Annotated in this window: 35 protein-coding genes (1 of these 35 running past the window's edge); 20 read left to right on the top strand and 15 right to left on the bottom strand. The window is 63.2% G+C overall.

The features are described 5' to 3' along the window. Both metH and ACIOVF_RS14270 read left to right on the top strand, forming a co-directional pair. On the top strand, window positions 1-849 hold the end of the coding sequence (gene metH / locus ACIOVF_RS14275) for a methionine synthase (RefSeq protein WP_045198589.1). It extends 2,859 nt beyond the left edge of the window; only the last 849 of its 3,708 coding nucleotides appear in the window; the start codon falls outside the window, past its left edge; the stop codon is at window positions 847-849. Window positions 850-968: 119 nt separating this feature from the next. Next, window positions 969-1,187 (top strand): DUF2970 domain-containing protein, encoded by a 219-nt coding sequence (locus tag ACIOVF_RS14270; RefSeq protein ID WP_010223692.1) that lies wholly within the window; start codon window positions 969-971, stop codon window positions 1,185-1,187. Between the two features lie 261 nt (window positions 1,188-1,448). Here the strand turns inward: ACIOVF_RS14270 and ACIOVF_RS14265 are convergent, their stop codons facing one another. After that, window positions 1,449-2,531: an ABC transporter substrate-binding protein gene (locus tag ACIOVF_RS14265; RefSeq protein ID WP_045198586.1), complete on the bottom strand. Its 1,083-nt coding sequence runs from the start codon at window positions 2,529-2,531 to the stop codon at window positions 1,449-1,451. A 217-nt stretch (window positions 2,532-2,748) separates the two neighbouring features. On the opposite strand from ACIOVF_RS14265, the gene ACIOVF_RS14260 reads away from it, so the two are divergent. Further along, window positions 2,749-4,401 carry a nitrite/sulfite reductase gene (locus ACIOVF_RS14260; protein WP_093383634.1) on the top strand — a complete coding sequence of 551 codons (1,653 nt, stop codon included), beginning with the start codon at window positions 2,749-2,751 and terminating at the stop codon, window positions 4,399-4,401. Beyond that, entirely contained in the window at window positions 4,385-4,879 is a 495-nt protein-coding gene (locus ACIOVF_RS14255; protein WP_045198582.1) for a DUF934 domain-containing protein, read from the top strand. The genes ACIOVF_RS14260 and ACIOVF_RS14255 overlap by 17 nt, the downstream gene beginning before the upstream one ends. A 39-nt stretch (window positions 4,880-4,918) precedes the next feature. On the opposite strand, the gene ACIOVF_RS14250 is transcribed toward ACIOVF_RS14255, so the two are convergent. From ACIOVF_RS14250 to sohB, 3 genes are all read right to left on the bottom strand, one after another. Beyond that, a complete protein-coding gene (locus ACIOVF_RS14250; protein ID WP_401290206.1) occupies window positions 4,919-5,872 on the bottom strand; it encodes a tRNA (adenine-N1)-methyltransferase in 954 nt (317 codons plus the stop codon). A 233-nt stretch (window positions 5,873-6,105) separates the two neighbouring features. Continuing rightward, on the bottom strand, window positions 6,106-11,001 hold the full coding sequence (locus tag ACIOVF_RS14245) for an NEL-type E3 ubiquitin ligase domain-containing protein (RefSeq protein ID WP_401290204.1): 4,896 nt from the start codon (window positions 10,999-11,001) through the stop codon (window positions 6,106-6,108). Window positions 11,002-11,094: 93 nt separating this feature from the next. After that, window positions 11,095-12,114: a protease SohB gene (gene sohB, locus ACIOVF_RS14240; RefSeq protein WP_401290202.1), complete on the bottom strand. Its 1,020-nt coding sequence runs from the start codon at window positions 12,112-12,114 to the stop codon at window positions 11,095-11,097. 196 nt (window positions 12,115-12,310) lie between these two features. Here sohB and ACIOVF_RS14235 point away from each other — a divergent pair, with 196 nt between their 5' ends. Both ACIOVF_RS14235 and ACIOVF_RS14230 read left to right on the top strand, forming a co-directional pair. Further along, the gene (locus ACIOVF_RS14235) at window positions 12,311-13,021 is read left to right on the top strand and encodes a histidine phosphatase family protein (protein ID WP_401290199.1); all 711 of its coding nucleotides are present in this window, start codon (window positions 12,311-12,313) and stop codon (window positions 13,019-13,021) included. 56 nt (window positions 13,022-13,077) lie between these two features. Further along, window positions 13,078-13,395 carry an SCP2 sterol-binding domain-containing protein gene (locus ACIOVF_RS14230; protein WP_045198572.1) on the top strand — a complete coding sequence of 106 codons (318 nt, stop codon included), beginning with the start codon at window positions 13,078-13,080 and terminating at the stop codon, window positions 13,393-13,395. Window positions 13,396-13,458: 63 nt separating this feature from the next. Here the strand turns inward: ACIOVF_RS14230 and ACIOVF_RS14225 are convergent, their stop codons facing one another. Next, window positions 13,459-18,555, bottom strand: a complete 5,097-nt coding sequence (locus tag ACIOVF_RS14225) for a dermonecrotic toxin domain-containing protein (protein WP_401290195.1) — start codon at window positions 18,553-18,555, stop codon at window positions 13,459-13,461. A 224-nt stretch (window positions 18,556-18,779) separates the two neighbouring features. On the opposite strand from ACIOVF_RS14225, the gene ACIOVF_RS14220 reads away from it, so the two are divergent. Further along, entirely contained in the window at window positions 18,780-19,847 is a 1,068-nt protein-coding gene (locus tag ACIOVF_RS14220; protein WP_401290192.1) for a phosphotransferase family protein, read from the top strand. A gap of 22 nt (window positions 19,848-19,869) precedes the next feature. Beyond that, window positions 19,870-20,637, top strand: coding sequence for an SDR family oxidoreductase (locus tag ACIOVF_RS14215; RefSeq protein WP_045198566.1), 768 nt, complete (start codon window positions 19,870-19,872; stop codon window positions 20,635-20,637). Window positions 20,638-20,698: 61 nt separating this feature from the next. Here the strand turns inward: ACIOVF_RS14215 and ACIOVF_RS14210 are convergent, their stop codons facing one another. Next, window positions 20,699-25,603 (bottom strand): dermonecrotic toxin domain-containing protein, encoded by a 4,905-nt coding sequence (locus tag ACIOVF_RS14210; protein WP_401290188.1) that lies wholly within the window; start codon window positions 25,601-25,603, stop codon window positions 20,699-20,701. Window positions 25,604-25,779: 176 nt separating this feature from the next. Between ACIOVF_RS14210 and ACIOVF_RS14205 the strand changes: the two genes are divergently transcribed. Continuing rightward, on the top strand, window positions 25,780-26,559 hold the full coding sequence (locus ACIOVF_RS14205) for a TSUP family transporter (protein WP_401290186.1): 780 nt from the start codon (window positions 25,780-25,782) through the stop codon (window positions 26,557-26,559). Here ACIOVF_RS14205 and nudC read toward each other — a convergent pair. Together nudC and ACIOVF_RS14195 are read right to left on the bottom strand one after the other, a co-directional pair. Then, window positions 26,527-27,357, bottom strand: a complete 831-nt coding sequence (nudC, locus tag ACIOVF_RS14200; RefSeq protein WP_045198560.1) for an NAD(+) diphosphatase — start codon at window positions 27,355-27,357, stop codon at window positions 26,527-26,529. The two genes, ACIOVF_RS14205 and nudC, sit on opposite strands and share 33 nt — an antisense overlap. A 33-nt stretch (window positions 27,358-27,390) precedes the next feature. Then, entirely contained in the window at window positions 27,391-28,203 is an 813-nt protein-coding gene (locus ACIOVF_RS14195; RefSeq protein ID WP_045198558.1) for a crotonase/enoyl-CoA hydratase family protein, read from the bottom strand. A 158-nt stretch (window positions 28,204-28,361) separates the two neighbouring features. Between ACIOVF_RS14195 and nhaB the strand changes: the two genes are divergently transcribed. Then, window positions 28,362-29,864 carry a sodium/proton antiporter NhaB gene (nhaB, locus tag ACIOVF_RS14190; protein WP_093383671.1) on the top strand — a complete coding sequence of 501 codons (1,503 nt, stop codon included), beginning with the start codon at window positions 28,362-28,364 and terminating at the stop codon, window positions 29,862-29,864. Between the two features lie 253 nt (window positions 29,865-30,117). Here nhaB and ACIOVF_RS14185 read toward each other — a convergent pair whose 3' ends face one another. Genes ACIOVF_RS14185 through gnd form a run of 3 tightly spaced genes read right to left on the bottom strand, consistent with a single transcriptional unit; the run spans window position 30,118 to window position 34,420 of the window. Next, window positions 30,118-31,914 (bottom strand): glycoside hydrolase family 15 protein, encoded by a 1,797-nt coding sequence (locus ACIOVF_RS14185; protein ID WP_401290181.1) that lies wholly within the window; start codon window positions 31,912-31,914, stop codon window positions 30,118-30,120. 23 nt (window positions 31,915-31,937) lie between these two features. Then, window positions 31,938-33,440, bottom strand: coding sequence for a glucose-6-phosphate dehydrogenase (gene zwf, locus ACIOVF_RS14180; protein ID WP_213601516.1), 1,503 nt, complete (start codon window positions 33,438-33,440; stop codon window positions 31,938-31,940). Next, on the bottom strand, window positions 33,437-34,420 hold the full coding sequence (gnd, locus tag ACIOVF_RS14175) for a phosphogluconate dehydrogenase (NAD(+)-dependent, decarboxylating) (protein WP_123565969.1): 984 nt from the start codon (window positions 34,418-34,420) through the stop codon (window positions 33,437-33,439). The genes zwf and gnd overlap by 4 nt, the downstream gene beginning before the upstream one ends. 197 nt (window positions 34,421-34,617) lie before the next feature. Between gnd and ACIOVF_RS14170 the strand changes: the two genes are divergently transcribed. From ACIOVF_RS14170 to ACIOVF_RS14130, 9 genes are all read left to right on the top strand, one after another. Continuing rightward, a complete protein-coding gene (locus ACIOVF_RS14170; protein WP_176794265.1) occupies window positions 34,618-34,785 on the top strand; it encodes a DUF6026 family protein in 168 nt (55 codons plus the stop codon). Between the two features lie 453 nt (window positions 34,786-35,238). Beyond that, window positions 35,239-36,798: a glycogen synthase GlgA gene (glgA, locus tag ACIOVF_RS14165; RefSeq protein ID WP_045198548.1), complete on the top strand. Its 1,560-nt coding sequence runs from the start codon at window positions 35,239-35,241 to the stop codon at window positions 36,796-36,798. 16 nt (window positions 36,799-36,814) lie between these two features. After that, window positions 36,815-38,593 (top strand): malto-oligosyltrehalose trehalohydrolase, encoded by a 1,779-nt coding sequence (gene treZ / locus ACIOVF_RS14160; protein WP_401290176.1) that lies wholly within the window; start codon window positions 36,815-36,817, stop codon window positions 38,591-38,593. Continuing rightward, window positions 38,586-40,658, top strand: coding sequence for a 4-alpha-glucanotransferase (gene malQ, locus ACIOVF_RS14155; protein ID WP_401290173.1), 2,073 nt, complete (start codon window positions 38,586-38,588; stop codon window positions 40,656-40,658). The genes treZ and malQ overlap by 8 nt, the downstream gene beginning before the upstream one ends. Beyond that, window positions 40,655-43,420 carry a malto-oligosyltrehalose synthase gene (locus ACIOVF_RS14150; RefSeq protein WP_401290170.1) on the top strand — a complete coding sequence of 922 codons (2,766 nt, stop codon included), beginning with the start codon at window positions 40,655-40,657 and terminating at the stop codon, window positions 43,418-43,420. Before malQ ends, ACIOVF_RS14150 begins: the two co-directional genes overlap by 4 nt. An 18-nt stretch (window positions 43,421-43,438) precedes the next feature. Next, window positions 43,439-43,690: a DUF2934 domain-containing protein gene (locus ACIOVF_RS14145; RefSeq protein WP_045198538.1), complete on the top strand. Its 252-nt coding sequence runs from the start codon at window positions 43,439-43,441 to the stop codon at window positions 43,688-43,690. 75 nt (window positions 43,691-43,765) lie between these two features. Beyond that, window positions 43,766-45,922, top strand: coding sequence for a glycogen debranching protein GlgX (gene glgX, locus ACIOVF_RS14140; protein WP_401290167.1), 2,157 nt, complete (start codon window positions 43,766-43,768; stop codon window positions 45,920-45,922). After that, window positions 45,912-46,679: an endonuclease/exonuclease/phosphatase family protein gene (locus tag ACIOVF_RS14135; RefSeq protein ID WP_401290596.1), complete on the top strand. Its 768-nt coding sequence runs from the start codon at window positions 45,912-45,914 to the stop codon at window positions 46,677-46,679. The genes glgX and ACIOVF_RS14135 overlap by 11 nt, the downstream gene beginning before the upstream one ends. Before the next feature lie 311 nt (window positions 46,680-46,990). Continuing rightward, the gene (locus ACIOVF_RS14130; RefSeq protein ID WP_093383718.1) at window positions 46,991-48,061 is read left to right on the top strand and encodes an autotransporter outer membrane beta-barrel domain-containing protein; all 1,071 of its coding nucleotides are present in this window, start codon (window positions 46,991-46,993) and stop codon (window positions 48,059-48,061) included. A gap of 15 nt (window positions 48,062-48,076) precedes the next feature. On the opposite strand, the gene glgB is transcribed toward ACIOVF_RS14130, so the two are convergent. The 3 genes from glgB to ACIOVF_RS14115 are packed head-to-tail and all read right to left on the bottom strand — an operon-like array spanning window position 48,077 to window position 55,637. Then, on the bottom strand, window positions 48,077-50,287 hold the full coding sequence (gene glgB, locus ACIOVF_RS14125; protein WP_401290164.1) for a 1,4-alpha-glucan branching protein GlgB: 2,211 nt from the start codon (window positions 50,285-50,287) through the stop codon (window positions 48,077-48,079). After that, window positions 50,288-53,599: a maltose alpha-D-glucosyltransferase gene (treS, locus tag ACIOVF_RS14120; RefSeq protein ID WP_401290162.1), complete on the bottom strand. Its 3,312-nt coding sequence runs from the start codon at window positions 53,597-53,599 to the stop codon at window positions 50,288-50,290. Window positions 53,600-53,612: 13 nt separating this feature from the next. Continuing rightward, window positions 53,613-55,637: an alpha-1,4-glucan--maltose-1-phosphate maltosyltransferase gene (locus ACIOVF_RS14115; RefSeq protein WP_401290159.1), complete on the bottom strand. Its 2,025-nt coding sequence runs from the start codon at window positions 55,635-55,637 to the stop codon at window positions 53,613-53,615. A gap of 107 nt (window positions 55,638-55,744) precedes the next feature. Between ACIOVF_RS14115 and ACIOVF_RS14110 the strand changes: the two genes are divergently transcribed. After that, complete coding sequence (locus ACIOVF_RS14110; protein WP_195886044.1) at window positions 55,745-55,939, top strand: hypothetical protein; 195 nt, start codon at window positions 55,745-55,747, stop codon at window positions 55,937-55,939. 58 nt (window positions 55,940-55,997) lie between these two features. On the opposite strand, the gene ACIOVF_RS14105 is transcribed toward ACIOVF_RS14110, so the two are convergent. Beyond that, window positions 55,998-57,671, bottom strand: coding sequence for an AMP-binding protein (locus tag ACIOVF_RS14105; RefSeq protein WP_401290156.1), 1,674 nt, complete (start codon window positions 57,669-57,671; stop codon window positions 55,998-56,000).

The following is a 57,671-nucleotide window of genomic DNA, read 5'->3' as shown; positions in this document are numbered from 1 at the left end:
TTCTTCATCTCCTGGGACCTGGCCGGCAAGTACCCGCGCATCCTCACTGACGAAGTGGTCGGCGAAGCCGCGACCGCGCTGTTCAAGGATGCCCAGGAAATGCTCGCCAAGCTGATCGACGAAAAGCTGATCAGCGCCCGCGCGGTGTTCGGTTTCTGGCCGGCCAACCAGGTCAACCATGACGACATCGAAGTCTATGGCGCCGATGGTCAGCCACTGGCGCAGCTGCACCACCTGCGCCAGCAGACCATCAAGCCGGACAACAAGCCGAACTTCTCCCTGGCCGACTTCGTCGCACCTAAAGACACCGGCATCACCGATTACGTCGGCGGTTTCATCACCACCGCCGGCATCGGCGCCGAGGAAGTGGCCAAGGCGTACCAGGACAAGGGCGACGACTACAACTCGATCATGGTCAAGGCCCTCGCCGACCGCCTGGCCGAAGCCTGCGCCGAGTGGCTGCACGAACAGGTGCGCAAGGACTACTGGGGTTACGCCAAGGACGAGCACCTGGACAACGAGGCGCTGATCAAGGAGCAGTACTCGGGTATCCGCCCTGCCCCGGGCTACCCGGCCTGCCCGGACCACACCGAGAAGGAAACCCTGTTCCGCCTGCTCGACGGCACCGCCATCGGCGAAACCGGGCCCAGCGGCGTGTTCCTCACCGAGCACTTCGCCATGTTCCCGGCGGCGGCGGTCAGCGGCTGGTATTTCGCCCACCCGCAGGCGCAGTACTTTGCCGTCGGCAAGGTCGACAAGGACCAGGTGCAGAGCTACACCGCGCGCAAAGGCCAGGAACTGAGCGTGAGCGAGCGCTGGCTGGCGCCTAACCTTGGTTATGACAACTGAAGCTGCAAGCTTCAAGCTACAAGCTGCAAGAAGGCGCATCAGCCTCTTGTAGCTTGAGGCTCATAGCTTGCAGCTTCCGTCTACACTGAGAGGGGATGCCTTTTAACCAGGAGCCCCTCATGGACGAACCCGCCCAAGGCAAACCCCCGACCTTCTGGCAGATGCTGCAAAGCATCCTGGCAGCGGCCTTCGGGGTGCAAAGCGGCAAGAACCGCGCCCGCGACTTCAACCACGGCAAGGCCAGCCACTTCATTGCGCTGGGCACCGTGTTCACTTTGCTGTTCATTCTGGTGTTGATCGGGCTGGTGCAACTGGCCATGCACCTGACCGCCCGCTGAAAAGCAGTCCGCCCGCAGATGTCCATTCTGCGGGCGGTTCACTGTTACCCATCGGGTGATGTCACTGGTGGCTGACCCAGTACACGGCGGTCACTACCACGAGGATGATCAGACAGAGTATCGCCCAAGCATCGACACTGCTGTCAGGCTTACCCGCTTTGGTCGAATTTCCCATTGCATCGCCTCTTGTAGTGTTTATGGGAATGCATGTCACCCGTAGCAGTTAAGTTCAGCAATGGCCATTGCTCAAGCAGGGGTATTTCAATATTCGACCGGGGCGTTGAGAAACGGGTAGCGGTAATCCGGCGCATGGCCCTGAGCGCTGAAACGGTTGAAATCCAGGCCGTAGTCGGCTTGATCCTGCAGGTTCAGCCAGCGCCGGGCCCGTTGCGGGTCGATCATCTGCAGCACCGGCACCTGGTAATCGCGCCGGCCATCTCGGTCGATTGGCAATTTCAGCGCATCATCGTGCAGTAACACCATGGCCCAGCCGCCGAGGGAAAAGTGTCCGCCCATGAGCACGCTCAGGCGCCCGTCGATGCGCGCCTGCAACGCCGCCGGCGAGCTGTTGACGGCGCTCAGCAGCACATCCTTGCCCGGCACGCGCCCAGCTTCCTCCAGCGCCTGCATGGCGCCAAAGGCCATTTCGTCGTTGGCCGACCACACCAGCTCGACCTTCGGGTAGCGCTGTAACAGCTGGCGGGCCTGTTCGTAGGCACGCTCGCGGCCCCAGCCGCCATACACCACCTGGCGCAGGCGTACCTCGGGGTGCTCGGCCAGGGCGCGGCGCATGCCCTGCTCGCGCAACTGCGAGGCCGGGGTGGTCTTGAGCCCGGAAAACGCCAGCAGCTCCAGCGGCCGGGTCACCCCCGGGCGGGCACGCAGGGCAATCAGGGTTTTGAGCATCTGGTAGCCGGCCTGCTCGTCATTGCCGACCAGGGTGGCGAGCAAGGGCGGGTATTTGTCCGGGTGGCTGGCAATCAGCTCGACCTGATTCGGTGTCAGGCCGTTATTGACCAGGAACAGCTTTACCCCGCTGTCGCGGGACAGGCGGATGATCTCCGGAGCAATGTACTGCTCGTTCACCAGCACCAGGTAATCGGGACGCTGGCGGCCTTCGAGCACTTCACGGGCCTGGGTCAGCGCCAGCTCCGGCCGGCGCTCGCTGTACTGGATACGCAACTGCAGGCCAAGATCGTCGGCGGCAGCCTGCATGAAACGCGAATAACTGACCCAAAAAGTCTCGTTGGAATAGCCCGGATTGAGAAACACCACTGAAGCCGCCTGCGCGCCGGCCACCAGTGGCAGGCTCAGGCAAAGGCTTTGGCACAAGGCCTTGAGCATGCGTTGACGCTCCCGCTATTCAAACCGCCAATTATAACCGTCCGTAGTGGCACATTGGACAAATGCCAGTCAGTCTCACTTAGTCCAAATGGTTCTTTTCATATGCAAAAACTTCACTTTTGCGCATAAACGCAAACTGCTATCTTTCCTCGGCTCCGCATCGGAGTGCGCGGCCGTGCGCGCGATTAGCTGCAAGCAGCTTGAGAACAGGACCCCTATGTACGTATACGACGAGTACGATCAGCGGATCATCGAGGACCGCGTCAAGCAGTTCCGGGATCAGACCAGCCGCTACCTGGCCGGTGAACTGAGCGAAGAAGAGTTCCGCCCCCTGCGCCTGCAAAATGGCCTCTATATCCAACGTTTTGCCCCGATGTTGCGGGTCGCCGTGCCTTATGGCCAGCTGACCTCGCGCCAGACACGGATGCTGGCGAAGATCGCGCGCGACTACGACAAGGGCTACGCCCACATCAGCACCCGGCAGAACGTGCAGTACAACTGGCCAGCCCTGGAAGACATCCCCGAGATCCTGGCCGAGCTTGCCACCGTGCAGATGCACGCGATCCAGACCAGCGGCAACTGCCTGCGCAACGTCACCACCGACCAGTTCGCCGGTGTCGCTGCCGATGAAGTGATCGACCCGCGCCCCTGGTGCGAGATCGTCCGCCAGTGGACCACCTTCCACCCAGAATTCGCCTACCTGCCGCGCAAGTTCAAGATCGCCATCAACGGCTCGAGCAGCGACCGCGCGGCCATCGAAGTGCACGATATCGGCCTGGAGCCTGTGTACAACGCAGCCGGCGAGCTGGGCTTTCGCGTACTGGTCGGTGGCGGCCTGGGCCGTACCCCGGTGGTCGGCGCCTTCATCAACGAGTTCCTGCCCTGGCAGGACCTGCTCAGTTACCTGGACGCGATCCTGCGGGTGTACAACCGCTACGGCCGTCGCGACAACAAGTACAAGGCGCGGATCAAGATCCTGGTCAAGGCGCTCACCCCTGAAGTGTTCGCCGAGAAGGTCGAGGCCGAAATGGCCCACCTGCGCGGCGGCAGCACCACCCTGACCGAAGCCGAAGTGCACCGCGTGGCCAAGCACTTCGTCGACCCGGACTACAAGGCGCTGGACAACCTCGACTTCAGCGAGCTCGAACAGCAGCACCCAGGCTTTGCCCGCTGGCGCGCGCGCAACGTGCTGGCGCACAAGCGCCCTGGCTACGTCGCCGTGACCCTGTCGCTCAAGCCTACCGGCGTCGCCCCCGGCGACCTCACCGACAAGCAACTGGATAGCGTGGCTGACCTGGCCGAGCGCTACAGCTTCGGCCAGCTGCGCACCTCCCACGAGCAGAACATCATTCTTGCCGACGTCGAGCAGAGCCAGTTGCATGCCCTGTGGCTGGAGCTGCGCGAAAACGGCTTGGCCACGCCGAACATCGGCCTGCTAACCGACATCATCTGCTGCCCGGGCGGTGACTTCTGCTCGCTGGCCAACGCCAAGTCGATCCCGATCGCCGAGTCCATCCAGCGCCGTTTCGACGACCTCGACTACCTGTTCGACATCGGCGAGCTGGACCTGAACATCTCCGGCTGCATGAACGCCTGTGGTCACCACCACGTCGGCCATATCGGCATCCTCGGGGTGGACAAGAAAGGCGAAGAGTTCTATCAGGTCTCCCTGGGGGGCAGCGCCAGCCGCGACGCCAGCCTGGGCAAGATCCTCGGCCCTTCCTTTGCCCAGGACGACATGCCGGATGTGATCGAGAAGCTGATCGACGTCTACGTTGAAAAACGCACCGAAGACGAGCGCTTCATCGACACCTACCAACGTATTGGCATCGACCCATTCAAGGAACGCGTCTATGCAGCGAATCATTAAGAACAACCAGATCGTCGACGAAACCTGGCACCTGCTGCCCAAGGATTTCAACATCGACGAAGTGACCAACTGCGACGACTACATCGTGCCGCTGCAGCTGTGGCGTGAACACGGCCATATGCTCAAGGCCCGCGACGGCGGCCTGGGCGTCTGGCTGGACGCCGACGAAGAGGCTGAAGAAATCGGCGAAGTGGCCAACCAGTTCCAGGTCATTGCCCTGAACTTCCCGGCCTTCACCGACGGGCGCAACTACTCCAACGCGCGCCTGCTGCGTGACCGCTACAAGTTCACTGGCGAGCTGCGCGCCATTGGCGACGTGCTGCGCGACCAGTTGTTCTACATGAAGCGTTGCGGCTTCGATGCTTTTGCCCTGCGTGCCGACAAGGACCCGGTCGAAGCGCTGAAGAGCCTGCAGGACTTCTCGGTGACCTACCAGGCCGCCACTGACGAACCGCAACCGCTGTTCCGTCGTCGCTGAATGCATCGCGGGGCAAGCCGGTTTGCCCCGCGGTCAATCTCAAGTACCTGGATCATCCTGCGCCAAAGCCGTGCCCTCTGCCGCACTTCTCGCGGCCCGACGTAGCTTGCGGCCTGACGTGGGGCGCTTCGTCGACTCAAGGGCGAGCCAGGCATCCAGGTCTTCATCGGCAAAGGTTTTTTTCTGAACCCGGGGTGACAACGGCCCTGCCGCGTCGGCAAAGCGCCGGGTCATGAGTAAAAAGCCGGTGTGGGCGATCATCCGGTGCTCGGGACGCACCGCCAGCCCTTCAAGATGCCATTCACGAACCATCGACTCCCAGGCTTGGGGCTCAGTGAAGCGCCCGTCTGCGCGAATCGCTTCAGCCGTACGTGACAGCTGGGTCACGGTGGCGACATAGCTGATCCATACACCACCGGGTACCAGCACCTGGGCGACCGCATCAAGACACTCCCAGGGCGCCAGCATATCGAGTACCACACGATCGATACTGCCCGGTGCTTCGTGCTTGAGCACCTGTTCCTGCAAATCACCCAAGGTAATCCGCCAGGCCGGGTGTGCCTGCCCGAAAAGGCTCTGGACATTGCCGCGAGCGATATCGGCGAATTCCTCGCGACGCTCGATCGAGTGCAGGTAGCCGTGATCGCCCACCGCACGCAGCAAGGAAATAGACAGCGCCCCCGAACCCACGCCAGCCTCAACCACCCGCGCACCGGGAAAAATATCGGCCATGGTCACGATCTGGCCGGCGTCCTTGGGGTAGACCACCGCCGCACCGCGGGGCATGGATTGGACAAAGTTGCTCAGCAGCGGCCTGAAGACGTGATACTGCTGGCCTTGGCTGCCGGTGACCCGCAAGCCATCCGGACACCCGATGATCTGGTCATGATCAAGATAGCCTTTATGGGTGTGAAATTGACCACCCGGCGCCAGGCAGATGACATTCAGACGCCCACGCTCATCACTGAGCTGGACACGCTCCCCTGCACGCAACGGGCCACGTCGCTGGGACGACCCTACCGCTACCTGAGGTGCGGCTTGGGCCGATGGCGAGCAAAAACTATTCAAAAGGCGTACTCCTCCAGGCTCTTGGAACAAATCCGTGTGTCGAGACTGGAGTCGAACCAGGGCAGAGTGTTACGCAGCCGGCATGTATCACGCCAGCGCTTGTGTAATAGCATGTGTAGGAGCGGCTCCCGCACCCGGCCAGGCACGGGAGCCGGCAGTTAGAGATGGGTAACCTGATCCGGCACGCTGTTCCAGATATCCGTGGTCAGTGTCTCGATCAGATTGCGCTCAACCTCTTTTATCCTTTCAAGGTAGGCTTTGCTTCTTTCATTATATTCCTGGGATGAAATCGTGACTGAGTCTAGGTCCAACTGATCCTGCAGCTCATGAATCGGTTTTTTGGCCTCATCGAAACGGGATTTATAATTTTCATTGAGAAACTCGACCCAGAAGTCCCGACTCGAGAGCTCAGCCTTCAGGAACTCTGGCGTTTCCCTCTCAAGCACCTCGTTTTCGGCGGCGACTAGCTGCGCCTGCGTCACATTGGCTAGGCGCCCGAACAGCATGCTTTGCGGCTGCCCCGGCAGGTCCAGGTGTTCGGCCAGACCGATGCGATACGCCAAACGCACCTCCACATCGTCAACTTCAAGCCCTTGCGCCCGTCTTGCATCAATATCACGCAAGGCAATCCGTTCCACCGCGTCAAGTCGACTCAAGCGACGAGCCAGGTCGACCAGCGCGTATTCGGCGCCGACCACTGTCCCGGCTTGCTTCGCTTGTCCCACCAGCACCAGCACCTCAAACTGGCTGAACACCAGAATGACACCGTCGCCGCAGGTATCCGGGCCATTGGCAAAGTTGAACAACGAAGCGCGGACCTTTTCATCGCTTTTGGCAGCAGCGAGCACGTTCAGCACACGCTCGCGCAACCCGGTGAAGTCGTCGCGATAATCAGCGGTTTCGGGTAAATCGTTGAGCACACGGAAAAACTCGCGACTTCCCGCCATGTCAGCCAGATCGCTCCAATGGCCTTTGATTTGCTCCGCTCTGGCCGCGTCGACGCCGATCAACCAGCGCGCTACAGGTGATTCAGGTGTTACAAGGTGCGGCCCGCGCAGGTTCTGCACTACCTGGAAACTCACGCCAGTGCGCTGGTGGTAAGTTTCCAGCCGCTCAAGGCTGAATTGATCCAGCAAATTGCCATGCAGGTGGGTGATGCGATTGATTCTCACAACCTGCGGCGAGCTCTGCAATACCGCATCGGGTACATGGCGAATCTCGTTGTTGCGCAGGTCCAGCATGGTCAGGTGCTCAAGCCCGAACACGCCCTCAGGCCAGGTGCTGATTCCGGTACTCCTCAATGACAGGTTGAGCAGCCCCGGCATTGTTCCGACAACAGGTGGCTCGCGCAGCGGGTTGTCATCCAGAAACAGCAGTTTCAGTTGCGTGAGCCGCCCAAGCACCGCCTGGGTCGCCTCGGTCATCTCCAGGTTGTTGTTGCGTACTTTTAGCCGGGTCAGGCCCTGCAGTTCGCCGATTGCCTCGTCCAGCCCGGTCAGGCGGTTGCCGTTGAGATCGAGCCAGCGCAGCCTGGTGAAAACCTGCAGAAAGCTTGCCGGCACTGATCGCAGGCCCATTGCCGAGAGAGCAAGGTCGCCAATGTGACTGAAGTCCGCCGTCAACGCTGGCAGGGTGCCCAGACGCCAGTTGCTCAAGTCCAGACGGTAGCCGATAAAGCGTCCGTCACCGGCGTGGACACGGGCCGTTTCCCGGCGCCAGGCCTTTTTGATTTGTTCAGCCACCATGCGCAGCGGCCGGGCATTCGGTGGGAGCACCCAACCATCATCCCCGACGTCGTGTATCTGCTCGACCCATTGATTAAGGGTTTGCGTCAACTGCTGGTATTCCTCCCGACGCCGCTCCAGCGCCTGAGCCCGCTCAACCTCTGTCGCGCCCAGTTCCTGAAGCAAACGTTCTGCCTCTTGCGGCTCCAGGATCGGATAAAGGCTGCGGACCTGGCTCAACAGGCTAGTGTCGAATCGGTTGCCCACCGCCCCACGGCCGCTGAGCGGATAGCCCAGGCGCCCGTCGGCCAGGCGCATCGGCGTGCGTAGCCAGGGGCGTACTGGCTGCTGGCCGAGCAAGCGTGAAGCGCGAAGCCGGTCTGCCGAGGCCAACGCCGCCAGCGTCGCCTGCAAGCGATCCCGCTCGCCAATCTGCAGCCCCAGTGACTGGCGTTCACTGTCCGGCAGTGCCCGCAGCAGCGCCCCGGCCATATCGTCGTTGACGGTCAGTTCGTTGCCGTGCGCATCGAAGGCGCTGTAACGCTGGTCTTTGCGCAGCAGGGTCTTGAGTTCGCCGCTCGGCTCGCCAACCGACGCCAGCAGCTCGCCATCGAACGTTTCGGCACGCACTTGCAGGTGAACCCGGGCGCTCCAGCCGGGCAGTTGATCGAGCAGGCGCAGCATCAGCAGGTCACTGTCCAGGCTGGCCAGACGCGGTTGGTAGATCCCCTCGAGCGCACGGTTCAAGCGCACCTGGCGCTGGTACAGCCGGGCCTCCTCGGCCAGGCGCAGGGGCACCCGGGCAGCGGCTTGCTGTAGCGTGCCCAGTTCGCCCGGGGTGGCATGGTTGAGCAGTTCTTCAGCGGCCTGCAGGGGCAGCAAGGGAAAGTCCCGTTGCAGCAGACGCACCTCTGCCTGCGCCTGCTGGGCAGGCGTCGCATAGATGCTTTCGAATATCGCCGAGCGCCTCAATTCGGCGCGCCCAGCCAACTTGTTACGCAAGGTCTGCAAGCGTTCAGCGGGCTGCACATGGGCACCCAGCACGCGGTTGATGGTCTGCTCGTCAACACGCTGCAATATGGCTTCGGGCAGTTGGTTGGCATAAAGCTCACTCATCAACACTTTGAAAGTGTCTGCATCAGGCCAACGATCGAGACCATAAACCGTCGAGTCGCCCCATAACTCGGGGCCGCGAAACACTTCGATCGGCAGGTTCAGCCAGTTGGGCAGTTCGGTGGCCAGTACCACGGCAAAGTCCCGGCCCACGCCGCCCGGCGAGCCGCTGCGCAGGTTGCCGACCCAGGTTTCGAGCTGGCGGTCCAGGCGCAAACGCTGCAGGGTATCGGCCAGCAACGGCGGCAGTGGTTGCTGCGTGGCGTAAATGGCGCGCAAGACATCATCGCTAACCCCGCTGATATCGGCCGCCTGCAGCCGCTCGGCGTCGCTGAGCCCCTCAGCGGCATGCCCCAGTCGCTGCAACAACTGCAGGCGGCTCCAGCCCAGTGGCTGCTCGCCGATCACCCGCCAGTTGCCCTGGCCATTGTGTTCAAGCACAGGCCGGTAAGCCGATGGGTCTGCCGGGTGGAGGATGCTCCACTGCCCGGTTTCGGTTGTCGCCACGGCGAAAGTATCGTTACCCAGGCGGATGTAGCGCTTGCCCTCGACCAGGTAGTGACCGTTACTGTCGGGTTCGATCCCTTGCAGGTCGATGTCCTGGGTGTAGTCACCCAGCGCAGGCTGCCACAAGCGCAATTGACCATCGGGCAGCCTGACCTTGACCAGGCGATTGATCGCCTCGCTGGCCGCAACCGGCTCGAGGGCCCTGCCGGCAAGGCCCAGCCCGGCGATGAAGGCAACATTGAGGCCCACCGATTTAAGGTGCGTCCAGGCCTCGCCCAGCTCGCCAGCTTCCCAGGCGTGGGCACCTTCGACCACCTCGCCGATCAGTTGCGCCGCCGCCACGGCGGCCATCACCGCGCCGAGCGAGGGGACAAAAAACGCTGCGACATTGAGCAGGTTGAAACCGATCGACTCCCAGTAAGCCAGGCGCTCGCGCCAGGCCTGGTCGTCGACGTCGGCACTGGGCACGGCCAGGGTCCGCGCCTCATCCTTGATCTTCTGCAGGTGACGGTCTTGCAGGTAGCCAAACAGCTCCTGGTCGATGAAGGTCTCGCGCACATGCAGGTTGGCGTCCGGGTTCGGCCGCCGCCAGTACAGGCGGCCGCCATCATTGACCAGGTGATACAGCGCCTCCTCCAACCGTTTGAGTACATGCTGCTGCGATTGGTGGGCAACATAACCGCGCAACAGCGACTGGTACGCGGGTTTGCGCAGCAGGACCTTCAGGTCATCGGTGGCGGCCTTGACCGACGGGTACTCCTTGAGCACCGCACCCGGCGCCCCTGGCAGGTAGAGGATTACCGGCTCGACGCGATTGTCGTTGCGCTCAGGCCCGATCACCAGCACATCGGACAGCGGCGCTTCGAACATGCTCAGCTGGCTGCAACGCACGGGCTTGCCATTCCAGCGCGGCGCCCGCACGCCACTCAACAGATCAAGCAGGACCTTACGTCCCTGCTCGCTGATCTGTTTTTTCATGAAGGCGACCTGCAGGTTCACCCTCAACTGATCCTTGTACAACTCGATTGCCAGGCTACGACGCAGGGCGCCGCTGGCCGGTGTCTCGAACACTTCGCTCAGGTGCCGCTGGTATTGCCCGCCCAGGTCCAGGTCATGGCATACGCGGGCAAACGCCAGGGGTTCGATATCGAGCTTTTGCGTGTAGCGATAGCGAAAACGCGGGTAGCCCTGCTCGGTCCCTGGTATCAGCTCAAGAGAGAACGCGTCCTTGGGCGCCAGCGCGGTGCCGGCCTCAAACTCGCTACCGGCGGCAAAGTTCTGCAACGCCGCCTGCATCAGGCTCTGGCGGCGCGGAACAGTCCTGAGCATTGACCCCAGCAGCACCGATTCACGCTCGATGCGCACGAACTCATCGAAGTCGATATCAGGCTCGGCCCCAAGGTCGGCTTTGAGCCGGGCCCTGAGCAAGGGCTCGCAAAATGCGCCGATGCCTTTGAGGTCTTTCAGCTCACGGGCCAGGCGCTGGCCGGAGCGGCGGCTGCGCTGCTGGTAATCGACCAGTAGCGTTTGTTCCGCTGCGCTGGCAGTCGCAAACCAGTCTTGCTGCTCGCGGCCATGCTGCTGCGCCAGCAACTGCACGCCCATGCGCTCGAAGTCTTCGGGCCGGGCATGGCGAAGCCAGGCCGGCAGGCGTTGCGAAATGAACGGGCCATGCGGGCCGGGAACGGATTGTGAAGAGGGGGTGGTCATGGCAAGTCTCCTGTTGGCTTGAATGCCTAGGAGACCTGCCGCAAGCACCGCCAGGGTGCTAATTAATGCTTGGGCGTTGCAGGGGCTAGCCGGTTACCACAGCCGGCCACTGAGACGGCTCCAGAGCTTGACCGCCAGGTGTTCGAGCGACCCGCTGGCCGCCAGGCCCACACGCTCCTGCAGGCTTTTGCGCTCGGCAAAGTGCAACTGATACAGGTTGGCCTCGCGGGCGCGCTGGCTCAGGTACTCGTCGCTGGTCATCAACTGGTCGACCAGTTGCTTGTTCAGCGCGGCAACGCCGAGCCAGACCTCACCGGTGGCAACATCATCGATGTGCAACTGCGGGCGGTAGCGCGAGACGAAGTCCTTGAACAACTGGTGGGTGATGTCCAGGTCTTCCTGGAACTTTTCCCGGCCCTTCTCGGTGTTCTCGCCGAACACGGTCACGGTGCGTTTGTATTCACCGGCGGTGAACACTTCGAAGTCGACGTCGTGTTTTTTCAGCAGGCGGTTGACGTTGGGCAGCTGCGCCACCACGCCGATCGAACCAAGGATGGCAAAGGGTGCGCTGACGATCTTGTCGCCGATGCAGGCCATCATGTAGCCACCGCTGGCGGCGACCTTGTCGATGCACACGGTCAATGGCACGCCGGCCTGGCGAATGCGCGCCAGTTGCGAGGCCGCCAGGCCATAGCTATGGACCATGCCACCGCCGCTTTCAAGGCGCAGCACCACTTCGTCCTGGGCCGTGGCCAGGCTCAGCACCGCGCTGATTTCATGGCGCAGGCTCTCGGTGGCCGAGGCCTTGATGTCGCCGTCGAAGTCGAGGACGAACACCCGGCTTTTTTCTTCGGGCTTTTTCTTCAGTTGTTTGTCGGCCTTGGCCTGCTGCTTGCGCAAGGCTTTTAACTGGGCTTTGTCCAGCAAGCTGCTTTCCAGGCGCTCACGCAAGTCCTTGTAGAACTCATTGAGCTTGTTGACCTGCAACTGGCCGCCGCCCTTGCGCCGGCCCTTGCCGCGCAAACCGGCAATTGCCGAGAGGACAATCAGAATCGCGATCACCAGGGTCGCGGTCTTGGCGAGAAAGCTTGCGTACTCTGCAAGAAACTCCACAGTAACTCCTTAACATGCCTGCGCCCGTGCGGCGCGAACCGATAGTCAAGCATACCGAGGCCGCCCTGCCCCTGCCAGCGCAGGAAATCTTCGGCAATGCAGTTCAAACGCTCTTTTCAAACGCTTGTATGTTTTTTCGTTGACAGCCTGACAGCGGCAACCTAACCTCGGCTCATCCTTAGCGCAGGCGGACGACGTGGGCAGTATCTACCTGATTCGACATGGCCAGGCTTCATTTGGTGCAGACGACTACGACGTCCTCTCGCCCGTTGGCATGCGCCAGAGCGAGGCCCTGGGCGATCACCTGGCGCAACTGGGCTTGCGCCTGGACCGCTGCCTGGCTGGCGACCTGCGCCGCCAGCAGGACACCGCGCGCCTGGCCCTGGCTCGCATGCAAGCGGCCGGAGCCGCCGTACCGGCACTGGAAACCGACAACGCCTTTAACGAATTCGATGCCGACGGCGTCATCCGCGGCCTGCTGCCCGGCCTGTTGCCGGACGAGCCCGAAGCCTTGCACGTGCTGCGCAATGGCACCCAGAACCGCAGCGAGTTCCAGCGTCTGTTCGCCTTGCTGGTGCAGCGCTGGCACGGCGGCGAACATGCCTGCGACGGCGCCGAGAGCTGGCAGGGCTTTGTCCAGCGGGTCGACGGCGGCCTGCAGCGGGTGCTGCAACAGGCCGGCAACGGCGACAACATTGCCATTTTCACCTCGGGCGGCACCATTGCCGCCCTGCTCCACCTGGTAACCCGTATCACTGCCGGCCAGGCTTTCGAGCTGAACTGGCAGATCATCAACACCTCGCTCAGCCAACTGAAGTTTCGCGGCCGCGAGGTGGCCCTGGCTTCCTTCAACAGTCAGGCCCATGTGCAGCTGTTGAAGGCGCCGGAGCTCATCACCTACCGATGAACCCCGGCTCGTTGTGACCTCACCCGTCACGCAAATCACTTAATAAGGAACACACCATGAGCGATGTAGCAAAAGCCGTCGAAGCGATGAAAGCCAAGTTCAACCCAGCCGCCGCCGCTGGCCTGGACCTGGTATTCGGTTTCAACATCACTGACGAAGACAAGCACTACGCCCTCATCGTCAAGGATGGCACCTGCGAAATCCAGGAAGGCGAAAACGCCGACGCCAACTGCACCCTGGTGCTGGACAGCGACACCCTCAAGGGTATCGTCAGCGGCGAAACCGACGGCATGCAGGCCTTCATGGGCGGCAAGCTGCGCGTTGAAGGCGACATGATGCTGTCGATGAAACTGAGCGAGCTGTTCCCGGCCTGATCGGCTGGCAGCGAAAAAAAACCGAAGCCTGGGCTTCGGTTTTTTTTGCCGCAAATCGCTGTGTCAGGCCGGCGGCACCGGCGCGATGACTTCCTCGGTCAATGTCTCGGTCAGCGCTGCACGCTGCTGACTGACAAGAGACTCCAGTCTGCCACGCCATTGCGGCATGCGCTCAGAATCCTGGACCACCGTCGCAACCGACGCTGGCTGGACCTCCATGGCCATGGCCAACAGGTTTCTTACCTCATCGTCCAGTGTCTCTGGCTGCTGACTCCCTTGAGCCAAGGCATTGAGGTAGTCCCTGGCCATTCGCGCACGCTCATTGAGCAGCCCATGACGCGCCGGGAATACTGCACGCAGATAGCCGGCCCAGTAGCCTTCACTGCGAAGCCAACGATTCAGATCAGTGGCTTCGCTGCGCGACACCGCATCCAGCGCCGCTTGCAGATGGTTTTCAGTGATCCAATCGTGGGTGGTGCGGATCGTGCGCCCCAGCAATGGCAGGGTCATCGGCAAACGCTGGACCAACCTGAAGTGGAAGTCCTCGAACACCTGGTACAGGTCAATCGCCCGCCCTGGCTGGCGCCACTCATGAAAATGCGCCTCGATGTGACGAAGCAAGGCGCGAGAGCGGCCGCGCAAACGCCCTTGGGCAATCAATACACTACGTGCGTCCCCCCTATTGTGGATCGCTCGTTGCGCCAGTGCGTACTCCAGCACCTGGTCAAGGATGTAAAAGTCATCACGCGCCTCATTGGTGTAGCGCACCACGGCCCTGCAAATCGCGTCGCGCAAGACCTGCTGTTCATACATCAGATCAAATAGCGACTGCACCTGTTGCAAGAATGCATCACGGCTGAGCCTGGCGGATTCGGTACGACCCATGCGCTCAAGCACATCGAAAAGCAGGCCCATGCCGAAGCTCTGGCTGAGGCGCACAATCTGCCAGCGGGCTCTTTGCAAAGCATCGCCACCTTCGAACAGGTTCATGAGCGGTTCACGCTGTGCCGACTCCACCGCCCGATGGGGATTACCGACAGCAGCCATTTCCGCCTCTACCCTCACGCGTTCAGTTTGGGGCAGGTACGACAGCGTCAGCCTTAATCCCGGTACACGTCCAGCCCCTTCCGGAACTTGGGTGAAGTGGTTCTCCAGCAGCGAAGCCAGGGTCAAAGCGGGCAAGGTTTCAAGGCCCTGCGGCCACTCGGTGATTCCGGTCTGGTCGAGGCGCAATCGCTGTAGCCCCGTCAGGTTGCCCAGATGAGGCGCCATCCCCAGGGGGTTGCCGGAGAGGTCAAGATGCTGCAAGCGGGTCAGTCCCTGCCACTGCTCTACGGTGTCGGCGTCGAGGGTGATGTGGTTGTCGATCAGCAATAGCCACTGCAGCTGCGTCAACTGCGCCAATGCCCCGGCTTCGAACAGGGCCTGGCTATCAAAGATGGACAATACCCTGAGGGTTTCGATGGCCGCCAGTGCCGCCAGATGTTCCGCGCTCCAGCGTATCGGGACAGGTGTGGCAAACTCGATGTACAAGGCTGTCAGACTCGTCGAGTGACGCAGCGGCGCCAACGCTTCGGGGCCCATGCCCGGACAGGCAAGGCGCAGATATTCCAGCACCGGCAACTGGCCGATGTCGGCAGGCAAGGATTGCAGCACGATCCCTTCGATCTGCAGGTCGCGCAGATTGGGGAATGCGCGCAGAAAACCTTCGGGAATACTGGTGATATCCAGGACACTGAGCACCAGAACCTCTACCCCTGCCAGCTCACCGTTCAATACTGGCAGGCTGTCGAGCGCCAGCCCGCTCAGGCGCAACTCAATGCCACCCGACGGCAGCCTGATGACCCGGTCCTCGACCGTGCGAAAGCGCCACGCAGCGCTGAGCAACTGGGCGACCCGCTGGCGTTGCTCGCGCCCCGACCAGTAACGCTGGTCATGCCCGTGCAGCACGATTTCGAAAGCACCGCCCTCCACCCAGTTGTCCAGCGAAACGCTAAATGCAATCGAAGCGCGCTCAAGCGCTGCCACCGCTTGTTCACTCTGTTGCGCGCTGCCGGTCAGGCGTTCGAGCCGCACAGCAATCTGTTCAGGCGTGTCATCGACGAACATGGCCTCCAGGCGCTGTTGCAGTGTACGCGAGCCGAACAACCGGTTGATCGCGCTGCTGCCCGGGTACGCCCGACGTCCCGCCACCGCGGGCAAACTGGCGCTCAACCAGTCAGGCGGCGCGGCGATCCCCAGCAGCCCGCGCGCACGGTCCGGCTGTTCGGTCGCCAAGTCACGCAACCTGCGGCGCAACGCTTCGGCACTGGCCATGGAGGTTGGCAAGGCGTTTCTCGTGAGTGCCGGCAAGGCGGCGAACAGGCAGGTAAAAAATCCATAGCTTGCGCTGGCGAAACTACCCAGGTTCAGGCCCCCTGCATCGTACAGTTCCCAGCGCTGCTCCATGCGCACCAGTACACGGCTGTTGGTTGCGCTGAGCTCTCCGATGCTCGATACCAGTGCCCCTGTGCGGGTCGATTCACGCAGTTCCAGGCGCAATCGCCCAGGCCAGCCGGGCAGATGCTCCAGCAAGTTCAACGCCAGTACCTGAGTATCATTGTTTTGCAGATAGCCAAGCTCGAAGTCGGTGAACGCCCGACTGAGCCGAACCCGGCGCGAGACTTCCACCACGCGCTCGGTCAATGCCAGGGAGGGCTCTTGTCCGGCCTGCCAACGTGCCCGTTCGCGAACATCGACATCGCGCAACACTTGCGCAGCAACGGCCCGGGTCAAGCCAGGGAACAGGCGCTGCAAGGTGGCCAGCGCCTGCTCGTCATCCACCGCGACATCCAACAGGGAAGGCGTAGGATTCTGGTAGAACTGGTCGAAAAGAGCCCGACGCACTCGTTCAAGACCGTTTGCCAGGTCCGCGCACACCGAGGCTCGCCGGGATGCACTGTCATCTTCGCGCTCATCTTCGTCGTCGCTCAGGTCGCGCCGGCGCCGTGGCGCGTCTTCCAGCACCTGGACCACCTTGTCGATCAAGCGATTATGCTGCAGGTCGGCCCGCGCCACTTTCAAGGGCTCTACCCCCTCTTGCGCGCTGCCGTGGACCTGCAGCGGTTCCCCCCAGAACTCGACGCTGTCATACAGCTCGATCGTTTTGCCCTGTGGCCAGTTCGGCAACTGCACCAGTATTTGCGCTACCTGCACGTAGTCCTCAGCCAGCAGATTGCCTTTGCGGGCGCGATTGACCAAGCCCAGCACCTGGCGGTCAACGGCAAGGCGGATCAGGGTTTCATGCAGTACGCCGGGTATCGGCTGGTCGTCACGGAAAACCTGCTGCAGTTCCTCGGTGGTCACGCCACTGATTTCGCCAAGCAAATGCAGCTCGGCGGCAGCAAAGCGCTCGACCAGATGCCCCAGGCGCCGCAGCAAGGTTGCCTTGCTCCAGCGCTGGGGCTGCTCCATCACATGGTGCCAGGCACCCTGGCCGTTATGCTCCAGCGCCGGACGAAACAGCGACGAATCCCTGGGGGAGACAATTCGCCACTTGTCTAGCGCGGTGTCTTTCTCGATCTGGTAGATATCGCTGTCGATCCGCACCCACTGTTTGCCGTCGGCGTCATAGATACCGTTGGAGCGGTTGGGCGCCAGCTGGTTCTTCCAGCGAACGTTGCGCGCATAGGGCAGCAGATCGGGATGCCACAGTTGCTCGCGGCCATCGTCCAGGCGCACGAGGACCAGGCCGGCCATGGCCGAGGGCACCGACAGCTCGTCCTCCTCTTCACCGTCTGCAATCGCAGCATTGAGCAGGATCGCCCGCAAGAACGCTTGACCGCTTTCCTGCACCCTTACACTCCAGTGATCGGCACCATGGAAGAAGTGCGTCAGCAGCTTTGCCGCCAACACGGCGATAAACGCAATGCCCATGACCGGCATGAACAGCGTCGCCCCGCCCAGGACCGCCAAACTGGTGTTGTAGCCTTTGTCCAAGTCGCCTCGGGAGATGTCGTCAGTGTCCTGAGTGCTCACCACCAGTGCCGCCGATTCGTCGCGGATGAACTGGACGCATTCACTGTAGAGCACATCGAACAGCTCCCGGCGCACATCCACTTGCTGCCAATGCTGGGCGCGGTGCAGGCTGATCGGATCGACCAGCAGGTCAAGAAACGCTGGCCGCTCCTTGATCGTGACAAAACGCGCCAGGAACAGCCGAAACTCGCGGTCGGCCAGGCGGCCGATCAGGTCGCTCTTGAACGCTTCCAGCGAGGCATACTGTTTGAGCGGATGCAGCGGGTCTGCGGGGATGTGGACGATGCAGGGGACGGTCGCGGTGGCGTCGGTAACGGAGGGCGCAATGATCACAATCTGCGTCAATGCCACACCGAACAGAGCCAGACGGCTGCACTGGCTGGCGTTGAAAGGATTGGTCCGGGCCAGACCGACCTTCAGTGGCGAATCGACCCGCGCGTCAGCGGACTGCCTCAACAAGGCCAACACGGCGGCATAACCCTGTTCGTCGATGTCGCCCTTGATGCGTGCGATATTGGCTTCTACCTCCATGAGATCGCGCATCGCTGTCTTCTTCTTGTTGCGCAGCACCTCCTTGTCGCTTGCGTTGCTCAACACGCTTTCCAGGTGTGCCTGATAGCGCTTGCCCAGGTCCAGCTCGCGGCACCCTGCGGCGAAATCGGCGGCGGAGATCGGCAACAGGTCAGGATAAGGCGGCGCACTGTCGGTTGCAGTCAGCACGCTGGTCTTGTCGCTTTTCAAGGCAGCCAGCTCATCACTGCTGAAGTTCTTCAACACCGCCTCGAACAGCGAAACACTGGAGATCTTGAAGCCAGCCGTACGCAGCACGAAACGAGCCTCAAGGATATCTGCAGTCGCCTGGAAGCGTGTCTGCAGCCACTGTTCAAGCACTGGCTTGCAAAATTCATAGGCGCTTTGCAGGTTGGCAAATGCTTTGGCAGCTTCGTGGCGCGAAGCATGGCTGCGGGCCTGGCTGGCATGCAGGGCGTTACGCATGGGTCGCGCAGCGCCAGTCAACCATTGCGGCTGGCTGGTAGTGGCGCTGTCGGGCAGCATGGCGGCCAGTTCGGTGCGTTTGAGCTGCGCAATCCAGGAGGGGACGCGTGCCTGCATGAAGGCCACGTTGGGGTGAGAAGATGGCATGGTGTACGTCACTCTGGCGGTTGGGGAAACGCCAGTTGAATTCAACCCGCACGCTTCGGGGCGTTAGATATATGTAGCGCTTGCCGGTCACGGCGGCGCAGGCACATCAGGCTCAGTGATCGCAGCGCAACACAGTGGTCTATAACAGCGGGACAACGCTTGTTAGGGGATGGGCAAGCCATTAGATTGCCAATGATCCTCCCCTCCGATCATAAGGGAAACGAATGACGCTCACCGACCAGTCCACCCAGGTCCGACCCGGCGAAGAACTTGATGCCGCAGTGATCGACCCTTATCTGAAAGCGCATATCCAGGGCCTGACCGGTGCGCCGACCATCAGCCAGTTCCCCGGTGGTGCCTCGAACCTGACCTACCTGGTGCAATACCCCGGGCGCGAGTTTGTGTTGCGTCGCCCGCCGTTTGGTCACAAGGCCAAATCCGCCCATGACATGGGCCGCGAGTTCCGCATCCTCAACCAGCTCAACAGCGGCTTCCCCTACTGCCCCAAGGCCTACGTGCATTGCACCGACGAGTCGCTGATCGGTGGCGAGTTCTATGTCATGGACCGGGTCAAGGGCATCATCTTGCGCTCGGACCTGCCGCCGGAGCTGGGCCTGGATGCCCAACGCACCGAGGCCCTGTGCAAGAGCTTCATCGAGCGGATGGTCGAGCTGCACCAGGTCGACTACAACGCCTGCGGCCTGGGCGACCTGGGCAAGCCCGAAGGCTACGTGCAACGCCAGATCGAGGGCTGGGCCAGCCGCTACGAAAAAGCCCTGACCGCCGATGCGCCACGCTGGGAAAAGGTCATCGCCTGGCTGCGCGAGAAAATGCCGGCCGATCACCCCAAGCCTGCCATCGTGCACAACGACTACCGCTTCGACAACGTCATCCTCGATGCCGACAACCCCATGCGCATCATCGGCGTGCTCGACTGGGAAATGACCACCATTGGCGATCCGCTGATGGATCTGGGCAACACCCTGGCCTACTGGATTCAAGCCGACGACCCGGCGCCGGTGCAACTGATGCGCCGCCAGCCAAGCAACGCCCCGGGCATGCTCACCCGCCAGCAGTTTGTCGATTACTACGGCGAACGTGCCGGGATCAAAATCGACAACTACGACTTCTACTACACCTACGGCCTGTTCCGCCTGGCCGGCATCGTCCAGCAGATCTACTACCGGTTCTTCCACGGCCAGACCCAGGACAAGCGCTTCGCCCAGTTCATCCACATGAACACGCTGCTGGAGCACATGAGCCTGCAGGTCATCGGCAAGTCCCCACTCTGACGACTCCAACAAGGAAAAGACCATGTCCAAGACCCACCTGTTCGACCTCGACGGCAAAGTCGCCTTCGTCTCCGGCGCCAGCCGCGGCATCGGCGAAGCCATCGCCCACCTGCTGGCCCAGCAAGGCGCCCATGTGATCGTCTCGAGCCGCAAGCTCGAGGGTTGCCAGCAGGTTGCCGAAGCGATCATCGCCGCCGGTGGCAAGGCCACCGCGGTTGCCTGCCACATCGGCGAGATGGAGCAGATCAGCCAGGTCTTCGCCGGCATTCGCGAACAGTTCGGGCGCCTGGACATCCTGGTCAACAACGCCGCCACCAACCCGCAGTTCTGCAACGTGCTGGACACTGACCTTGGCGCCTTCCAGAAGACCGTCGACGTCAACATCCGCGGTTACTTCTTCATGTCGGTGGAAGCCGGCAAGCTGATGCGCGACAACGGTGGCGGCAGCATCATCAACGTTGCCTCGATCAACGGCGTGTCGCCGGGGATCTTCCAGGGCATCTACTCGGTGACCAAGGCGGCGGTGATCAACATGACCAAGGTCTTCGCCAAGGAATGCGCGCCGTTCGGTATCCGCTGCAACGCCCTGCTGCCAGGCCTGACCGATACCAAATTCGCCTCGGCGCTGGTCAAGAACGATGCGATCCTCAACACCGCGCTGCAGCAGATCCCGCTCAAGCGCGTGGCCGACCCGAAAGAGATGGCCGGCGCGGTGCTGTACCTGGCCAGCGACGCATCGAGCTACACCACTGGCGTCGCGTTAAATGTCGACGGTGGCTTTCTGAGCTAAGGGCTGGCCGTAAAAGAAAGGGGCTCAGGCCCCTTTCTTCATGCCTCGATGCTTTTGCCGATCAGGGCTTGCGCTGTACACCCGAAGGCCCCGGCTGCGGGCTTTGTGTCGGGACGCCCTGGGCAAAGTACTCGCTGACTACCTGCCGGGTGTATTCGACCCTGGACAACTGGATCAATGCCGGCATCAGGTTGAACGCCTGCAGCCGATGATCTTCGTTGTCCAGCACCAGCGGCCCGGAACTCACCGGCACCTCATCACGCTCGGCAATGACTTTGCGGGCCTGAGTCAAGAGTTGCTCCAGCCGGGTACGTGCCGACTCGCCCAATGTGCGTGGCAGCCCTTCACCAACGGCCAATTCCTGCAGCGCCGATTCAACCTCGTAGCTCCAGGGAGCGCACTCTTGCGCAACCAGGTGCTCCTGCCAGAACGGCTGGTCGCTCAAGGCAACCGGGAAATCCTGAGCCTGCGTGGTCAGCACATCGGTCTCGACCTCATCCGCCATCGAACGGGTCATCCATGTCACCATGCCGGCATTGGCCTGGCGTCTGGGCTGGTGGCGCAAGCGTAGCCGGGCCGTCAACGCGATACGAATATACAACTCGATTTCGGCATAGTCCGGTTGACCGTCGGGATTAGGGCGTTGTGCCCACCAATCGCGATAGCGCCTGGCCACAGACTCGCGCAGGCTGCGAACCCGCCACAGCGACAGGCCCAGTTCAATCAGCGCGGGGCGGGCATCACCGGAGGTAGTGGCCACCACCCGATCCGCTTCTGCCAGCCCCAGCAGGTCGGAAAAACGCTGCACTGCAGAATCTATGCAGCCCAGGTCCAGTGCTACGCGGTAGAACTCCTCGCGCCGGGTTTCATCGAACATGCGCAGGATGATCGAGTGGGCTTGTCTGGTTACCTCTTCGCGCTCATCCGCTGGCGTTCGCGACAGTATCGTGTTCATCAACGCAAAGAACGCACGACTGCCGTTACTGTCCGCGTCAATCAATTCCTGCGCCAGACTCCGCTCCTGCGTCGACAAGCCCTCGAGCAGAACGTTTTCGTCGCCCTCTCCACCACTAACTTCCTCCTCGGATTCACTTGTTGACTCGCCCATCATGACGCGTGACAGGCGGACTTCACCATAAATCGCCCCTGACAGGTTATTCACTTGCGCCAGTTCCGAAAGCAATCGCTCGCGGTCCGTGGGATTGAGCCCGTGAACCGACAGACGCAGCCCAGGCACACGGCCAGCACCAGCAGCCACGCTCAGCAGATTGACATCCTCAAGGTTGGCGCGCTCGATGTGCGTCAGGCCTTCCAGGCCTAGCGGCCAAGCGGCGTACGAGTAATGCAGGTCCAGGCAACGCAACTCACTCATGCGCCTGACATCGATTGCGTCGTGCAGTGGCGTGCGACTCAGATCCAGGTGGCGCAGATGAACGAGCCCGCTAACATTCTCCCCATACAGCGTGAACGCGTTGCCGGACAGGTCAAGATAGGTCAGATGTTGAAGTGGCGTTAGCGCACCGATCACATCGCCCTCGAACCACGCCTGGCAGTCCCGGAGCACCAATCGCTGCAGATGTTGGCAACGGGCGATGGCCGCCATATCTTCGGCGTACCAGGTGAAGGTTTGGCTAGGACTTGCCGCTGGCCACAGATTGATGATGTTCAGTTCCCTTAGCTGCGAAAGCAGGCCGATCGGCCTCAAGTCCTCTGCACGCATGTGCGCGTTTATCAAGGACAGCGTGTGCAGCTGCGGCAAATCGGTCAGGCCGTTTGGCAAGCTGTCTATCCTGGCCGTCAGATGCAGTTCGCGCAGGTTCGCAAAGCGCGCGATAAAGCTGCCAGGCAGGGTATCCATGCTCGGCAGGTTAAGGGTTAGGCGCTGTATGGCGTCGAACTCCAGCGGCAATGCGGGCAGGCTGTCGACAAACGCATCGTTGATCTCGAGCACAGTGACGGTCGGGTCCAGGGCGTTGAGCAACTGCTCGGCAATATGCCCTCGGCGGCGCGCAGCAAAACCCGTCCCATACACAGTGGTGGCCCCGACCCAGGCCCGCAGCGCACCGTCCAGGCGCAGTCGCGCGTCCTCCAGACGATTGAGTGCGTCAACGACCGTTGGCCCCTGTCGTGTCACCTGGTCAAGAATATGTTGTATATGGCTCTCAGATGCCCGAGGGAACATCAACTGCAAGCGTTCGATGCTGCTCTCGCGCTCGAAGCGCCCACCCGTTCCCGCCATCGCCCGGGCGCGGCGCTCGGATCCATGCGGATGCAAGGTAACCCGTGGGCGTTCGATGCCGAGCAAGGCCTGGGAGCGCGTCGGCTGGCTAACAGCCAGTTCATACAGCAGGTCGCGCAGTCGTGCAGTCTCGTTCGTACCCAACCCCAGGCGTTGGCGCTGCGCCGGCCCCATCAGATCCAGCAATGCGGCATAGAAATCAACGTGGAAACGGCTTTCAAGGTAACGTTCGCCCTGCAGTTGAACCACTTCGTAGCTGAACGGGCCGCCGCTCCCCAGCCCCCAGGACGCTGCACCTGGCACCTGGGCAAGGCGCCTGGGCGTGGTTCTGCGCACATCCCCGGGGTACATCGCCAGGTTCAGGTCCGAGTGCCAGCCGGGCAAGGCCGGTAACAATTCGAACGCCAGTGTACGGGTATTAATGTCGGCTTGAACCGGCGCGCGAAAGCCCATCAGCGTCCGCGTCAGCCGATAGGCGTTCCAGGCCCGGCGTGAACGCTCGAACAGGTTCAGGTCAAGGACTCCGCGGGCAAGACGTTCCAGAACTGCCGGTGAGGACTGGACAATCAGCTCGTCAAGCATCTGCACAGGCAGGTTCGGGTAGTGCTGGACAAGCTCGCCGAGCTGTACATCGGAAGCCACTTGCGCCGGCTCAGGCAGTTGCAGCGCGGTCTCGCTACGCGCCAGGAATGCACGAAACAGCCTGTCGTACCATTCCAGAAATAGCACCGCCGGCGGTGTGCCGCAGTCAGGGCCGCAATAAGCGTTATCATCGTCCGGTTGTGGGCTGCGTCGTGGCCGGGGTACCTGAGTCTCGGTGACCGTATACAACGCACGAAATTCTGCCAGCTCTGGCACCTCGTACTCAGCAGGCACCACACGCCCGTCCTTGACCAGAGTCAGCAGCGATTCGGTCTTGCGCACCCGCCGCAATTGGCCAATCGTCCACACCAGCAATGCAGGCGGCGCATCGTCATTGCTATACACCCTGCGCAAGGTGGTATTGGTGACACCACTGAGGCGCGCCGCCAGCATCAGGTCGTCATCACCCAGGTCGTCCAGCCAGCTCCCCAGGCGACGCAGTAGCGATAGCCGCCCCCACCGTTCGGGCCGCTCCAGGCTGTGATGCCAACTGCCCGCGCCGTTGTGTTCGAGGATCGGGTTATAAGTACGTGCTTCGGAATCCAGGTATAAGCGCTCTTTACCAATACTGGCATCGAATTTGATCAAATAGCTGCGGCCATTGATACGGATGGCCCGCCCCAGAGACGAGTGGATGATGCCTTGGCTATTGGGCGGATCGAATTGCAACTTGGGCGGCAAGGTATAGCTGCTCAGGTTGCTGGCCCAACGCCCGTAACGGCCGTTGGGCAGGATCACCCAGCGCCATGGCTTGACGAAATCCGAAGGGGCCTGGCCTTCGTCCTCTTCCTCGGCTTGAAATCCGACCCCGGCACCGAACATCAGGTGCTGCTGAGTAGCCTCGAGAAAATAAGGGATGGGGGCAAACGTTTTCGTGCGGCCCTCCACCAACGCCGTGGGCACCGCCAGATACCTGGCATCGTCGCCAAGCCTGCGGCACATTTGCTCGTACCAGTGTGCCTTCAAACCTTTGCCCAGCGATTCGGTGCGCAGATTCAAGCGCTTGTTGCGTGTGTACTCGTCGGGCTCCTGCAACGCGTCAAACACGCTGGACCATTTGGCCATTGGTACGAAACGGCGAAAAAAAGCCTGAAAATCGCTAGAAGTCAGCTGTATCTGCAGATCGTTCAGGAACGCTGAACGGGAGGGGTACTCCTTCAATGGCTGCTGGGGATGTCCCGGTACAAAGGCAACACAGGGCGACTGAGGCTTGTCGGCACCAAACACCAGAATTTCACTGAGTGCCACATCGCCCAGCAGGTGCAGCGACCACTCCTCGGCATAATCGTAGGGGGAGATACCGTCATTGAGGGTATGACGGATCTGACTGCCATGGCGGTCATCGCGTGCCGCTCCGTTGATGAACGCGTTGACGATCACGTTAGCGGCACTGCTCAGCAGGCCCTTGATATCGGCAATCGCCAGCTCCTCGGCCAGGACATTCATCGCAGCGACACATTTGACCTGCGCCAGGGAATCGGCAGCCAGCTCACGGGTTAAATACTCCTGATACTGTTTGCCCATATCCAGGGAACGAACGCGCAACGCATAGGCAATACCCTCATCGGCGTAACACACGATGGATATGATGCTACTCCAGGCGTTCCGATCCTTGCCGGTGAAGCCAGCAAAAAGATCGAACTCCGTGGGTACGGCCAGCTTGATGTAGGGGTTGCGAGCCAATTGCAGTAGTTGCGCTTGATTGAAATTCTGCAAGGCGGCTTCGTACATTGAGCGCTGACTCAGCAGCACCTCATCCAGATCATTAGGTAATGTATCTGACTGGGGTTTGAACACCAGAAACGTGCCATTTACGGTGTCGACCACTTCGCCATAACTTTTACCAGCCATTTTCTCAAGCTGGGGTCGACAAAACTCATACAGGGTCTGCAACTTACTGATTGTCGCCGTCAGCTCACGGCGCAGCGTGCGGCCCTCTTCACGTATGCGCATCAGGCGCAGGCGCTTGGCCGGATCGGCAGTCTGCAGCCATTGGGGCAACCCTTCCTGTTCAAGGGGTGAAAACGACGACGGAATGTAACCGATCCCGGCATACGGCAACGATGGCGCAGGGGAATTGTTCATTAGCGATGACATCACAGATGCCTCTGATTGAAGGAGAACCTTCAGTTCATCAGAGGCAGGCAGCGCCGATCACATAGATAGTTGTTCAGTACCCGGGTTGCACTGGGCAGCGCAAACGCTTGCGTTTAACATGGCGGCCTTGCGCCTGCCGACGCGCGTCCTGTTAAGCCCACGCCATGCCTTTCGAACTCAGCGTAGACCCCATCACCCTGGCGATTCTTGCCGCCGTCGCTTTCGTTGCCGGTTTCATCGATGCCATTGCCGGCGGTGGCGGCCTGCTCACCACCCCGGCGCTGCTCACCGCCGGCATGCCACCGCACCTGGTGCTGGGCACCAACAAGCTCAGCTCGACCTTCGGCTCGGCCACCGCCGGCTTCACCTACTACCGGCGCAAACTGTTCCACCCACGGCAGTGGCGTCATGCCCTGGTCGGTACTTTTATCGGTGCCCTGATCGGTGCGGTGGTGGCCCACTACCTGCCGGCCGAATGGCTGAACAAGATGCTGCCGGTGATCGTCTTTCTGTGTGGCGTGTACCTGCTGTTCGGCGGCACGCCCAAGGCGCCGCTGGATGCCGATGCGCCGGTGAAAAACAAGTGGCAGATCCCCCAGGGCTTCACCCTGGGCTTCTACGACGGCGTGGCCGGCCCAGGCACCGGCGCGTTCTGGACCGTCAGCACGCTGCTGCTTTACCCCATCGACCTGGTCAAGGCCAGCGGCGTGGCGCGCAGCATGAACTTCGTCAGTAACGCCGCAGCGCTGTCGGTGTTTATCTTCTCCGGCCAGGTCGACTGGCTGGTGGGCCTGTCGATGGGCTCGGCACTGATGGTCGGCGCGTTCTTCGGCGCGCGCACCGCCATCAGCGGCGGCAGCAAGTTCATCCGCCCGGTGTTCATCACCGTGGTGCTGGCGCTGACCGTGCGCCTAGCGTGGCAGCACTGGTTCGGCCAGGCCTAGGCGGCGGGCCACGTACAGGTCGATCAGATAGCGCGCAATCGAACGCCCCGCCGGCAACGGCGGTAGCGCATCGACGCGAAACCACTGGGCGTCCTCGATCTCGTCCGGCTGCATGACGATTTCGCCGCCGGCGTACTCGGCATGAAAACCGAGCATCATCGAATGGGGGAACGGCCAGCACTGGCTGCCGACGTACTGGATGTTCTGCACCTCGATCGCCACCTCTTCGCGCACTTCGCGCACCAGGCAGTCTTCGGCCGATTCGCCAGGCTCGGCGAAGCCTGCCAGGGTGCTGTAGACGCCGCTGACAAAGCGCGGTGAACGGGCCAGGAGGATTTCGTCGCCACGGCTGATCAGCACGATCATGCTCGGCGAGATGCGCGGGTAGCTGCGTAAATCACACGGCGCGCAGTACATCGCCCGCTCCCAGTGGATTTGCTCCATGGCCTGGCCGCAACTGCCACAGAAGCGGTGCTCGCGGGCCCAGGTGCCGATCTGCGCGGCATAGCCAAGAATCTTGTAGGTCTCGAAGTCGCCTTCGAGCATGAACTGACGCAAGCCGCGCCAGCTGCAGCCGGCTACCGCCTGCGGGCTGCGCAACTCCAGAAGGAACACCGGCTGGCCATCGAAATGGCCGATGCCGTGCTCGCAAAGCACGTCCAGCGCCTGGCGCTTGAGCCAGTCACGCGGGAACAGCGCGCCGTTGTCATCGACCAGAAATCCCTCGCGGCTGCGGGCGACCGCCCAGCCGCCGGTGAGGTTTGTGTCCAGTACTGCGGTGGTCCAACGCGCTGACATGTGCCGGTTCCTTGCGGGGTTCGCCGCCGGGGGTCAGTCGGCGAACTCGGGTTTCTGTTTGCTCATGTGGGCGGCAACCGCCACCCGCAGATCGGTGGATTGCAGCATGGCGGCGTTCCAGGTGGCGATGTACTCCAGGCCATCGTCGATGCGGTGATCGCGCATGTAGCTGATCATGTGCTTGGTGCCGGCCACGGCAATGGGAGATTTTCCCGCAATTTCGGCGGCAATGGCAAAGACTCCGTCAAGCAGTGCCTCATGGCTGTCAAACACACGGTTGACCAGGCCGATGCGCTGGGCTTCGTCGGCGGCGACATTGCGCCCGGTGTAGGCCAGTTCGCGCATGATGCCGTCGCCGATGATCCGTGGCAGGCGCTGCAGGGTGCCAACGTCGGCGGCCATGCCCATGTCGACTTCCTTGATCGAGAACTGCGCGTCGCTGCTGCAGTAACGCATGTCGCAGGCCGAGACCAGGTCGATGGCGCCGCCGATGCAGTACCCCTGGATCGCCGCCAGCACCGGCTTGCGGCAGTTGTCCACGGCATTGAACGAGGCCTGCATGCGCAGGATGGTGCGGCGCAGCAGGCGCGCGTTGCGGCCGACGTCCTTGCCCAGTTCGTTGGCCACCGAGGCCAGCAGCATCAGGTCGATGCCGGAAGAAAAATGCTTGCCGGCACCACTGATGACCACCGCGCGCACTTCGTCGGTTTCATCAATCCAGCGGAAGATCTCGACGATTTCGCTCCAGAACGCCGCGTTCATGGCGTTGTACTTTTCCGGGCGGTTGATCTGCACGTGGGCGATGCGGTTGTTCAGTTCGACCTTGAACGCTTGGTAGTCAGTCACGGTGCTCTCCTTGAAGGCGGCGAGGTTGATCGCAGGACTATAACAAGGTGCCCGTCGGCGCCAAGGCCGCGCTTGTGCCAAAACCGGGACTTTTACCTTGATCTCCGTTCGCACATGCGGCACTTTGCCCAGCTGTTGAATCATAAGGATACATTTTCATGTCCCGCTCCCTGGCCGGCGCCCTGGCCCACAATTTTCTTGGCCAGTCGCCGCGCTGGTACAAGGCCACCTTGTGCCTGTTCCTGCTGCTCAATCCCCTGCTGCTGTTCACCCTCGGCCCGGTGGTGGCCGGCTGGGTGCTGGTGATCGAGTTCATCTTCACCCTCGGCATGGCGCTCAAGTGCTACCCGCTGATGCCCGGCGGCCTGCTGATGGTCGAAGCCCTGCTGCTGGGCATGACCACGCCGCAAGCGCTGTATGAAGAGCTGCAGCACAACTTTCCGGTGATCCTGCTGCTGATGTTCATGGTCGCCGGAATCTACTTCATGAAGGACCTGCTGCTGTTCGTGTTTTCGCGGATTCTTCTCGGCGTGCGCTCCAAGGCCCTGCTGGCCTTGCTGTTCTGTTTTCTCTCGGCCTTTCTTTCGGCGTTTCTCGATGCGCTGACGGTGACGGCGGTGATCATCAGCGCGGCGGTCGGCTTTTACTCGGTGTATCACCGCGTCGCTTCCGGCGCCAACCCACGGGAAGACTCGGACCTGGACAGCGACCAGCACGTCGCCCACCTGCACCGCGAAGACCTGCAGCAATTTCGCGCATTCTTGCGCAGCCTGCTGATGCACGGCGCCGTGGGTACCGCCCTGGGCGGCGTGTGCACCCTGGTCGGCGAGCCGCAGAACCTGCTGATCGGCCACGAAATGGGCTGGCACTTTGCCGAGTTCTTCCTCAAGGTGGCGCCGGTGTCGCTGCCAGTACTGGCCGCCGGGCTGGTCACCTGCGTGCTGCTGGAGAAACTGCGCTGGTTCGGCTACGGCACCCTGCTGCCGGACAACGTGCGCCAGGTGCTGGCCGCCTATGCCGCCGAAGACGACGCTCAGCGCACCACCCAGCAACGTGCCGCACTGGTGGTGCAAGGCCTGGCGGCGCTGATCCTGATCATCGGCCTGGGCCTGCACGTGGCCGAAGTCGGCCTGATCGGCCTGCTGGTGATCGTGCTGATTACCGCCTTTACCGGCATCACCGACGAACACCGCCTGGGCCGCGCGTTCCAGGACGCCATGCCGTTCACCTCATTGTTGGTGGTGTTCTTTGCCGTGGTCGCGGTGATCCACCAGCAGCAGCTGTTTACCCCGCTGATCCAGTGGGTACTGGCGCTGCCGGCCGATCAGCAGCCGGGCATGCTGTTTATCGCCAACGGCCTGTTGTCGGCGATCAGCGACAACGTGTTCGTCGCCACCATCTATATCACCGAGGTCAAGCAGGCGTTTGTCAACGGCGGCATGAGCCGTGAACACTTCGAGACCCTGGCGGTGGCGATCAACACCGGCACCAACCTGCCGAGCGTGGCCACGCCCAATGGCCAGGCGGCATTCCTGTTCCTGCTGACCTCGGCGATTGCGCCGCTGATTCGCCTGTCGTATGGGCGCATGGTGTGGATGGCGCTGCCCTATACCGTGGTCATGGGTGGGCTGGGGTGGTGGGCGGTGACTTACTGGTTGTAATGCTGACTGCACGGGCCTCATCGCCGGCAACGCCGGCTCCACAATGGGTCTGCATGCACTGAACCTGTGGGAGCTGGCTTGCCAGCGATCGAGCGCGAAGCGGTCGCAATTTAGCCACAACTGATGTGCTGACTGCACCGGCCGCATCGCGGGTCAAGCCCGCTCCCACAGTGGATCTACATTCACCGAACCTGTGGTGGCCTTGCCAGCGATCGAGCGCGCAGCGCAATCCAGTCAGGCTCTCGCGATGCCTTTAACCACATTGCGCCCGGTCGCGCACCGGGCACTGGGCGCGGTGCAGGTTCAGCGCGGTGTTGATGATGCCGATATGGCTGAAAGCCTGGGGGAAATTGCCGAGCATGCGCCGGCCCAGCGGGTCGTACTGCTCGGCCAGCAGGCCGACGTCGTTGCACAGGGCCGCAAGACGTTCGAACAAGGTCCTGGCCTCCTCCTCCCGCCCCAGCAGCACATAGACATCCGCCAGCCAGAACGAACAGACCAGGAAGGTCCCCTCCCCCGGCGTCAGCCCATCGCAGCCACTGTCGCTGTCATAGCGCAGCAACAGGCCATTGCGCAGCAGACGCTGCTCGATGCGCGCAAGGGTGGCGAGAAAGCGCGGATCATCCGCCGGCAGGAAGCCGGTCAGGGCAATCTGCAGCAGGCTGGCATCCATTTCGGTCGAACCATAAGCCTGGACGAAACAGCCCAGCTGCCCATCGAAGCCCTGTTCACACACCTGCCGGTGAATCCTGGCCGCCACCTGACGGTAATGCCCGGCGCGCGCCTGACCTTCTTCGGTGGTATCGCTCAAGCCGGCAGCGCGGTCGAAGGCCACCCAGGCCATGACTTTGGAATGGGTGAAGTGCTGCTGCCCGCCACGCACCTCCCAGATGCCCTCGTCCGGCTGCTGCCAGGTTTTTTCCAGGTACGGCATGATCAACCGGGCAATCGCCGCGCTGCGCGGGTGGCGCGGCAGGCCACCACGAATTGCCTGGCTCATGGCATCGGCGACCTCGCCATAAATATCCAGTTGGTGCTGCAACGCTGCGGCATTACCGATACGCACCGGTTGTGCACCTTCATAACCGGCCAGCCACGGCACTTCATACTCCGCCAGCCGCCGCTCGCCGGCCAGGCCGTACATGATCTGCATCTGCTCGGGGTTGCCGGCCACCGAGCGCAGCAGCCATTCGCGCCAGGCCTGGGCCTCTTCGAAGTAACCAAGGTTCATGAACGCCAGCAAGGTCATGGTCGCATCACGCAGCCAGCAATAGCGGTAGTCCCAGTTGCGCTCACCGCCCAGGCGCTCGGGCAACGAGGTGGTCACCGCCGCGACAATGCCGCCGGTGGGCGCGTAGGTCATGGCCTTGAGGGTAAGCAGTGAGCGCTTGACCAGCGCCGTCCAGGGGCCGACGTCCGGGCAGCGCGACGAAAACTGCTGCCACTGCTCCCGGGTCCGTTGCAAAGCTTGCTCGGCATCGAACGCTGCAGGCAATGGCAGGTGTGACGCCTGGTGGCTCAGGCTGAAGGCCAGGCGCTGGCCGGCCTTGACGGTAAAGCGGCTGCCGGTGTGGTGATCCAGGGCCTGGGTGGCGGCGCCGCTGCGCAGTATCAGCCGGTCGGGGCCAACCACCGCCGAGAGCACCAGCGGCTCGGCCTTTTCGACCCAAGGCACACTGTTGCCATAGTCAAAGCGCATCACCAGGTCCATCTCGAACGGCACTTCGCCTTCCAGGCCCTCGACAAGGCGCAGCACGCTGTTGTGTTCAGCCAGGGGCATGCAGTCGATCAGGCGCGCACGGCCGCTGGCGGTGGTGAAGGTGGTGTGCAGGATCAGGGTGCCGTCCAGGTATTCACGGCTGACCTGCACCAAAGGCTCGCTCGGCGCCAGGCGCCAGCGGCCGTTTTCTTCATTGCCGAGCAAGGCGGCAAACACCGCCGGGGAGTCGAACCTGGGCAGGCACAGCCAGTCCAGGGAGCCGTCGCGGCCTACCAGCGCGGCGCTGCGACAGTTACCCAGCAGGGCGTAGTCTTCGATCAAACCCGGCATTCATCCCCCTTGTGCGTGAACCCTCAACCAATCGGGTGCCAGACCCGCCGATCGCGGGTCAGCAGTTCGTCCGCCGCAGTCGGGCCGTTGTCACCGGCGGCATAGAGCTGCACCTCGCCGCCCTCCTGCCAGGCATCGAGGAACGGCTGCACCGCGCGCCAGCCGTTCTCGATGTTGTCGGCGCGCTGGAACAAGGTCTGGTCGCCGGTCAGGCAGTCGTAGATCAGCGTCTCGTAGCCGGTGGACGGCTGCATCTTGAAAAAGTCCTTGTAGGCAAAACCCAGCTCAACGTTCTCCATGGCCAGGGCCGGGCCCGGGCGCTTGGCTTGCAGGTCGAACCACATGCCTTCGTTGGGCTGGATCTGGATCTTCAGATAGTTGGGCTTGAGCCGCTCGACTTCGGTATCGCGAAACTGGGCATAGGGCGCTGGCTTGAAGCAGATGGCAATCTCGGTGTCGCGCACGCTCATGCGCTTACCGGTACGCAGGTAGAACGGCACGCCGACCCAGCGCCAATTGTCGATCATTACCTTGAGGGCGACGAAGGTTTCGGTGTTGCTGTCGGGCGCGACCCGAGGTTCTTCGCGGTAACCGGGGACCTTCTTGCGCCCTTGTTTGCCAGCGCTGTACTGGCCGCGTACCGAGTTTTTCAGGGCCATGTTCTTCGACCAGGGCCGGATCGCGCCGATGACCTTGGCCTTCTCGCTACGCACCGCATCGGCGCCAAAGGCCGCCGGCGGCTCCATGGCGACCATCGCCAGCAACTGGAACAGGTGGTTGGGGACCATGTCGCGCAAGGCGCCGGTACTGTCGTAGAAGGCGCCGCGGCTTTCGACGCCGACGGTTTCGGCAGCGGTGATCTGCACGTGATCGATGTAGTGGTTGTTCCAGAACGCTTCGAACAGGCCGTTGGAAAAACGGCTGACGAGGATGTTCTGCACCGTCTCTTTGCCCAGGTAATGGTCGATGCGGTAGATCTGCTTTTCGCTCATGACCTTGAGCAGGCAGGCATTGAGCGCTTCGGCGCTGGCCAGGTCCGAGCCGAAGGGTTTTTCCACCACCACCCGGCGAAAGCCGGCGCTTTCGTCGAGCAGGCCAGCGGCGCCCAGGCGCTGCACCACTTCGCTGAAAAAGCGCGGTGAGGTGGCCAGGTAGAACACCGCGTTGGCGCTGGGGTTGCTGCGGATGCGTTCGGCGATGGCCTGGTAGGTGGCCTCGTCGAGAAAATCGCCGGTGAGGTAGCCGATGCGTTTGGCCAGGCGCGCCCAGAGTTTGTCATCCAGGCACTTGCTGGCGCCTTCGCTGGCCCTGTCGCGTTCGCGCATGAAGGCTTGCAGGCGCGCGGCGAATTCGTTGTCGGTGGCGGCGTTGTGGTCGACGCCAACGATGCGCAAGCCCTTGTCGAGCAGGCCATCACGGCTTAAGTTGTACAACGCCGGCATCAACAGGCGCTTGACCAGGTCGCCGTTGGCACCAAACAGGAACAGGTTGCAAGGCGGGGCCGCTTCGATTTGTGTTTTGCTCATTCGGCTTTCTTCTCGACATGGCCACCAAAGCCAAAACGCATGGCCGACAGCATGCGGTCGGCGTAGGTGCCCTGCTGCTGGCGCGAACGGAAGCGGGCGAACAGCGCACTGGACAGCACCGGCACCGGCACCGCCTGTTCCACTGCCGCATCGATGGTCCAGCGCCCTTCGCCGCTGTCGGCCACCGAGCCGCTGTAGCCGCCCAGTTGCGGGTCGGCCACCAGGGCGTCGGCGGTAAGATCCAGCAGCCAGGAGGTGACCACACTGCCACGGCGCCACACTTCGGCGATTTCCGCCAGGTTCAGGTCAAAGCGCTGCTCGGCCGGCACGGCATCGCTGCCCTTGCTCTTGAGCAGGTCGAACCCTTCGGCATAGGCCTGCATCAGGCCGTATTCGATGCCGTTGTGGATCATCTTCACATAGTGCCCGGCACCTGCGGGCCCGGCATGAATGTAACCCTGCTCGGCACGCCCGGCCGGGCCCTGGCGGCCGCGGGTGCGGGGGATGTCGCCAACCCCGGGGGCGAGAGTGGCGAACAGCGGGTCGAGGCGGTCGACCACCGCCTGCTCGCCACCGATCATCATGCAGTAGCCGCGCTCCAGGCCCCAGACGCCGCCCGAGGTGCCGACATCGATATAGTGCAGGTTGCGCTTGCCCAGCTCGGCGGCGCGGCGCATGTCGTCCTTGTAGAAGGTATTGCCGCCGTCGATGATCACGTCGTCGGCGTCGAGCAGGTCAGCAAGCTGGGCGATGGTCTGCTCGGTCGGCTCACCGGCCGGCAGCATCACCCACACCGCCCGGGGTTTCTCCAGCTTGCCTACCAGCGCGCCAAGGTCATGGGCGCCGTTGGCGCCTTCCTTGACCAGGGTTTCCACTGCCTGACGATCGCGGTCATGCACCACCATGCGGTGCCCGCCACGCATCAAGCGCCGTGCAATATTGCCGCCCATGCGGCCCAGCCCCACGATTCCCAATTGCATGTGCGATGCTCCCCTGGAATGAAAAATAGCGCCTCAGGCCTTCAAGGTTAGTCCAGCCCTGGCGCGCTTGGTTCAGCGACGAACGGCAAGACAGCCAGAAACAAAAAAGTTCCCAAGGCCTGCAAAAGAATTCAGAATCGCCGCCGATCCAGCAGCTACGCTGTTAGAAAAACGAACCACCCTATGCGAGGTGTGCAATGGGAACCCTTCTGCCAAAAATGCCTGCCCAGACCCTCTACGTGACGGTACACCGCGACGAGCTGCGTCGCCTTAAAGAAGAGCGCGAGCAGTTGCAACAACAGGTCGCCCAACTCAGTCTGCTTCTGCAGCAAGCCCAGGACGGCCAGTTGCCAGCGCGCAGCTGAGCGTCCCCGCGGTTGGTTGTGCACCTGATGCTTTCTGCCCTGCTTGACGGCATTTCTCCCGCCTAAGCCGTCTGAAACGTTGTGCCACAACCTGCAGCCGCGCTGCTGCAGGTTCCTGCGAGCAAAAGTGACCAGCGGGTCACATTCTTCACGAATTCTCTCCTACACTCGGTATTCGGCCAGACATCGCCCGGAAAACTCGACTTAAAATAGTCGAAACTTCTGCAATCGCGGTAGGTCAGGAACTAAGTAGGCCATCGATTCCGCTTCAACGGACGCGGCCCACCCACCCCATATCGTCACCACGCCGTCGGCAGGACGCCGGCTTGCGTAGCGCTTGTGCGCTTGGCTGCGGGGCATGGAAGGCAAGGCAATACCACTCACAGAGAACAGTATCGGTAGACAAACAACAACGGGCGCCCACGCCCGCACAACATAGGGACGGAGAGAAGTATGATCAGTGCCGCTGTCGAACCTCATGTAGAGCAATTCACCCCGGATTCGCGTGAACCGCTTGCAGCGGATTTCACGCCGACAGCCAAGGCACTGGGTGCTGACCCCAGACATTCTTCACATAAACGCAAAGTGTTGTTCGTCACCTCGGAAATCGCCGACCTGGTCAAGACCGGCGGCCTGGGCGATGTCTCGGCGGCGCTGCCACGGGCCATGCGTCACCTGCACGATGTGCGCGTCTTGATTCCCGGTTACCCGCAGGTGCTGGAAAGCGACAACCCGATCCACCTGGTCGGCGAGCTGGGCGGCCACGCGGCCTTGCCGCCCTGCAAGATCGGGCGCATGGACCTGGCCGATGGCCTGGTCATCTATGTGTTGATCTGTCCCGAGCTGTACCAGCGCGAAGGCACGCCCTACGGTGCCAACAACGGTCGCGACTGGCCCGACAATCACATCCGCTTTGCCCGCCTGGGCCTGGCCGCGGCAGAAATCGCCGCCGGTGAAGGCATGGTCCACTGGAAGCCCGACCTGGTCCACGCCCACGACTGGCCGGCCGGCCTGGCCCCGGCCTACATGCACTGGCGCGGCCTGCAGACGCCGACCCTGTTCACCATCCACAACCTGGCCTACCAGGGCGTGGTCAGCCGTGCCTGCTGCCCGGAACTGGCGATCCCCGACCACGCCCTGCAACAGGAAGGCATGGAGTTTTACGGCAAGCTGTCGTTCCTCAAGGCCGGCCTTGCCTACTCCAGCCACATCACCACGGTCAGCGCCACCTATGCCCGGGAAATCACTACGCCCTCGTTCGGCTGCGGGCTGGATGGCTTCCTTGCCAGCAAAGCCCAGCAAGGCCTGCTCAGCGGTATTCCCAACGGCATCGACGAGAGCTGGGACTCGGCCAGCGACCCGCACCTGGATCACCCCTTCAGCCTCAACGACTGGCACGGCAAGGCTGCCAACAGCCGCCAGGTGCGTGAGCTGTTCGGCCTGCAACCTTCGAACGGGCCACTGTTCGCAGTGGTTTCGCGCCTGGTCTACCAGAAAGGCCTGGACCTGACCCTGGGGGTGGCCGAATACATCGTCCGCCAGGGCGGCCAGATCGCGATCATCGGCCGTGGCGAACCGGAAGAAGAACAGGCCATGCGCGAACTTGCCCTGCGCCATCCCGGGCAGATCGGCGTGCGCATCGGCTTCAACGAAACCGATGCCCGGCGCATGTTCGCCGGCAGCGATTTCCTGCTCATGCCGTCGCGCTACGAGCCCTGCGGCCTGAGCCAGATGTACGCCCAGCGCTTTGGCTCGCTGCCGGTGGCGCGCAACACCGGGGGCCTGGCCGACACCATCGAGAATGGCGTCACCGGTTTTCTGTTCGATGAATCGACCGTCGACAGCTACCGCGAAGCACTGGGCCGGGCGTTCTACGTGTACAGCAAGAAGAACCTGCTCAATGCCATGCGCTGCCTGGCGATGACCCAACCGTTCAACTGGTGCCAGGCCGTCGAGCCTTATGCCCGTCTTTATCAGGAGCTGGTCGAAAACGCCCGAGCAACCCCACGCTGAAGCGGAGATGGCAGGTATGCCCTTGAGGTCACAGGAACACGCGACCCACGGGGCCGTGATGCTGGACAGCAACAGCGCCCGGTTTGCCCTGTGGGCACCGGACGCACAGCAGGTGGAGGTTGAATTCGACGCCGGTGCGCGCCAGCCCTTGCAGGCCCAGGCCGACGGTTGGTTCGTCGGCCAGCTGCCGTGCAAGGTCGGTGACCGCTACCGCTACCGGATCGACGCCACGCTCACGGTGGCCGACCCGGCGTCGCGCTACCAACCCGACGGCGTGCACGGCCCCAGCCAGTTGCTGAACCCCGCAGCCTACCGCTGGCAGTACCCCGACTGGCGCGGGCGCCCCTGGCCTGAGGCGGTCATCTACGAGCTGCATGTCGGCCTGTGCGGCGGCTATGCCGGGGTGATCGAGCGCTTGCCGGCCCTGGCCGAGCTGGGCATTACCGCCATCGAGCTGATGCCGCTCGGGCAATTCCCCGGCGAGCGCAACTGGGGCTACGACGGCGTCCTGCCGTTCGCTCCACAGCACAGCTATGGCAGCCCCGAGCAACTGCGCGAACTGATCGACCAGGCCCACGGCCATGGCCTGATGGTGCTGATGGATGTGGTCTACAACCACTTCGGCCCGGACGGCAATTACCTCGGCCAGTACGCCAGTGGCTTTTTTCGCCAGGATCGCCAGACCCCGTGGGGCGCGGCGATTGATTTTCGCCGCCGCCAGGTGCGCGACTTTTTTATCGAGAACGCCCTGATGTGGCTGCAGGAGTACCGCGTCGACGGTCTGCGCCTGGACGCCGTGCACGCCATCGACGACCCGGATTTTCTTGCCGAACTGGCGCGCCGGGTGCGCAGCGAGATCACCCCGGGGCGTCAGGTATGGCTGACCCTTGAGAACGAACACAACCAGGCGCACCTGCTTGAACAGGGCTTCGATGCGCAGTGGAACGACGACGGTCACAACGCCCTGCACGTGCTGCTCACCGGCGAGCAGGAGGCGTACTACGCCGACTACAGCGAGTCGACCATCGAAAAACTCGCGCGCTGCCTGAGCCAGGGCTTCGTCTTCCAGGGCCAGCCCGACCGCAACGGCCGTCCCCGCGGCGAGCCCAGCGGGCATTTGCCCCCCACGGCCTTCGTGCTGTTCCTGCAGAACCACGACCAGATCGGCAACCGCGCGTTCGGCGAGCGCCTGAACCAACTGTGCCCGCCCCAGGCCTTGCGCGCAGCCACCACCCTGTTGCTGCTGGCGCCGATGATTCCGCTGCTGTTCATGGGCGATGAATGGGGCTGCGAGCAACCTTTTGTGTTTTTCACCGATCACCACGATGAACTGGCCGATGCCGTACGCGAAGGCCGGCGCGCCGAGTTTGCCGGTTTTGCCGACTTCGCCGATGCCGTCACCCGCTCGCGGATTCCCGACCCCAATGCCCTCGATAGCTTCGACGCTTCGCGGCCGCGGCCAACACACTCAAGCCAACAGCCATGGTTGCAGTTGTACCGGCAATTACTGGCCCTGCGCGCCCGCCACATCGTCCCCAACCTGCCCGGCATCCATGCCCTCGGCGCCCGGGTGCTGGGGCCGCAGGCCTTGACGGTGCGCTGGCAGCTCGAACGCGGCGGCGAGCTGCGTATTGACCTCAACCTTGGCCCGACCGCGCAAGTGGCCGACCTGCCGGCCAACGCTGCACGCCTGTTCAGCTGTAGCGAAAGCTGCATCGGCAGCACGCAATTGCCGCCCTACACCACCCTGGTCAGCCTGCTGCCGACCACTCCAGCGGAGCCTGCCCATGACTGACCCACGCTTGCAGCAACTGGCCGAACTGGCGGGCCTGGCGGTGGACTGGATCGACGCCAACGGCCGCGCCCAGCGGGTCAGTGACCCGGCGCTGCAGCGGGTGCTGGCCGGCCTAGGCCACCCGGCCGACAGCGTTGAGGCGATCGAAGCCAGTATCCAGGCGCTGCTGCGCGCCCACGATGCCCGCCACCTGCCGCCGCTGTTGACGGTTGACCACGGCTTGGCGCTGGAGCTGTCTGGCTATTTCCCGGCAGCGATGGACTGCCAGGTGCTGCTTGAAGATGGCAGCGAACAACCGTTGCAACTGGATGACCAGGCCAGGCTCCCCGCTGGCTTGCCGATCGGCTATCACCAGGTGCAGATCGACCGCCAGCAGTTCACCCTGGCCGTGGCGCCGGTACGCTGCTATAGCATCGCCGACGCCCTCGACACGCCAACCCCGCGCTGCTGGGGCCTGAGCGCCCAGCTGTACAGCCTGCGCCGCCCCGACGATGGCGGTTATGGCGACTGCCTGGCCCTCGAAGCGCTGGTACGCAGCGCCGCCGAACGCGGCGCCGATGCCCTGGCGATCAGCCCGCTGCACGCCATGTTCGCCAGCGACAGCCAGCGCTACAGCCCGTACTCGCCCTCCAGCCGGCTGTTTCTCAACAGCCTGTATGCAAGCCCGGCGGCGCTGCTCGGGGACCGCGCGGTGCGCATGGCGATTGAAGCCTGCCAGTTGCATGGCCCGCTGGAGCAGCTTGAACAACTGCCGCTGATCGACTGGCCGCAGGCCGCATCGTTTCGCCAGCGTTTGCTGCGTGCGCTGTACCGTGACTTCATCGCCACCGAGCACCCGCTGCTCGCCGACTTCGACAGCTATCGCCAGCACGCCGGCCCCGCCCTGGAACGCCACTGCCGCTTCGAGGTGCTGCTGGAGCACGCGCTCAAGCGCGATATCGGCCAGGACTGGCGCGACTGGCCCGCGGCCTGGCACGACCCGCACAGCCCCGAGGTGAGTGCCTTCGCTCGCCAGCACAGCGAAGAAGTGGAGTTTCACGCCTTCTGCCAGTGGCTGATCGAACGCAGCCTGCAACGCGCCCAGGATGCGGCGCGCAGTCATGGTATGGGCATCGGCCTGATCGCCGACCTGGCGGTGGGTGCCGACGGCGCCGGCAGCCAGGCCTGGAGCCGCCAGGACGAGCTGCTGGCCGGCCTCAATGTCGGCGCGCCGCCGGATATACTCAACCGCGCCGGGCAGAACTGGGGCATCTGCGCCTTCTCGCCCGAAGGCCTGCGACGCAACGGCTACCGGGCGTTCATCGAGATGCTGCGGGCCAACTTTGCCCATGCCGGGGGCCTGCGCATCGACCATGTCATGGGTTTGCAACGGCTGTGGCTGATCCCCCAGGGTGCCACCCCGGCCGAAGGAGCCTACCTGCACTACCCGCTCGATGATCTGCTGCGCCTGCTGAGCCTGGAGTCGGTGCGTCACCGGGCTATCGTGCTGGGTGAAGACCTCGGCACTGTGCCCGAAGGCCTGCGTGAAAAGCTCGCCGCCCGGGCCATCCTCGGCATGCGCGTGCTGCTGTTCGAGCAAGACCCGCCCGGCCACTTCAAGCCCATCCTCGACTGGCCCGACAATGCCTTGGCCACCACCAGCACCCATGACCTGCCGCCACTGGCCGGCTGGCTGCAGGCCCGTGATATCGACTGGAACCAGCGCCTGAGCCTGATCGACGGCATCACCGAGCGGCACTGGCGCGACAGCCGCCAACACGAGCGCCAGGGCCTGCGGCGCATTCTTGAACAGAACTACGGCCAGGCCCTGGCCGAGAGCGACGCGCTGATCGATGCCAGCATCCGCTACCTTGGCCATACCCGCGCGCCGCTGGTGCTGGTACCGCTGGAAGATCTGCTGGGTGTCGATGAGCAACCCAACCTGCCCGGCACCATCGACAGCCACCCCAACTGGCGCCGGCGCTTTGCCCTGCCGGCCACCGGCCTGCTCGACGACGAGGACGCGGCGCGGCGCCTGGAGCTGCTGGCGCAGGCCCGCGAACAGGCCTGGGAGCGTGACCGGTGAAAACCCTGACCGCGACCCTGCGCCTGCAGTTTCATGCTGACTTCGGCCTCGACCAGGCGGCGGCGCTGGTGCCCTACTTCGCCCGCTTAGGCATCAGCCACCTGTACGCCTCGCCGCTGCTGCGCGCGCGCCCCGGCTCGCGCCATGGCTACGATGTGGTCGACCCCGGGCAGGTCAGCCCGCATCTGGGCGGCGAAGCTGCACTGGAGCGCCTGGTGGCAGCGCTGCGCCTGCACGGCATGGGCCTGATCCTCGACATGGTTTCCAACCATATGGCGGTCGGCAGCGACAACCCCTGGTGGCAGGACCTGCTGGCCTGGGGCCGGCGCAGCCGCTATGCCGAGTTCTTCGACATCCAGTGGCACTCGCCCGACCCGCTGCTTGAAGGTCAGTTGCTGCTGCCGTTTCTGGCCGGTGACTACGGCGCGATGCTGCAAGGCGGCGACATCCCGCTGCGCTTCGACGCTGCAACCGGCCAGTTGCATATCCAGCACCACGAGCACCGCTTTCCGATCTGCCCGGCCGACTATGGCCTGGTGCTCGCCGAAGGTGGCGCAGCCCTGCAGACACTGGCCAGCCGCTTCAATGCCTTGCGCAGCGCTGACGATGCCCCGGCGCAGGCCAGGCCGCTGCTGGCCGAACTGGCAGCGCTGGCCCGCCAACAGCCCCTGGACGATGTGCTCGGCGCCTTCGACAGCCGCAGCCCCGAAGGTTTCACGCGCCTGCACGCCCTGCTCGAACGGCAGTCCTACCGCCTGGCCAGCTGGCGCACCGCTGGCGACGATATCAACTGGCGGCGCTTTTTCGACGTCAACGAGCTGGGCGGCCTGCGGGTCGAACGCGCGGCGGTGTTCGAGGCCACCCACAGCAAGGTCTTCGAGCTGATCGGCCGCGGCCTGGTCGACGGCCTGCGCATCGACCACATCGACGGCCTGGCCGATCCGCGCGGCTACTGCCGCAAGCTGCGCCGGCGGGTCGACGGGCTCTTGGCCCAGCGCCCACTGGAGGCAGCGCTGGAGCACTTTCCGATCTATGTCGAGAAGATCCTCGGCGCCGACGAGCAGCTGCACCGCGACTGGCAGGTCGACGGCAGCACCGGCTACGAGTTCATGAACCAGGTCTCGCTGCTGCAGCATGATCCAGACGGCGAAGCAGAGTTGGCGGCGCTATGGAGCGCGCTAAGCGAACGCCCGGACTTCAGCGAGGAAGTGCGCCTGGCCCGCCAGCAAATCCTCAATGGCAGCCTGGCCGGCGATTTCGAGTCGGTGGCCCAGGCGCTGTTGCAAGTAGCCCGCGACGACCTGATGAGCCGCGACCTGACCTTGGGCGCCATTCGCCGGGCGTTGCAGGCGCTGATCGAGCACTACCCGGTGTACCGCACCTACATCAATGCCTGCGGGCGCCCGGCAGAAGATGAAGCGTACTTCCAGCAAGCCATGCGCGGTGCCCGCCAGTGCCTGAGCGAGGCTGACTGGCCGGTGCTCGACTACCTGCAGCGCTGGCTCGGCGGCGAGCCCTGGCGGCGCTTGCCGCCGGGCCGGCCGCGCAAGCACCTGCGCCACGCCTGCGTGCGCTTTCAGCAACTGACCTCGCCCACCGCCGCCAAGGCCGTGGAAGACACGGCCTTCTACCGCTCGGCACTGTTGCTGTCGCGTAACGACGTAGGTTTTGATGCCGAACGTTTCAGCGCCCCGGTCGAGGACTTTCACCAACATTGCCTCACGCGCCTTGAGCAGTTCCCGGACAACCTGCTGGCCACCGCCACCCACGACCACAAGCGCGGCGAAGACAGCCGTGCGCGCCTGGCAGTGCTCAGCGAACGCAGCAGCTGGTTTGCCAGCCGGGTCGAACACTGGCGCGAGCTGGCCAGCCCCTTGCGCAGCACCCTGGCCGACGGCGAAGCGCCAGGTGCAGGCGATGAGCTGCTGCTGTACCAGACCCTGCTCGGCAGCTGGCCGCTGGACCTTGACGAGAACAATCCGTTGGCGCTTGAGGCCTATGCCGAGCGCCTGCGCCAATGGCAGCGCAAAGCCCTGCGTGAAGCCAAGTTGCGCAGCAGCTGGAGCGCCCCGAACGAGGCCTATGAACAGGCCTGCCTGGATTTCATCGACACCCTGCTGCTGGAGCGCGCCAGCCAGCAGTTGCGGCATTCCCTGGCCGAGGCGGCGCAGGCGATCGCCTGCCCGGGCGCGCTCAACAGCCTGGTGCAGTGCTTGCTGCGCATGACCACGCCCGGGGTGCCCGACCTGTACCAGGGCAACGAATTCTGGGACTTCAGCCTGGTCGACCCGGACAACCGCCGCGCGGTGGACTTTGCCGGTCGGCGCCAGGCCCTGGCGGATGGCACCACAACGGCGCAGTTGCTCCAGGACTGGCGCAGCGGCCGGGTCAAACAGGCGTTGATCAACCAGGTGCTGGAGTGGCGCCAGCAGTCCCCGCAGCTGTTCCTGCGCGGTCAGTACCTGCCGATCGAAGTGCGCGGCAGACACGCCGGGCGGGTCCTGGCGTTTGCCCGGGTGAGCGCTGAACAGCGCGCCGTGGTGGTGGTGCCGCGCCTGGCCTGCAGCTTGCTTGGCCAATCACCGCTACCGCTGATCCCGGCACAGAACTGGGACGATACCCGGCTGGTTTTGCCGTTTGCCTTGTCGCCTGGCAATTGCTCGGGACTTTTTGCCACAGGCGCAGTCACAGCCTCAAAGGAGCTGTGGCTGAGCACTGCACTCAAGGAGTTTCCGGTCAATCTGTTCGTTGAACATCGTTAAGTCCTCAGGAGCGTAGAGATGAGTGTCGAAGAAAAACGTATCCGTGAATTCGCCTATCAGATCTGGGAGTCGGAAGGTAAGCCCGAAGGCCAGGAAGAGCGGCACTGGGCGATGGCGCGCAAGCTTGCCGAAGCCGAAGCGCTGGCGCCCAAGGTAACGCCGCGCAAACCGGCCAAGGCGCCGCCGGCCAGTAGCGCCAAGGCCAAGCCGGCAAGCACTGCGCCAGCGCCGAAAAAGCCCAGGGCAAGCAAGAAGCCACCGACCGCGTAAGTCATTAGCCGCATCGCTGGCAAGCCAGCTCCCACAGGGGCTGCAACGTAGCCCCTGCCTGATCAAGGAGCACCAATGACCACCCGTAAAGCCCCCGTCGCCGATCACCTCGAACCCTCGCGCATCCGCGAGGGCCTGCCCTTCCCGCTGGGCGCCAGTTGGGATGGGCTGGGGGTCAATTTTGCCCTGTTCTCGGCCAACGCCACCAAGGTTGAACTGTGCCTGTTCGATGCCAGCGGCGAGGTCGAGCTCGAACGCATCGAGCTGCCGGAGTACACCGACGAGATCTTCCACGGCTACCTGCCCGATGCCCATCCCGGGCAGATCTACGGCTACCGCGTACACGGCCCGTACGATCCGGAAAACGGCCACCGCTTCAACCCCAACAAACTGCTGATCGACCCCTACGCCAAGCAACTGGTCGGCAGCCTGAAATGGTCCGAGGCGCTGTTCGGTTACACCATCGGCCACCCCGACGGCGACCTTAGCTTTGATGAGCGCGACAGTGCGCCGTTCGTGCCCAAGTGCAAGGTCATCGACCCGGCCTACACCTGGGGCCGCGACCAGCGCGTGGGCATTCCCTGGGAGCGCACCATCCTCTATGAGGCCCACGTGCGCGGTATCAGCATGCGCCACCCGGCGGTGCCAGAGGCCAATCGCGGCACCTTTGCCGGGCTGATGTGCGACGAACTGCTGGGGCATATCAAGCAGCTTGGGGTGAGCTCGATCGAGTTGCTGCCGATCCATGCCTTCGTCAACGACCAGCATCTGCTGCAAAAGGGCCTGAACAACTATTGGGGCTACAACAGCATCGCCTTTTTTGCCCCGCACCCGCGCTACCTGGCCAACGGCAAGATCGCCGAGTTCAAGGAGATGGTCGCGCACCTGCATGACGCCGGTCTGGAGGTGATTCTCGACGTGGTCTACAACCACACCGCCGAAGGCAACGAGCTGGGCCCGACCCTGTCGATGCGCGGCATCGACAATTGCTCCTACTACCGGCTGATGCCCGATGACAAGCGCTTCTATATCAACGACTCGGGCACCGGCAACACCCTCGACCTGAGCCACCCCTGCGTCTTGCAACTGGTCACCGACTCGTTGCGTTACTGGGCCGGCGAGATGCACGTCGACGGTTTTCGCTTCGACCTGGCGACCATTCTCGGCCGCTACCACGAGGGCTTCGACGAGCGTCACAGCTTTCTCGTTGCCTGCCGCCAGGACCCGCTGCTCAGCCAGGTCAAGCTGATTGCCGAGCCCTGGGACTGCGGCCCCGGTGGCTACCAGGTGGGCAATTTCGCCCCCGGCTGGGCGGAATGGAACGACCGTTTTCGCGATACCGTGCGGGCTTTCTGGAAAGGCGACGAAGGCCAGCTGGCCGACTTTGCCGCGCGCATGACCGCCTCCGGCGAGCTGTTCAACCGCCGCGGGCGCAGGCCCTACGCCTCGGTCAACTTCATCACCGCCCATGACGGCTTCACCCTGCGCGACCTGGTGTCGTACAACGACAAGCACAACGAGGACAACGACGAAGGCAACCAGGACGGCAGCAACAACAACCTGTCATGGAACCACGGCGTCGAAGGCCCCACCGACGACCCCGCGATCAAGGCCCTGCGCCTGCGCCAGATGCGCAATTTCTTCGCCACCCTGCTGCTGGCCCAGGGTACGCCGATGATCGTCGCCGGCGACGAGTTCAGCCGCACCCAGCACGGCAACAACAATGCCTACTGCCAGGACAGCGAGATCGGCTGGATCAACTGGGAGCTGGACGAGGATGGCGCGGCGCTGCTCAAGTTCGTCAAGCGCCTGACCAAGCTGCGCCTGGCCTACCCGGTGCTGCGCCGTCCGCGTTTTCTGGTCGGTGACTACAACGAGGCGATCGGGGTCAAGGACGTCACCTGGCTGGCGCCGGACGCCAGCGAGATGAGCGTCGAGCAATGGCAGGACGCCCACGGGCGCTGCCTGGGCATGCTGATGGATGGCCGCGCCCAGGTCAGCGGTATTCTGCGCCCCGGCGCCGATGCCACCTTGCTGCTGATCGTCAACGCCCACCACGATACCGTGGCCTTTACCTTGCCCGAGGTGCCGGAAGGCGAATACTGGAACTGCCTGATCGACACCGACCGGCCGCAACTGCGCAAAGGCGAGCATCATGACTTTGGCAGCGAGTTCCAGGTCAGTGGCCGCTCGTTGCTGTTGCTGGAGCTGTTCCGTGACGATGATGTCTGAAAACCAGGTGGCCGCGGTCAAGCGCCTGCGGGTGCTGACCGTCAATACCCACAAGGGCTTTACCGCCTTCAACCGGCGCTTCATCCTCCCCGAACTGCGTGAAGCGGTGCGCAGCACCCGCGCTGATATCGTCTTTCTCCAGGAGGTGCTCGGCTCCCACGACCGCCATGCCGCCCGTTACGCCGGCTGGCCGCAAACCTCGCAGTACGAGTTTCTCGCCGACAGCATGTGGAGCGATTTCGCCTACGGGCGCAATGCCGTGTACCCGGACGGCCATCACGGCAACGCGCTGTTGTCCAAGTACCCGATCATCGAGCACCGCAACCTGGATGTCTCGATCACCGGCCCCGAGCGCCGCGGCCTGCGGCACTGCGTGCTGGATGTGCCCGGGCAGCGCGAGGTGCATGCCATTTGCGTGCACCTGTCACTGCTCGAAAGCCACCGGCAACAGCAGCTGCAACTGCTGCGCAAGCTGCTCGACTCGCTGCCTGGCGATGCTCCGGTGATCATCGCCGGCGACTTCAACGACTGGAAACTGCGCGGCAACCGCACCCTCAACCTGCACCGCGACCTGCACGAAGCCTTCGAGCGCCATCACGGCCTGCTTGCCCGCACCTATCCGGCGCGATTGCCGCTGCTGCGCCTGGACCGCATCTACCTGCGCAACGCCCACAGCCATGCCCCGCAAATTCTCGGCAACAAGCCCTGGAGCCACCTCTCCGATCACCTGCCATTGGCCGTGGAAGTGCAGCTTTAGCAATCATTCGGCATAGCCGCACCGCTGGAAAGAGCGGTTGCGGCTATAGGATGTAAATTTTTGTTTAATTTCAGCTAATTGCCACTACCAATAGCTTGACAACGGTTATTTCACGCTTTCTTGACGCCCGCCCCGTCCTCTCCTTAGCTACAAGTAATGCAGCAACTGCAGATTCCATTCCGAGCCTCTAGCGCGCGCCTTTCAGCGCGCGAAAGGGACCGGTTTGCTGGTTTGGGTCGCCCTCTGGTTTTGCTTTACAGCCCGTGACATCAGGCCAGAACCCTGGCTTATAAAAACAGAGGAGAACCGCCATGAAAAAAACTCCGAATCCTGCGGGCTTTGAGTATGTTTTCTATGCGGTTTCCACGTCGCTGCTACTGGCAACCCCGTTGGAAACCCATGCATTGGGCCTGGAGGATAACGACCCGTTCAACAACCTGGTACAGGCCCAACCTGCACTTTCGCTCAACCCGGTCAGCGCCAGCGGCCTGGGCCTGAGCACCCTCGGTGCGTTTTCCGAACGCCTGGCCGAACGCCATGCGCCAGCACCGAACGACAGCATCGCCAGCCAGTGGGCGCAGTTTTTCCCGACTGCGGTGCGCACCTCAAGCCCAGAGGCCGACAACCTCGCCACGCCCAACCAGAGCCTGCAAATCAGCCCTGATCTGTTCGTTCGTGAAACCGGCGGCGGCAATACTCACCGCGCCGGTTTCTTTGTCGGCCACAGCAACCTGCAAAGCGGTTTCGACGGCCTGCGCAAACCCCAGGTCGGCAACAAAGAGAGCGTGCTCAACCTCGACGGGCAAAGCCTGGGTGTGTACTGGAGCATGACCCACGACCAGGGCTGGCACCTGGATGCGGTGGCCATGGGCACGCGCTTTGATATCAATGGCCGCAGCGAGAGCGGCCAGCGCCTGGATGGCAACGGTCACGCCCTGACCCTCTCGGTCGAGGGCGGCTACCCGATCAGCCTGGGCAACAACTGGACCCTGGAACCGCAAGCGCAGTTGATCAACCAGCAGTACTTTCCCGGCAGCCAGACCCAGACCGACACCCAGCAAGCCTTTGACCAGCAGCCCAACTGGACCGGCCGGGTCGGTGCCAAATTGTCGGCGCGCTACAACGTGCGCGGCATGCCGATCGAGCCGTTCGTGCGCACCAACGTCTGGTACGACTTCTCCAATGCCGACACCGTGAGCCTGGATAAGGTCGACAAGATCAGCAGCGGGCGCAACTCCGCCACCGTCGAACTGGGCTTGGGCCTGGTGGCGCGGGTCACGCCGAAAGTGGCGCTGTTTGTCAGCGCCGACTACAGCAGTGATGTCGATGACAATGACCTCAACGGCCTGATCGGCAACCTCGGTGTCAGGGTGCGCTGGTGATGCGAGCGCTGGCCATCACTGCGGCCGCAGGATCAACACCCCCAGCGGCGGCAGGTTGAGCCGCAACGACAGCGGCTGGCCATGGCTGGGCTGGGCCTGGCTGGCCACCTCGCCAAGGTTGCCGTAGTTGGAGCCGGCATAGCCCTCGGCGTCGCTGTTGAACACCTCGGCCCAGCGCTCGCCAAACGGCACGCCGATGCGATAGCCCTCGCGCGGCACCGGGGTGAAGTTGGCCACCACCAGCAACGGCTCGCCGTTCACGCTCCAGCGCAGCCAGGCATACACACTGTTGTGCGCGTCATCGCCGATCAACCATTGAAAGCCTTGCGGCACGCAGTCCTGTTCGTGCAACGCACGCTCGTCGCGGTACAAACGGTTGAGGTCGCTGACCAGCCGTTGCACACCCAGATGCTCGGGGTACTTGAGCAGGTACCAGTCCAGTTCGCTGTCGTGGTTCCACTCGCGCCACTGGCCGAACTCACAGCCCATGAACAACAGTTTTTTGCCCGGATGGGTCCACATGAAGGTCAGGTAGGCGCGCAGGTTGGCGAATTTCTGCCAGCGGTCGCCGGGCATCTTGTCGATCAGCGAATGCTTGCCGTGCACCACCTCGTCGTGGGAGATCGGCAGGATGAAATGCTCGGAGTAGGCATAGATCAGGCCGAAGCTCATTTCGTTGTGGTGATAGGTGCGGTGGATCGGGTCGTTCTGGATGTAATGCAGGGTGTCGTGCATCCAGCCCATGTTCCACTTGTAGGCAAAGCCCAGGCCGCCCTGCTGGGTCGGCTGGCTGACGCCTGGCCAGGCCGTGGACTCTTCGGCAATCACCAGTGCGCCGGGGGCCTCCAGGGCCACCACGTCGTTGAGGTGACGCAAAAAGTCGATGGCTTCGAGGTTCTCGCGCCCGCCATGGCGGTTGGGCACCCACTCGCCGGCCTTGCGCGAATAGTCGCGGTAGAGCATCGAGGCCACGGCATCGACGCGCAGGCCGTCGATATGAAAATGCTTGAGCCAGTGCAGCGCCGAGGCCAGCATGAAGCCGTGCACTTCGGTGCGCCCAAGGTTGTAGATCAGCGTGTCCCAGTCCTGGTGGAAGCCCTCCAGCGGGTTGTCGTACTCGTACAGCGCGGTGCCGTCGAAGCGCGCCAGGCCGTGGGTGTCGGTGGGGAAATGCGCCGGCACCCAGTCGAGGATCACGCCGATCTGCGCCTGGTGGCAGGCGTCGATGAAGGCGGCAAAGTCTTCGGCACTGCCGTAGCGCGCGGTCGGCGCGAACATCGACAGTGGCTGGTAACCCCAGGAGCCGCCAAACGGATGCTCCATGATCGGCATCAGCTCGATATGGGTAAAGCCCAGCTGCTGGATATAGGGCACCAGGCGCTCGGCCAGCTCGCGCCAGTTGTAAAAGCGCGCCACTTCGCCATTGTCGTCCAGCTCACATTGCCAGGAGCCGGCGTGCAATTCGTAGATCGACAGCGGCGCGCTGCTGGCCTGGCGTTCACCGCGCAGCTGCATCCAGTCCTGGTCTTGCCACTCATGGGCCAGGGGGCCGGCGACCCTTGAGGCGGTGCTCGGCGGTAATTCGGTGGCGCGGGCCAGCGGGTCGGCCTTGAGCGGCAGGATGCCGTCGCGCCCGAGCACTTCGTATTTGTACGCTTCGCCGGCCCGCAGGCGCGGCACAAACAGTTCCCAGACCCCGGACGGATGGCGCAGGCGCATGGGGTGACGGCGGCCGTCCCAGTTGTTGAAATCACCCACCACCGAGACCCGCCGGGCGTTCGGTGCCCACACCGAAAAGCGCACGCCATCGACGCCTTCGACATTCAGCGGTTGCGCGCCCATCGCCGCCGCAAGATCACGGTGATTGCCCTCGGCAAACAGGTACAGGTCCATGTCGCCGAGCAACGGCCCGAAGCTGTAAGGGTCTTCGGTGATCTGCTCGCCGCCGGCCCAGTTGATCTGCAACAGGTACGGCTGCGATACGCGCAGATGTGTGATGAACAACCCCGGTACCGGGCCTTGCTCCAGCTCTGCCAGCACGCGACTGTCGTCACGGGCCAGCACCCGTACGTTCAGAGCGTTGGGCAGGTAGGCGCGGACAAACTGGCCACCGGCACCATCCGGGTGCGGACCGAGCACCGCGAACGGGTCGGTATGTTCGGCTCTTACCAGGGCATCGATATCGCGCTGCCCCAGTCCTCCTTCCTCGCGCTTGCGTTGCGTCATTTACTGCTCTCCCCAGGTACTGATCAGACCATGCAGGCCATGCAAAGGCACGGCCAGCCAATGCGGACGGTTCTCGGCTTCGTAGAGGATTTCGTAGGCGACTTTCTCGAGGCTGAACAACGCCAGCGCCGCCTGCTCGCCCTCAGCCTGCTGCCAGGCATGGGGCATGGCCGCGGTGGCCAGCCCATAGGCCTCGACAAAAGCATGCCGGGCCTGGTGCAGGTAACGGCGGGCGACGCGCTGACGCGCCTGACGGGCAGCCTCGCAAAGGTCGACAGCAGAAGCACTGCGCAGCACCATCGCTGCAGCATAGTCGAAGGAACGCAGTACGCCGCTGACATCCTTGTACGGGCTGTGCCTGGCCCGCCGCTCATCCAGCGGTCGCGCCGGTTCGCCTTCGAAATCGATCAGGTAGGCATCGCCCTGCACCACCAGCACCTGGCCCAGGTGCAAGTCGCCATGTACACGCATTAACAGCCCGCCGACCGCCTGTTTGCTCAGTTCGGCTATGTGTTTGAGCAGGCTCTTGCGTTGCTGTTGCAGGTCGTCGACCAGGGCCTGGCTGGCGCTGTCGAGGCTGGCGCGATGTGCTTGCAGCAGGTCCAGGGCGCGGCTCAGCTGGGCGCTGATGTGCTTGTTCCAGGCCTGACTGTCGCGGCTGCTGCTGGCCCGCGGCTGGAACGCCGGATCGGCGCTGGGCGCCGCCAGCAGCAGGTGCATCTCGCCCAGGCGCTGGCCGAGCAAGGCGGCAAAATCGGCAAGGTCCTGCAGGGCATCGGTGTGCACGTCCTGATCGTTGCTCGAAGGCTCCATCTCGTCGCGGATGGCCCGTTCGAGGTTGTTCTGGGTCCAGTCCCAGGCGTCGCCCTGATTGCTCAGGTAGCCCTGGGCGATCATCAGCAGGTGCGGTTGCGCCTTAGCGTCGACGCGGCTGACCCAGGCCAGCAGCGGCGAGATATTGGCAAAGCCTGCGGCCGTCAGGTAGGCGCTCATTTCTAGCTCGGGGTGCACCCCGGGGTTGACCCGGCGGATCAGCTTGAGCACCAGGCTGCCACCGACCACCACCGAACTGTTGGACTGCTCGGCGCTCAGGTAGCGCACTTGCGCGTCGTCGCCCAGGTTCAATGCCGCCAGTTGTTCTGTGGCGGTAAAACGCAGCTCGCCCTCGCTGCACGGCAAGCGCAAGCCGTCCTTGCAGCCGGCCAATACCGCGCGCACGAAGCTCTCAAGCACGAAGCCATCGGTGATCAGCCCCACCTGGCGGCCGCGGCGCACCCGCGCCAGGGCCAGTTGCTGCGGCGCCGGGCTGTTGATGTTTTCTTCGCCGATCAGGCCGAACGGCAGTTGATAGCGGCTGCTCTGGCCGCCGCCCTGCACGTCGATCTCGCTGAGCAGCACCGGGCTGGTGGCATCGCCAAAACGCACGCCGTAGGCGATCTGCACCTGTTCGATGCGGCTTTCCTTGCCGGCAAACCAGCGGCGCTTGGGCAGGTACTGGGGCAGGATGCTGTCTTGCAAAGTGGCCCGCGACGGCGCTTCAAGCAGCTCTTCCATGCGCTTTTTCAGCACCAGGGTGGTGAACTCCGGCAGGCTCTGGGCCGGCTCCATGTGCCAGCTGGGCATCTGGTCCTTGTCAGCGAGCAGGAACCAGTAAAAGCCGTAAGGCGGCAAGGTTAGCAGAAACGGCAACTGGCCGATCGGCGGGAAGGCACTGCCGCCGAGCATCTCCACCGGCACCTTGTCGGCGTACTGCTGCAGCTCAAGCTCAGCCGCCTGTGCGGCGCGCGAGACGTTGGCCACGCAGAGGATGATCTCGGTCTTGCCGTCGCTGCCGGTGTACTCGCGGATGTAGGCGAGAATCCGCCGGTTGCTCGGCGTGAGCATCTTCAGTGCGCCGCGGCCGAAGGCTTTTTGCTGCTTGCGCACCGCCAGCAGGCGGCGGTTCCAGTTCAATAGCGAATGCGGGTCGTGGGCCTGGGCCTCGACGTTGACCGACTGGAAACCGTACAGCGGGTCCATGATCGGCGGCAGCACCAGGCGCGCCGGGTCGGCGCGCGAAAACCCGCCGTTGCGGTCGATCGACCACTGCATCGGCGTGCGCACGCCATCGCGGTCGCCCAGGTAGATGTTGTCGCCCATGCCGATTTCGTCGCCGTAGTACAGGGTCGGCGTGCCGGGCATCGACAGCAGCAGGCTGCACAAAAGCTCGACCCGGCGCCGGTCGCGCTGCAGCAGCGGCGCCAGGCGCCGGCGAATGCCGAGGTTGATCCGCGCCCGGCGATCCTCGGCGTAGTAGTTCCACAAGTAGTCGCGCTCGCGGTCGGTGACCATCTCCAGGGTCAGCTCATCGTGGTTGCGCAAGAAGATCGCCCATTGGCAGTTGGCCGGGATCTCCGGGGTCTGACGCAGGATGTCGGTGATCGGAAAGCGGTCTTCCTGGGCCACGGCCATGTACATGCGCGGCATCAGCGGGAAGTGAAAAGCCATGTGGCATTCATCGCCCTGCCCTTCGCCAAAGTACAACTGGGTGTCTTCCGGCCACTGGTTGGCCTCGGCCAGGAGCATGCGGTCGGGGTAGTTGGCATCGATCTCGGCGCGGATCTTTTTCAGCACCTGGTGGGTTTCGGGCAGGTTCTCGTTGTTGGTGCCGTCGCGCTCGATCAGGTAAGGGATGGCGTCCAGGCGCAGGCCGTCGACGCCCAGGTCGAGCCAGTAGCGCATGACCCCGAGCACCGCCTTGAGCACCTGCGGGTTGTCGAAATTGAGGTCCGGCTGGTGCGAGTAGAAGCGGTGCCAGAAGTATTGGCCGGCCACCGGGTCCCAAGTCCAGTTGGATTTCTCGGTGTCGAGGAAGATGATCCGCGTGCCGTCGTACTTCTGGTCGCTGTCGGACCACACGTAAAAGTCCCGGGCCTTGCTCCCCGGCTTGGCGCGCCGGGCCTTCTGGAACCACGGGTGCTGGTCGGAGGTGTGGTTGATGACCAGCTCGGTGATTATCCGCAGGCCGCGCTTGTGCGCCTCGGCAATGAAGCGCTTGACGTCGGCCAGGGTGCCGTAGTCGGGGTGCACCGCCTTGTACTCGGCGATGTCGTAGCCATCGTCGCGCCGTGGCGAAGGGTAGAACGGCAGCAGCCACAGGGTATTGACCCCAAGCTCGGCGATGTAGTCGAGCTTGGCGATCAGGCCGGGGAAGTCACCGATGCCGTCGTTGTTGGAATCAAAGAAGGATTTGACGTGTACCTGGTAGATGATCGCGTCCTTGTACCACAACGGATCATCGATAAAGGCGGCTGGGCGGGCGCGCTTGGCCATGCTCGACTCCTTTCTAGTGGGCTTTTTCGATACGCCAGATAGCGAACGGCAGGTGCCAGGGCTCGATGCGCATCCATTGGGTCTTGCCATGCCAGGTCCAGCGATGGCCGCTCATCAGGTCTTCGCCGAAGGTGTCGGCATGGTCGTCCAGCCCCAGCTCCCACAGCGGCAGTTCGAAGTGCGCCTCCTGGGCGTTGTGCGGGTCGAGGCTGACGGCGATGAGGATGAAGTTGTCGCGCTCGGCAGTGCGTTTGCCGAAGTACAGGATGTTGTCGTTCCAGGCGTTATAGAAGGCCACGCCCAGGTGGGTGTGCAAGGCCGGATTCTGCCGGCGGATGCGGTTGAGCTGGGCGATTTCGGCGATGATGTTGCCTGGCTGGCTGAAGTCGCGCGGGCGGATCTGGTACTTCTCCGAATCCAGGTATTCCTCCTTGCCTGGCACTGGCGTCGCCTCGCACAGCTCGAACCCTGAGTACATGCCCCACAGGCCTGAGCCCATGGCCGCCAGCGCGGCGCGAATAAGGAAGCCGGCACGCCCCGATTCATGCAGAAAGTACGGGTTGATGTCCGGGGTATTGACGAAGAAGTTCGGCCGGTAGCAATAGCACCACGGCGGCTGGTTGAGCTCCTCGAAGTAGCTTTGCAGCTCGGCCTTGGTGTTGCGCCAGGTGAAGTAGCTGTAGCTCTGGGAGTAACCGACCTTGCCCAGGCGCGCCATCATCGCAGGCTTGGTGAAGGCCTCGGCGAGGAAGATAACGTCCGGGTACTGGCTGCGCACATTGGCGATCAGCCAATGCCAGAACGGCAAGGGCTTGGTGTGCGGGTTGTCGACGCGAAAGGTCTTGACCCCCTCCTTGACCCAGCCCACCACCACATCGCGCAGCGCCAGCCACAGGGCCGGTACCGAATCGGCGGCATAGAAGTCGACGTTGACGATGTCCTGGTACTTTTTCGGTGGGTTCTCGGCGTAGCGGATGCTGCCGTCCGGGCGCCAGGAGAACCAGCCCGGGTGCTCCTTGAGCCAGGGGTGGTCCTGGGAACACTGGATGGCAAAATCCAGGGCGATTTCCAGGCCATGCCCGGCGGCGGCGGCCACCAGCCGGCGAAAATCCTCGCGGCTGCCCAGTTGTGGGTGAATCGCCTCGTGCCCGCCCTCGGCGCCGCCAATCGCATAAGGGCTGCCGGGGTCACCGGGCTCGGCCTGCAAGGCATTGTTGCGGCCCTTGCGGTGGCGCATACCGATCGGGTGGATGGGCGGGAAGTACAGCACGTCAAAGCCCATGTCGCGGATCATCGGCAAGCGTTGGTGCACGTCATTGAAGGTACCGTGTCGTTCGGGGTCGTCGGTGACCGAGCGCGGAAACAGCTCGTACCAACTGGCGAACCGGGCCTGGATGCGTTCGACATCCAGCGGGTATTCAGGGCTGCGGCTGAGGTAGGTACGGTGCTCGGCCTCGGCCATCAGAACGGCGGTGTCCGGGTGCAGCAGCAAGGCCACCTGCTCGTCGACGGGCAAACCGGGCAGGTGCTGGTACAGGGCCTGCAGCTGGTCACGCAGGGGGCCGTTGCTGCGACCGATATTGTGCTCGATCTGCAGCAACCCTTCCTGCAGCTCCAGGGGCACCGCGACGCCTGCGTTGAATTTCTTCTCCAGGTCGTGGCAATAGGTGGCGAACGGGTCGATCCAGGCCTCGATGCTGAACAGATGGCGGCCCTGCTCGCTGACGGTGAACTCGGCCTGCCACAGGTCATTGCCGGCAAACTGCATCGGCACACAGTGCCAGCGCCGGCTGTGGGCCTGGCGCCAGTTGAGCATCACTGCCAGGGCGTCATGACCGTCGGCGTAAACCTTGCTGCTGACCTGCACCGGCTCAGCGACCACCGCCTTGACCGCAAACAGCCCGCCATCAAGCACCGGCACGGTGTTCTCGATCACGATCCGCGGTTCGAGCAAGGCCTGGGACAGGCTCAGGGCCTGGTCCGGGTGGTCGCTAGCCGCAGTCATACGGTCGGTTTCGAAGGGCTCATCGCGGGTCATCGAACGTTGCTCCGTTATGAAGTGGCGGTAAAGGTTCAGAGCGGGGGCGCGGCCCGGGGTTCAAAAAAAATGAGCGATTGGCCGGGCCCGGGGTCGAAACCCTGAGCATGCCATCCACAACCCCGTTGCGAGGTCAGGCCATGAACATTCCCATCCCGGCTGAAACGCCCGATCCGAATATCGACGACCCGACACTGCCACCGCCGGTGCCAGAGCAGGACCCTGATGAGGTGCCGGTGCAACCGACGGTGCCGCCCACCGTGGGCGACCCGCCGAGTAACGAGCCGCCGGTGAAAGCGTAGACATCGCGGGGCAAGCCCGCTCCTACAATATCTAGGAGCGGGCTTGCCCCGCGAAAAATCAGCGTTTGATCAGCTCTTCAATGCTGATCTCGCGCATCTTGAACTTCTGCACCTTGCCGGTCACCGTCATCGGAAACTCATCGACAAAGCGGAAGTAGCGCGGGGCCTTGAAGTGGGCAATGCGGCTCTTGCACCACTGTTGCAGTTCGATCTCGCTGGCGCTGTGGCCGGGGTGAAACTTGATCCAGGCGACGATCTCTTCGCCATAACGCTCATCGGGTATGCCGATCACCTGCACATCCGCCACCGCCGGGTGAGTAAAGAAGAACTCTTCCAGCTCGCGCGGATAGATGTTCTCACCGCCGCGAATGATCATGTCCTTGTTGCGCCCGGCGATGCACACATAGCCGGCCTCGTTCATGCTCGCGAGGTCGCCGGTGTGCATCCAGCCGGCCGGATCGATGGCTTCGCTGGTGGCCGCCGGGTTGCCCCAGTAACCGAGCATCACGCTGTAACCGCGGGTGCACAGCTCGCCGATCTGCCCGCGCGGCACAATGCAGCCCTGCTCATCGATGATCTTGCTTTCCAGCTGCGGCTGGGTCCGCCCTACCGTGGTCACGCGAAGTTCAAGGTCGTCGTCGGCGCCGGTCTGCAACGACACCGGGCTGGTTTCGGTCATGCCGTAGGCGATCTGCACCTCGCCCATGTGCATCTCGCCGATCACCCGGCGCATCACCTCGATCGGGCAGGTGGCGCCGGCCATGATCCCGGTGCGCAGGGTCGACAGGTCCATCTCGCTACGCTGTGGGTGATCGAGCATGGCGATGAACATGGTCGGCACGCCATACAGGGCGGTGGCCTGCTCTTGTGCGACACAGCTTAACGTCAGCAGCGGGTCAAAGGCGTCGTTGGGGTAGATCATGGTGCTGCCATGGGTAACACAGCCGAGGTTGCCCATGACCATGCCGAAGCAGTGGTACAGCGGCACCGGGATCACCATGCGGTCGTGCTCGCTCAGGCCCAGGCTCTCGCCGACCATGTAGCCGTTGTTGAGGATGTTGTAGTGGCTGAGGGTCGCGCCCTTGGGGAAGCCGGTGGTGCCGGAGGTGTACTGGATGTTCACTGGTTGGTCGAACTGCAGGCTGTGCTGACGGGCCTGGAAATCGGCCGGGTCGGTTTCGCTGGCCAGCCAGGCCAGGCGCTCCCAGGGCAGAAAGCCTGCTGGCGGCTGGGCATCAAGGCTGATCAACCCGCGCAGCTCCGGCAGGCGTTCGCTGCGTAGCTGCCCTGGCGCTTGCTGGGCGAGGTTGGGCAGCAGCTCGCCAAGCATTGCGTGGTAATCGGAAGTTTTGAAGGCACCGGCGCTGATCAGCCACTGGCAGCCCGACTGCTTGAGCACGTATTCAAGCTCGCTGGTGCGATACGCCGGGTTGATGTTGACCAGGATCACGCCGATCTTGGCGCTGGCGAACTGGGCAATGCACCACTGCGCGCAATTGGGTGCCCAGATGCCTAAGCGATCGCCGGTTTTCAGCCCCAGCGCCATCAGCGCGCGGGCATGCAGGTCGACGCTGGCGGCCAGTGTCTGCCAGGTGTAGCGCTGCTGCTGATGTCGCACCACCAGCGCCTCGCGCTGGGCAAAGCGGGCGACCGTCTGGTCGAATGCCTGGCCGATGGTCATGGCCAGCAACGGCTTGTCCTGACGGCCCTGGGTATAGCTCGGTTGATTCAT

It is taken from the genome of Pseudomonas sp. NPDC087612, from assembly GCF_044743505.1.
Taxonomy (GTDB): Bacteria; Pseudomonadota; Gammaproteobacteria; order Pseudomonadales; family Pseudomonadaceae; genus Aquipseudomonas.
This window is presented reverse-complemented; position numbering and strand designations above follow the sequence as displayed.

Bases quoted from the DNA above. Each gene is read 5' to 3' on its own strand.
- treS (WP_401290162.1), bottom strand. From the start codon at position 53,599: ATGGCCAAGCGCGCCCGCCCAGCCGCCTTTATCGATGATCCGTTGTGG.
- ACIOVF_RS14265 (WP_045198586.1), bottom strand. From the start codon at position 2,531: ATGCTCAAGGCCTTGTGCCAAAGCCTTTGCCTGAGCCTGCCACTGGTG.
- treZ (WP_401290176.1), top strand. From the start codon at position 36,815: ATGCCCTTGAGGTCACAGGAACACGCGACCCACGGGGCCGTGATGCTG.
- gnd (WP_123565969.1), bottom strand. From the start codon at position 34,420: ATGCAATTGGGAATCGTGGGGCTGGGCCGCATGGGCGGCAATATTGCA.
- ACIOVF_RS14270 (WP_010223692.1), top strand. From the start codon at position 969: ATGGACGAACCCGCCCAAGGCAAACCCCCGACCTTCTGGCAGATGCTG.
- ACIOVF_RS14205 (WP_401290186.1), top strand. From the start codon at position 25,780: ATGCCTTTCGAACTCAGCGTAGACCCCATCACCCTGGCGATTCTTGCC.
- ACIOVF_RS14145 (WP_045198538.1), top strand. From the start codon at position 43,439: ATGAGTGTCGAAGAAAAACGTATCCGTGAATTCGCCTATCAGATCTGG.
- ACIOVF_RS14230 (WP_045198572.1), top strand. From the start codon at position 13,078: ATGAGCGATGTAGCAAAAGCCGTCGAAGCGATGAAAGCCAAGTTCAAC.
- ACIOVF_RS14245 (WP_401290204.1), bottom strand. From the start codon at position 11,001: ATGACCACCCCCTCTTCACAATCCGTTCCCGGCCCGCATGGCCCGTTC.
- glgX (WP_401290167.1), top strand. From the start codon at position 43,766: ATGACCACCCGTAAAGCCCCCGTCGCCGATCACCTCGAACCCTCGCGC.
- ACIOVF_RS14210 (WP_401290188.1), bottom strand. From the start codon at position 25,603: ATGAACAATTCCCCTGCGCCATCGTTGCCGTATGCCGGGATCGGTTAC.
- ACIOVF_RS14185 (WP_401290181.1), bottom strand. From the start codon at position 31,914: ATGCCGGGTTTGATCGAAGACTACGCCCTGCTGGGTAACTGTCGCAGC.
- ACIOVF_RS14110 (WP_195886044.1), top strand. From the start codon at position 55,745: ATGCCATCCACAACCCCGTTGCGAGGTCAGGCCATGAACATTCCCATC.
- ACIOVF_RS14225 (WP_401290195.1), bottom strand. From the start codon at position 18,555: ATGCCATCTTCTCACCCCAACGTGGCCTTCATGCAGGCACGCGTCCCC.
- glgA (WP_045198548.1), top strand. From the start codon at position 35,239: ATGATCAGTGCCGCTGTCGAACCTCATGTAGAGCAATTCACCCCGGAT.
- ACIOVF_RS14130 (WP_093383718.1), top strand. From the start codon at position 46,991: ATGAAAAAAACTCCGAATCCTGCGGGCTTTGAGTATGTTTTCTATGCG.
- nudC (WP_045198560.1), bottom strand. From the start codon at position 27,357: ATGTCAGCGCGTTGGACCACCGCAGTACTGGACACAAACCTCACCGGC.
- zwf (WP_213601516.1), bottom strand. From the start codon at position 33,440: ATGAGCAAAACACAAATCGAAGCGGCCCCGCCTTGCAACCTGTTCCTG.
- ACIOVF_RS14170 (WP_176794265.1), top strand. From the start codon at position 34,618: ATGGGAACCCTTCTGCCAAAAATGCCTGCCCAGACCCTCTACGTGACG.
- ACIOVF_RS14115 (WP_401290159.1), bottom strand. From the start codon at position 55,637: ATGACCCGCGATGAGCCCTTCGAAACCGACCGTATGACTGCGGCTAGC.
- ACIOVF_RS14255 (WP_045198582.1), top strand. From the start codon at position 4,385: ATGCAGCGAATCATTAAGAACAACCAGATCGTCGACGAAACCTGGCAC.
- ACIOVF_RS14220 (WP_401290192.1), top strand. From the start codon at position 18,780: ATGACGCTCACCGACCAGTCCACCCAGGTCCGACCCGGCGAAGAACTT.
- ACIOVF_RS14260 (WP_093383634.1), top strand. From the start codon at position 2,749: ATGTACGTATACGACGAGTACGATCAGCGGATCATCGAGGACCGCGTC.
- ACIOVF_RS14105 (WP_401290156.1), bottom strand. From the start codon at position 57,671: ATGAATCAACCGAGCTATACCCAGGGCCGTCAGGACAAGCCGTTGCTG.
- glgB (WP_401290164.1), bottom strand. From the start codon at position 50,287: ATGACGCAACGCAAGCGCGAGGAAGGAGGACTGGGGCAGCGCGATATC.
- ACIOVF_RS14215 (WP_045198566.1), top strand. From the start codon at position 19,870: ATGTCCAAGACCCACCTGTTCGACCTCGACGGCAAAGTCGCCTTCGTC.
- nhaB (WP_093383671.1), top strand. From the start codon at position 28,362: ATGTCCCGCTCCCTGGCCGGCGCCCTGGCCCACAATTTTCTTGGCCAG.
- malQ (WP_401290173.1), top strand. From the start codon at position 38,586: ATGACTGACCCACGCTTGCAGCAACTGGCCGAACTGGCGGGCCTGGCG.
- ACIOVF_RS14135 (WP_401290596.1), top strand. From the start codon at position 45,912: ATGATGTCTGAAAACCAGGTGGCCGCGGTCAAGCGCCTGCGGGTGCTG.